Origin of the sequence: Oerskovia rustica (assembly GCF_014836555.1) — a bacterium.
GTDB classification, from domain to species: domain Bacteria; phylum Actinomycetota; class Actinomycetes; order Actinomycetales; family Cellulomonadaceae; genus Oerskovia; species Oerskovia rustica.
Genome location: NZ_JACSQQ010000031.1, coordinates 1 through 45,613, shown reverse-complemented (window position 1 = coordinate 45,613; position 45,613 = coordinate 1). Strand labels below are relative to the sequence as shown.

Here is a 45,613-nt window from a genome sequence, read left to right as displayed (position 1 = left end):
CCCCGGCGCCCAACCACGTGCCTAGTTGCGGACGGTGAGGTTGAGCGACGTCGCGCTCTTGGTGACGCCGGTCGAGCCCTGGTAGGCGATCTCGACCTTGTAGGTGCCGACCTCGGGGAGCTTCGGGAGCGTCACGACGACGTGGCCCTCGGCGTCGAGCGTCCCGGTGCGGGTCGCGACCGTGGCGTTGTTGCGCTTGACCGTCACCGTGACGTCGCCCGTGGCGACGACACCCGTCGAGCTCTCGACCGAGATGTTCGCCTTGGCGGCGATCGAGGGCTTGACCGGGTTGGGCGAGACCGAGCCCGTGACGGTCGAGGAGGCCGCGGCCACCGTGAGGCGCACGGTCGACGAGGACTTCTTGAAGACCTGGTCGGCCTGGTAGCTCGCCTTGAGGGTGTGCGTCCCGACGGCGAGCGACGGGTCGAGCGCGATCGTCGCGACGCCCTCGACGAGGGTCCCGCGACCGACCTCGGTGTCGCCCGAGGTGAGGACGACGTCGCCCGTGGGCGTACCGCCCTCGCCCGTGACGGTGACCGTGGCCTCGCCCGGAGCCCCGTACGAGACGCGGGCCGAGGACACGGCGACCTTGGTGACCGACGAGACCGTGGGCTCGTTCGGTGCCGCGAGGTCGATCGTGAAGGAGACCGACCCGACCGTCGAGACGTTGCCGCCCGTGTCGGTCGCACGGTACTGGAGGGTGCGCGCACCGTTGGTCGTGAAGTTCACGCTGTACGCACCACCGGCCGCGGCCACGTTCGTCCAGGTCTGACCGTTGTTGGTCGAGTACTGCACGCTCGCGAGCGCACCGTCGTCCTTGACGTCGAGGTTCATGCGCACGGCCTTGTTGTAGACGCCGCCCACGCCCGTGGGCGCCGCCGGGTCGAGCGAGTGCGTGATGGTCGGCGCCTTGACGTCGCCGACACCCACGCCCTGGAAGTCGAACGAGTCGACGGCCAGCTCGTTGGCCGAGGTCACGAAGAGCGTGCCCGAACCCTGCGGGGCGTTCGTGAACGGCACCGTGACCTCCTTCCAGCCTGCGCCGGAGGGGATCTGCGCGGTCGCGAACGGTGCCGCGTCGGCCGCACCCCAGCGGAGCTGGAGCTGACCGCCGCCGTTGGCGACGACCTTGACGCCCGTGATCCCGGCGAAGTTCACCGGGCTGTAGGACAGGTGGTCACCGTTGCCGAGGCCGCGGATCGCCTGACCGGCACCCGCCGTCTCGTCCTCGTAGGCCACGACGCCCTTGCTCTTGGCGTGCTCGGCCTGCTGGACGAACGGGTTGAGCTGGACGGTCGCCTCGCCGGGAGCGGCAGGCAGGCCGTTGTGCCCGTGGTCGGTGTAGGACACGACGACGGCGCCGTAGATGTGCGCGCCCTCACCGTGCTGCGGCGAGTCCGGAGACGTCTTCCACGCCCCCGTGCAGCCCGTGCCCGAGACCTCGGGGTGGGCGTGCTCGTCGTGGCCCAGGCCGTAGGTCCACGCCACGCGGTTGCACGCGGTCGCGGTCCCGTCCTCGGCGTCCTGCGTCGAGACCTTGAACGGCACGGCCTGGCCCCAGCTGAAGAACGAGCCGTCGCCGGGGTAGTCGACCGTGACCGTCGGCGCCTGGTTGCCCACCGAGATGACCTTCGACGTCAGCGTGAACTTGCCCTTGGCGTCGGTCACGCGCAGCCGGGCGTTGTACTGGCCGAGGGTCGTGTAGGTGTGGTTCGCCGTGACGCCCGTGGCGTCGAACGAGCCGTTGCCGTCGAAGTCCCACTGATAGGTGAGTGCGTCGCCGTCGGGGTCGCTCGAGGTGCCCGCGTCGAAGGCCACCGCGAGCGGAGCCTCGGAGGACGAGGTCGGGTTCGCGGTGAACCGGGCCTGCGGGGCCTTGTTCCCCTCGGCGTAGGACACCTTGTAGAGGCCGGCGTCCGGGTTGGCGCGGAAGAACCCGTCGCCGTAGTCGAGCACGTAGAGCGAGCCGTCGGGCCCGAACTCCATGTCGATCATGTTGTCGTTGAGCGGCTGCGCGTTCTTTGCGAGCTCCGCGTTGGGCGTGAAGTCCTCGATGTGCGTGACCTCGTAGGAGTCCCAGTCGACCGTGAAGGCCGCGAGGTAGTCCTGCGAGAACTCGCCGAAGAACGCCTTGTTGTCCCAGTACTCGGGGAGCTTGGACGTCGAGGGGTTCTCGGCGTCGTAGTGGTAGACGGGGGCGCCCATGGGCGCCTGGCCGCTGCCGGCCCCGAAGTTCACGAGCTCGTCCCACGGCTGGTCGCCGGGGCGGTCGCCGTAGTAGAGCGTCGCCGCACGGGCCGGCGGCAGGTCGACGAGACCCGTGTTCCACCGCGAGTTGTTCTTGAGCGCGGCCGGGTCGAAGAACGCCCCGGGCGTGCTCGTCGCGAAGTTCCACTCGTTGTAGGCCGCGTTGGGCCCGTGCACGTAGGGCCAGCCCGCGTTGTGCGGGTCGTCGAGGCTCACGGTGTTCCACTCGACGTAGCCCATGGGACCGCGGTTCGGGTCGGCGTTGGCCGCGTCCGGTCCGTAGTCGCCCCACGAGAGGCTGTTCGTCTCGGGGTCGACGTCGATGCGGAACGGGTTGCGGACGCCCATCACGAAGATCTCGGGCCGGGTCTTCTCGGTACCGACCGGGAAGAGGTTGCCCTCGGGGATCGTGTAGGAGCCGTCCTCCTGGACCGTGATGCGCAGGATCTTGCCGCGCAGGTCGTTGGTGTTGCCGGCGCCGCGACGCGAGTCCAGACCGGGGTTCATCCCGGGAGCGTCGTTGTTGGGAGCGAAGCCGTTGGCTCCGGGCGCGCTGGCGGGGGTGTTGTCACCGGTCGACAGGTAGAGGTTGCCGTCGCCGTCCCAGTCGATGTCGGCGCCGACGTGGCAGCACTGGCCGCGCTGGACCTCGACGTCGAGGATCTTCTGCTCGGAGGCCATGTCGAGCCCGCTGCCGGTCCACTGGAAGCGGGAGAGGCGGTTGACGCCCTTCCACTGGTCCCAGTAGCTCGCGTCGGCGCCGGCGGGCAGTGTGTTGGGTGCCGAGCCCGCGGGGGTGCCGCTGAGCGGGGCGTAGACGAGGTAGACCCAGTTGTTCTCGGCGAAGTTCGGGTCGACGGCGATGCCCTGCAGGCCGTCCTCGGAGTTCGCGTAGACGGGGACCTTGTTGGTGACCGCCGTGACGCCGGTCTGGGGGTCCGTGAGCCGGACGTCCCCGTTGCGTGCGGTGTGCAGGATCTTGCCGTCGGGCAGGATCGCGAGGTCGATCGGCTCGCCGACGTCCTTGGTCAGCAGGATCTTCTCGTAGTTGGACCAGTCGAGCGCGGCCTCTGCGCCTGGCTCGCTGCCGTGGTCGACGCCGTCGTGCGCGGTCGCCGGGGCCGTCGCGGCCGCGAGGCCGGTCAGGGCCAGGACGCCGGCGAGGGAGGCGGCGACCACCCTTGATCTCACGGTCCTTCGTTCAGGAATAGACTTCACAGTGATGCAGCTCCTCATCGGGGTTCATCGCCGGGCCGAGCCACCGCTCGCTGCTGGAACAGCGGGAACACGGGTGGCTCGGTCTTTTGTCTGTACGGGGGCGGCGTCCGGGTCTTCGTGCCCGCGCCGCTGCTGCTGCTGTCCTCCCCTCGCCGTCGAGTGGTGGTGGGACCCGGAGGTCGCACCGGCCGAGCACACCGGGGTCTCCCCCGTCGGGACGAGCGATCTCCCGCGAAGGCGAGATGCTCGGTATGTCATGGATCAGGGTGGATCCACCTGCGAGAACGATGGTCTTCCTCGACCATCTGGTAGGAATCTAGGGCGACTTTTATCGCCTGTCAATCAAAAGTCGAAACCTGCCGCTCACTAGTAGGGCACAGATGCCGAACACGCGCGCGCGGGAGGGACGGCCTCGTTCGTCCCCCCCGACCGGGGCACGTGGTGGTCCGGCGGACGCCCACGCCGAGTGTGCAGTTCGGGTCGTCCGTGGCGGCCGGGGACGACCCAAACTGCACGTTCGACGCCGCCCCGACGCTCCTCAGCCCTCGCTCGTGGCCAGCCCCGACCGGTAGGCGAGGACCACGAGCTGCGCCCGGTCCCGCGCCCCGAGCTTGGCCATGGCCCGGTTCACGTGTGTCTTGGCCGTGAGCGACGTGACGTGCAGACGCGCGGAGATGTCGTCGTTGCTCAGCCCCTGGGCCACCAGCAGGACCACCTCGCGCTCACGGTCGGTCAGGGAGCGGAACGCGTCGCCGTCGACGTTCGGCCGCGGCTCGGTCGACACCGCCCGGGCGACCAGGCTCCGCATCGCGCTCGGCGAGAGCAGCGACTCCCCCGCCGCGACGGTCCGCACCGCGTCGACGAGCACCTGGGGCCGGACCCCTTTGCCGAGGAAGCCGGCAGCACCGGCACGCAAGGCGCCCATCACGTGCTCGTCGTCCTCGAACGTCGTCAGCACGAGCACGTGCACGTCTGCGAGCGCCGGGTCGTCCACGATCTGCGCGGTCGCGGAGATCCCGTCGGTGCCGGGCATCCGGAGGTCCATGACGACGACGTCGGGCCGCAGCTCGCTGGCGAGGGCGACGGCCTGCGCACCGTCGGCCGCCTCGCCGACGACCTCGATCCCGTCGCTCACGTCGAGCAGCGCGGCGAAGCCCGCGCGGATCAGCTCCTGGTCGTCGACGACGAGGACGCGGACGGTCACGGTGCCTCCTGGGCGGCGGGGTCGACGGGGCCAGTCCTGGGGTCGACGCCTCGGGGGCGGACGGCCCGTGTCGAGCCGGCGCAAGGCACCCCGTCGTCGGGCACGGGGAGGGAGACCCGGACGAACCAGGTGCGGTCGCGCGAGCCGACCTCGGCCGTGCCGCCCGCCGCCGCCACGCGCTCGCGGAGACCGACCAGCCCCAGCCCGCTGCCGCGGGTGCCGGGCCCGTCCTGCGCGTCGCGGGCCGGGAGCGGGTTGACCACCTCGACCTCGATCGCCATCGGGCCGTGGACCACGCGCAGGTCCGCCTGGCCGCTCCCGTACCGGTGCGCGTTGGTCAGCGCCTCCTGGACGACGCGGTACACCGTGAGGTCGACGACCGGGGGCAGACGACGCGGGGTGCCGGAGGTGCGCTCGACGACCTCGAGCCCCGTCGCCCGCACCTCCTCGAGCAGCGCGGGGAGCCGCCCGATCCCGGGCGCGGGGGTCGCGTCTCCCGGCGCGTCGGCCCCATCGGGCTCGCGCAGGAGGTGCAGCAGCGTCGACATCTCGGCCAGGACCCGCTCCCCCGCGTCGCGCACGTGCCCGATCGCCTCCCGCGCGGCGTCCGGACGCTTGTCGAACAGGGCCTCGGCGGCCCCCGCCTGCACGCTGATGACGGCGACGTGGTGCGCGACGACGTCGTGCAGCTCGCGAGCGATCCGCAGCCGCTCCTGCGTGACCCGCCGGGCAGCCTCGGCCTCGCGCGACTCCTCGGCACGGGCAGCGCGGTCCCGCGCCGCAGCCACGACCGCGCGCTGGGAACCGATCGCCAGGCCGAGCGTCGCGGCCAGGAGGAGCAGGGCGACGACGAGCACGACGTACGTGCTCGTCAGGTCCATGCCGTCGACGAGGACGAGCACCGCCGGGTACGCGACGACCGTGACCGCCGTCGCCACCGCGGACTCGGCGTGCCGGGAGTAGGCCGCGACCGAGTACATCGCGACGAGGCCGGGACCGAGCGCGAGCGCGGACTCGGCGTCGAACGCCGCGGAGACGACCGTCGCCGCCAGCACGACACCGGCGGAGAGCAGGGGCCTCGTCCGACGCCACACGAGCCCCGCGCACGCGACGACGAGCGCGACGACCGACGCGACCGTGCTCGGGTTCGTCTCGGGTGCGACGACCAGGGGCGTCGCGAAGGCAAGGAGGACGACGACGGCCCCGACGGCGTCGCGCACCAGGACCGGACGGTCGCGCCACCGCTCCCACGCACCTGCCCACCGACCGGCCCGGACGGACGAGCCGGAGGGCTCGGTGTCGGGGCGGGTGGGCGTCACTCCTCGACGATACCGGCGGGCGGACGCCGGGGAGCCGCGACCTCCGTCGGCGCCCGGTAGCCGGTCCGGATCCCTGGTCCGTGTACCGCGCCTGCGGTACACGGACCCCGAGAGATCGGCAGCGGGACGGACGCGGCAGCGGCCTCGCCGCGAGAAGGTCGAGTCATGAGCTCGCGAGCACCCGCCCCCGGCGGCAACCGTCCACGACCCGGCTCCTCCCCGGGGGCCGACGACGAGTGTCGGCGTGTCGTGCCGCTCGAAGGCTCGACGACGGAACCTAGTGATTGGCTGAAGTCATGATGCTCAACATCCTCGGCGCGGTCCTGCTGATCGTCGGCTTCTACGCCGCGTGGCGACTTGCACCGAAGCGCCCCGACGCCCCTGCCGCAGGCTGGTTCCCCGACCCCGCCTCGAAGTCCACCCGCAGCCGCCTCTGGGACGGCCAGGCCTGGACGGCACGCGTCACGGACGGTGCCGCGCGGGCGAACCTCGGCCACCACTTCCGAGGCCGGTTCTGGGGCCGGTGGGTCTGGATCCTCGCCGCCGCGCTGGTCGTCCTCGGGATCGGGATCGCCGCCTACCAGGCGACCGAGAACGTGCACGTCATGGCCGTCACGAGCTTCCTGGCCATGGCCCTCGTGTGCTGGGCGTTCTACGGCTTCGTCGACCGCCAGCTCTCGCTGCGCGACGTGATCGGCCTCCGCCAGGTCGCGGCCGTCGCGGTCGCCTCGGCCGGCGCCACGTTCCTCGTCGCCCTGAACCTCAACGACCTCACCGGTTCGATCGGCGGGATCTCGCTCGCGACGGCACTCGTCGGGTTCACCGAGGAGACCGCCAAGCTCCTCGTCCCGATCGCGTTGTTCCTGCTCGGTACCTACCGCAACCCGCGCGCGGGTGTCGCGATCGGGCTCGCGTCCGGGTTCGGCTTCGCGATCGCCGAGACCACGCTGTACGCCTACCAGATGGCCGCGGCCTCAGGTCCCGCCTTCTGCGGTGGCGAGGCCCCAGCCGTGACCACCGGATCGGTGATCGCCGCCCAGGTCGCCCGCATCTTCGGCGTCTCGCCGTTCCACTGGCTCTTCACGGGCATCGCGGTCGCGATCGCGTGGCGCGCCTGGCACCTCTACGGCCGCAAGGGGATGCCTGCCGCGATCGGCGGCATCGTGCTCGTCATGGTCGTCCACTCGCTCAACGACACCAGCGCGACGCTGGGGTGCGGCGAGCCCACGGTCCAGTCGCTCCTGGCCTTGGTCCGGTACGTCCTGGTGATCGTCATGTACCTGGTCTTCAAGGCCTGGACCCGCAAGCACACGCCGCCGCAGATGATCGGCGCGGTCAGCAAGGGCTGGGCCCCCAAGCACCTCGGGGAGCAGCAGGTCTCGGCCGACGAGACCGCGGCGCAGGGCGCCCCCACCCGCGAGCCCGCCGACGGCTGACCCGCACACGAACAAGCCCGACCGCGGTCTCGACGACGCCCCCGCTCCCCTCGACGGGGCGGGGGCGTCCGTCGTCCCGTGCGGGGGCGTCGGTCACGCCCTGAAGTACCGCCGGGACGCCCGGTTCCAGAGCAGCGCGAGCACCAGGAGCGCGACGACGATCGTCAGCACGGCCCCCGTCAGGTGGTGCGGACCGAAGCGCAGCAGCGAGTAGACGCCGACGCCGACACGGACCAGCATGACGACCGTGATCGCCATGAGCGCCCACCTCTCCCGGGTCTGGAGGCCGAGCGCGACGAGCACGACGAGGACCCCGACCACGAGGCTCAGGAGCGCGAAGAACTGGATCTCGGCGCGGGTCGCGGCGAGCGCCCCGGTCACTGCGGTGTCGCCCGCGAGCAGGAACAGCGCAACGCTGCTGACGACGTCGGTCACGGCTGCGATCCACGTCAGCACGACCGCGACGGTGACGCTCGTGGGTCGTGCCGGGGGGCCCAGTCCGGTGAGGTCGCTCATGCGGGTCACCTCTCTGCGTGAGGACGCCGTGCGTGCACGAGGCCCGGTCGGGCGGTCGGAGGTGGGTGCGGCGCCCGGTCCTGCTCCACCGCGCGCCGCGTTCTGCGTCCCTCCGTGATACCAGCGCCAGGACGTGACCGCGCGGCGAAACCTCCCCGCACGAGGCGATGGCCGTGGGGCCCGTCGGGTAGGGTCCCCGGGTGCTCACCGCTCTCGGCCCCCTGGACGACGTCGTCGCGCACCTCGGGCACAGTCCTCGCCGCGTCCTCGTGGCCGGGGTCTCGGGGTCGGGGAAGACGACCCTCGCGCGGCGGGTCGCCGCACGGCTCGGCCTGCCGCACACCGAGATCGACGCGCTCTTCCACGGCCCGGGATGGACTCCTCGGGCGACGTTCCTCGACGACGTGCGCGACGTCGTCGGGCAGGAGGGCTTCGTCGTCGAGTGGCAGTATCGCGCGGCGCGACAGCTCCTCCTGGACGAGGCCGACCTCGTCGTGTGGCTCGACCTGCCCCTGGCGACGACGATGCGTCAGGTCGTGACACGCACGGTACGGCGCGCGTGGCGGCACGAGGTGCTGTGGAACGGGAACGTCGAGCCGCCGTTGCGGACGGTCTTCTCGGACCCTGGGCACGTCGTCAGGTGGGCGTGGTCGACGAGGCACTCGTTGCGCGACCTCCCGGCCACGGTCGCACGCCAGGACGCACCGCCCACCCTCGTGCGCCTGCGCAGCAGGCGGCAGGTCGAGACCTGGGTCAGACGGCTTCCCGAGCCACCCAGTCGCTGAGCGCGTCGACGATCCGGACGTCGCCGTCCAGCCAGTCGACGCTCCCCCACTCGCCGGTCGGCAGCCAGGAGAGCGCGTCGTGCTCGACGAGCGGCTCGGGCTCCCCCGTGACGATGCGGGCGAGCCACAGCCGCATGACATGCCGGTCCGTGATGTTCCAGCCGCCTTGGTCGGGCCCCACGAGCTCGTCACCGAGCTCGACCTGCACCCCCAGCTCCTCGTGGAGCTCGCGGTGCAGCCCGTCGAGGGGCGTCTCGCCCGGATCGACCTTGCCCCCTGGGAACTCCCAGCGCCCGGCGAGCTCGACCGGCCGAGAACGGCGGGCGGCGAGCAGCAGGCGAGGGTTCGTGAGGTCGTCGACGACGGCGGCGGCCACCACGAGACGGCGGGAGATCATGTGCGCAGTGTTTCACGCCGACCACCACGAGACCTGGCCGACCCCGCACTCCCGCCCGCGGAACGGGCGGGGCCTCCCCCGAGAGCCGACGTCAGCGGATGCCCGCGTCCTTGGCCCACTGGACGGCCTCGGCGCGCGTCGAGACACCGAGCTTGCGGTAGAGGCTGCGCACCTGCGACTTCACGGTGTTGCGGGTGACGAACAGCTTGGTGGCGATCTGCTCCAAGGTGATGTCCTCGGAAAGGTTCGACAGCACGACCTGCTCACGGCGGGTGAGTGGTGCTGCGAGCTGGACGGCCGGCGACTCTGTCCGGGCCAGTTCGATGATGCTCATGCTTCCTCCATGTGCTGACCGGTCTTCCCATCGCGTCATGGGTCGATCCGGTGAGGTGCTGCTACTGGGAGAGATGGGCGAACCTGCGATTCATGACGCGGTTCTTCACCCTCAATCTCAGCGGTCTTTCACGACGGGGTCCCCCGCGGCGTGATGCACAGTATCCACGCAGGTCAGATGCCGAAAACCGCGGCTCTGGCGACAACGGACGATTTCTCCGATGTGTCACGGATCACCCGCCGTTCGTTGCGACAAGAAATGTGATCCGCCTCACAGTCTGGCGCGACAGCATGCTGAGTGACAACCGGAGACGCCCGAGGGCCGCCCTGCGACAGCGTCGCGGAGCGGCCCTCGGGGGGACCTCGGGAGGAAGCGGAGGGTCAGCCGCCCACGAGCGCGCTGTACTCGTCGGCCGTGAGCACGGGCCCCGTCTCGGTCACGTCGACCTTGATGAGCCATCCCCCGGCGAAGGGCTCGGCGTTGACGAGCGACGGGTCGTCGATCGCGGCCTGGTTGACCTCGGCCACGGTCCCGGTGACGGGCGAGTAGAGCTCGGAGACCGACTTGGTCGACTCGACCTCGCCGATCACGGCGCCCGCCGTGACGGTCGCGCCGACCTCGGGCAGCTCGAGGTAGACGATGTCACCGAGGGCCTCGGCGGCCGTGCTCGTGATGCCGACGACGGCGGGCGTCGAGGCGTCGAGCCACTCGTGCTCGGCGGTGTACTGCAGGTCGGCGGGGAAGTCTGCCATGAGGTGCTCCTGGTCTGCTGGTGGAGGATCGGGGGGTCGGGAGGTCGGGCCGGGGCCCGGGTCAGGACGTCTGAGGACGACGGTAGAACGGCATGGGCACGATCACCACCGGCTCCTCACGGCCTCGGACGTCGACCGCGAGCTCGGTGCCCTCGGCGCTGAACTCGGGCGTCACGTAGGCCATGGCGATCGGGTACCCGAGGGTCGGCGAGGGAGCCCCCGAGGTGACGAAGCCGATCTGCACGTCGGGTTCCTTGCCCGGGATCACGACGGCGTAGCCCGCGCGAGCAGGTCGCTTGCCCAGGCCACGGAGGCCGACGAGCACGCGCGCGGGCTGAGCCCCCTTGCGCGACGCGAGGGCCGATCGCCCCACGAAGTCGAGCGGTGCGCCCTCGGCGTCGACCTTGTCGAGCTTCACGACGCGACCCAGGCCCGCCTCGTAGGGCGTCGTGGTCGTGTCGAGCTCGTGGCCGTAGAGCGGCATGCCGGCCTCGAGCCGCAGCGAGTCGCGGGCCGAGAGGCCAGCAGGGACGAGGCCGATGGGCTCCCCCGCAGCCAGCACCTTCTGCCACAGCTCGCGGGCCTGCGCGGCGGGGACGAACAGCTCGAACCCGTCCTCCCCGGTGTACCCGGTGCGCGCGACCAGGGCGGCGATCCCGGCGACCCGTAGCTCGACCGATGCGTAGTACTTCAGGTCCTTGACTACTTGTACATCGTCCGGTGTGACGAGCGAGCCGACGATCTCCTCGGCGCGCGGTCCCTGGACCGCGACGAGCGCGGTGTCCACGGCCTGGTCCGTGACGGTCGCGTCGAAGCCCTCGCACCGGCGGACGAGCTCGTCGGTCACGAGCGGCGCGTTCCCGGCGTTGGCGACGACCAGGAACCGCTCCTCGCCCAGGCGGTAGACGACCAGGTCGTCGAGGACCGAGCCGTCCTCGGCGCACATCATGGTGTAGCGGGCACGTCCCACGGCCACCGCGGTGAGGTTGCCGACGAGGGCGCGGTCCAGGGCGGCGGCCGCCTGCGGCCCGCTGACCTCGATCTCGCCCATGTGGGAGAGGTCGAACAGACCCGCTGCCTCGCGCACCGCACGGTGCTCGGCCAGGTCGCTCGTGTAGCGCAGCGGCATCTGCCACCCGCCGAAGCTCGTGAGCGAGGCGCCCAGGGCGACGTGCTCGTCGTGGAGCGGGCTGAGGCGGTCAGCGGCCGGGGTGGTGTCCTGCACGGACTCCGTCATGGTGATCCTCTCTGCGGTGTCAGGACGAGGGTGACCTCTACGTCACGCACGCCCTGACAGTCCTGGGGTGGGTCGAGGTGTCGGAACCAGCGTGGCCTCGAGGTCATGCTGGTCCTGACGACCTCAGGAGTACGACTCGATCGGGGGGCAGGAGCACACGAGGTTGCGGTCGCCGCGCGCCCCGTCGATGCGCCGCACGGGCGGCCAGTACTTGCCCGACCGCAGAGCAGCGAGGGGGTAGGCCGCGACCTCGCGCGAGTACGGCCTGTCCCAGGCGTCCGAGACGACCGCGGCGGCCGTGTGCGGTGCCCCGCGCAGCGGCGACTCCTCGATGCCCCAGGTGCCGGCCGCGACCTCGTCGATCTCGGCCTTGATCGCGACCATCGCCGCGACGAAGCGGTCGAGCTCGGCGAGGTCCTCGCTCTCGGTCGGCTCGACCATGAGCGTGCCCGCGACCGGGAAGGACAGCGTGGGCGCGTGGAACCCGTAGTCCATGAGGCGCTTGGCCACGTCCTCGGCCGTGACACCGGTCTGCGCGGTGATCGGGCGCAGGTCGAGGATGCACTCGTGCGCGACCAGGCCCGCCTCGCCCGTGTAGAGCACGGGGAAGTGCTCGGTCAGGCGGCTGGCCAGGTAGTTCGCGGCGAGCACGGCGGTCTTGGTCGCGGCCTCCAGGCCGTCGGGGCCCATGAGGGCGACGTACGCGTAGGAGATCGGCAGGATGCCGGCCGAGCCGAAGGGCGCGGCCGAGACGGGCGCCGCCCCCTCCCCCGTGAGCGGGTTGCCGGGGAGGAACGGCACCAGGTGCTCGGCGACCGCGACGGGGCCGACGCCGGGGCCACCGCCGCCGTGCGGGATGCAGAACGTCTTGTGCAGGTTCAGGTGCGAGACGTCCCCCCCGAACTCACCCGGACGGGCGAGCCCGACGAGCGCGTTGAGGTTCGCACCGTCGATGTACACCTGACCACCAGATGCATGTACAAGATCGCACACCTCGCGCACGTGCTCCTCGTAGACGCCGTGCGTCGAGGGGTAGGTGATCATGATCGCCGCGACCTGGGGACCGTGCTGGTCGAGCTTGGCCCGCAGGTCGTCGAGCTGGACCTCACCCTTCTCGGACGTCGCCACGACCACGACGCGCATGCCCGCGAGTGCCGCCGAGGCCGCGTTGGTGCCGTGGGCAGACGCGGGGATGAGGCACACGTCGCGCCCTTCCTCGCCGCGGGAGCGGTGGTAGTCGCGGATCGCGAGCAGGCCCGCGAACTCGCCCTGCGAGCCTGCGTTGGGCTGCACCGAGACGCCCGCGTAGCCCGTGATCTCGGTGAGCTGGCTCTGCAGACCGTCGATCAGCTCGGCGTAGCCCAACGCCTGGTCGACGGGCACGAACGGGTGCAGGTCCGCGAACCCGGGCCAGGAGATGGCCTCCATCTCGGCGGTCGCGTTGAGCTTCATGGTGCACGAGCCCAGCGGGATCATGGTGCGGTCGAGCGCCAGGTCCTTGTCGGAGAGCGAGCGCAGGTAGCGCAGCATCGCGGTCTCGGAGCGGTGCCGGTGGAACACCGGGTGGGTCAGGTACCCGGTCGCGCGCAGCAGGTCGGCGGGCAGCACGCTGCCGCCGCCGACGAACCCGAGGTCCTGGCCGGCCGCGAAGACCTCGACGAGGGCGAGCACGTCGTCGGGCGTCGTGGTCTCGTCGCACGCGATCTGTACATGATCAGAATCCGGGTTGTACACGTTGATCCCGGCCTCCGCGGCGGCCCCGACCAGCGCCGCCGCGCGGCCCGGCACCACGGCCGCCACGGTGTCGAAGAAGACGTCGTGCCGGACCTCGACGCCCGCGGCCCGCAGACCGTTCGCGAGCGCCACCGCCCGCGAGTGCACGCGCTCCGCGATCTCCTTGAGGCCCGCGGGCCCGTGGTAGACCGCGTACATCGACGCGACGATCGCGAGCAGCGCCTGGGCCGTGCAGATGTTGCTCGTCGCCTTCTCGCGACGGATGTGCTGCTCACGGGTCTGCAGGGCCAGGCGGTAGGCCTGGTCGCCGTCGGCGTCGACCGACACCCCGACCAGGCGGCCCGGGAGAGAGCGCTCCAGGCCCTTGCGGACCGCCATGAACGCGGCGTGCGGGCCGCCGTAGAACAGCGGGACCCCGAAGCGCTGGGCCGAGCCCACCGCGACGTCCGCGCCGAGCTCGCCGGGGGAGACGAGGAGCGTGAGGGCCAGGAGGTCGGCCGCGATCGTCACCAGACCGCCCTGCTCCTTGGTCTCGGCGACGAGGGGGCGCAGGTCCCGGACCACGCCCGAGGCGCCGCTCTGCTGCAGCACCACGCCGATGAGCCTCTGGTCCGCCACCCCGGCGGCGACGAGGCCCGCCGTCACGCCCTCGGACAGGTCGACCACGACCACCGGCAGGCCCACCGACTCGGCCCGCGCCCGGGTCACCGCGATCGTCTGGGGGAACAGCTCGGAGTCCAGGACGACGACGCCCGCCCCGCCCTTGGCCGCGCGCCACATGAGCGCGACCGCCTCGGCGACCGCCGTGGCCTCGTCGAGCAGCGACGCGTTGGCGACCTCGAGCCCGGTCAGGTCGAGGACCACGGTCTGGAAGTTGAGCAGCGCCTCGAGGCGCCCCTGCGAGATCTCGGGCTGGTAGGGCGTGTACGCCGTGTACCAGGCGGGGGACTCGAGCACGTTGCGTCGGATGACCGGGGGAGTGATGGTCCCGTAGTAGCCGAGACCGATCATCTGGGTCTTCACGACGTTCTTGGCCGCGATGGCGCGCAGGTCCGCGAGGACCTCGGACTCGGTGCGGGCTGCGGGCAGGTCGAGCGGGCGGTCGGTCCGGATCGAGTCGGGGACCGCGGCGTCGATCAGCGCGTCGAGCGAGTCGTACCCGAGCTCGGCGAGCATCGTCGCGACCTCGCCCGAGGGTGCGGCGGCCGCGTCGTCGCTCACAGGGCGGGGCCCGAGGTGGCGGAACGGGAAGTGCGCGCGGTCGAACGCGTCGCTGGACTGCTGTGTCACGGAGGTCTCCGGGGGGTCGGCGAGGAAGACGACGGCAGGCCCAGGGGCCGGCCCGTTCCTCCCCGCTCTGTCATCGGACGCGCAGCGTCGACCTGAGAGTTTTGCCGGTCCGCCATGGTCCTCGCGGACCCGGGGCGCGCCGGCTTGCACCGTCGGTAGGGGACCCCTCCGCCCGAGGGCGGACGCGGAGCCACCGCTTTCCAGAGTTGCCTCGCCACCGCGGTACGTCGGCCTGAGAGATTCTCGGGGAGGAGTTGCTCCTTCGGCGCCGACCTCACCCTGAGGTGGCCGGGCTCTCCCGCAGTGGTTCGAGCAGCAGTATGTGGTTGTGGGCCCAGCCTAGCGCCCACGGTCGCGCGGCGGCGCGGCCGTCTCGCGCGGAGCGCCGTGCACGACGACGGAGCGCACCGTCGCGAGACGTCCTACCGCACGCTCGAGCGCCCGGGCACGGCGTTCGCTGGCCCGGAAGGTCACGTGGATCGTGCCCGCGTCGCCGTCGCCCTCGACCTCCTCGGTCGCGAGGTGCTCGAAGCTCACGCCGCGCGTCGAGAAGACGCCCGTGAGGCCGGTCAGGGTGCCCGCACGGTGCACCCCTTCGACCTGGGCGAACCAGGAGGGCTCGGCCGCCTCGGGGCCGTCGGTCCTCTCGGGCCCCGCGGCTCCCGCGGCCCCTGCGGCCGATCCGCCCGGCCCGCCCACCACTCCCGCCGTCCGCAGGGCCGACCCCACGGCCGCCGCCGCTCCGCGCAGACGGTGCGTCTCGTCGTCGGGCAGGGAGTCCAGGAGGACGCGCGTCCACCCCTCGGGACCCAGCACGAGCGGGACGCCCAGGACCCCGCGCTGCGGCTCGCCCGCGAGCGCCACCTCGCCGTCGAGGGCGACCTGCCCGGCGACGACGATCTCCCGGCCGTCGAGCACGACCTCGACGAGGTCGACCGTCGCGGACGCCGTGGCGGTCGCGGTCTTGGCGCCGCTCTGGTGCGTCATCCAGGGGCGCGCGACGACGCGCAGGTCGGCGGGCCAGGTGTCGATCAGGCGGTACGCGGCGCCGACGTCGGTGGCCGCGACCGCGACGAGCTCGGCCTTGGCGGCGGCGATCTCGTCCGGGAACGCGTCGAGCGTGCGTCCCCGGCGCAGGAGCCGCACGGCCCGGTCGCGCTCGGCGAGGTCGTGCCCGCTGAGGCGCACGGTCGACCAGAGCGGCACGGCGTCCTCGCCGTGCTGGCCCCCGACGAAGCCGCCCACGCGGTGCCGTCGGACGCCCAGCTCGACGGCGATCTCGCGCCGGAAGCGCAGCGTGTCGAGCCAGGCCCCCATCCCGACGACGCGCCGCGCGCCCAGCGCCCGGGCCATCACGGCGACGCCGACCTCGACGGGGTTGGACACCACGATCACGACCTCGTGCCCCGAGCCGTGGCGCGCGATCGCGTCGGCGTACTCGGCGAAGACCTCGCGGTTGGCGACGGCGAGACCGGTCCGGTCGAGCGAGGCGCCCGAGCGGGCGGGCGTCGTCGCCCCGGCCGCGACGACGACCACGTCGGCGACGACGTCGGCGGGGGAGTGGGCCACGTCGATGAGCGGGGCGTGCTCGTCGTAGGCGTCGACGAGGTCCGCGCGCAGCCCGTGGACCGCGCGCCCCGACGCACCGCCGGGCCGGCCGACGAGCTGCAGCCGGGAGGTCGTGGGCAGGACGCGCCGCTCGACGAGCTGCGTGACGACCTGCCGCCCGACGTCGCCGGTCGCTCCGAGCACCGCTACGTCCATCCGAGCAGGCTACGTCCGGAAGGTCCCCTCCGCAGGCACGGGGTCTCGCCCGGGAGCCGGCCGGGGGAGCGTCGTCAGGCCCGACGGCGCAGCGCGCGTCCGCCGGCCAGGGCGAGTCCCGCGGCGGTCAGGACCGCGGCGACCGCGAGCAGGGCGCTCGGGTCGGCGCCCGAGCTCGCGAGACGTCCCGGGGTCGCCGAGCCGGGTGTGCCGGCCTCGGGTGCCGGTGCGCCGGGGGAGGAGCCTGGCGACGTGCCCGGGGTGCCCGGCGTCGTCGGGTCGACGGGGTCGACGGGGTCGACGGGCGCGGCCGCCTCGACCGCGAAGTCCTGGTCGAGGCGTGACTCGCCCGCGCTCGTGAGGGTCACGGCGCGCTCGGTCGGTCCCGCGCTCGTGAAACCGTCCGGGACCGCGAACACGATCGTGTAGTCGCCCGGGCCGAGCCCGTCGACGAAGTAGGTCCCGTCCGCTCCGGTCGTGACAGGGACGTCACCGCCGGGGCCGCTGACCAGCACGTTCGCCCCCGGTACCGGTGCGCCGTCGTCGGTGGTGACCGTGCCCCCGATCGCGCCCGGTCGCGTGAGCGCGAGGTCGACCCCGGCCACGTCCTCCGCTCCCAGCACGACCACGCGCGATCCCGGCCCGTCCACCGTGAACCCGGGCGGGGGAGCGACCGTGATCGTGTACCGACCGGCGGGGAGCAGGTCGAAGCGGTACGTACCGTCCCCAGCCGTGAGGGTGCTGCCCGTCGCGCCCCCGGGGCCCGTGAAGGACACCACGGCCCCCGCGACCCCCTGTCCGCCCGCCGTGACCGTCCCGGACACCGACGGCAGGGGTGACGCCACGAAGCTCACGGTGCGCAGCGTCTCGTCCCCGGGGAGCACCTCGAACGACTGGCTGGGCTCGTCCACCGTGTACCCGGGCGGCGGTGTCACGGTCACGGTGTGCTGCCCGACCGCGACCTGGTCCACGAGGTAGGCCCCGTTCGAGTCGGTCACCGCCGTGACGGGCCCGCCCGGCCCCGTGATCGTGATCGTGGCGCCGGGGACGGGCGTCCCGTCCTCCGTGAGGACCGTGCCTCCGACCGGGACGGGAAGGATCGGCCGGACCGTGAAGTCGACCCCGGTCGCGTCGGTCGCGGCGAGGTCCGCGGGCAGGGACCCCGGGCCGACGACGACGTACCCGGCCTGCCCCGGCGGGGCCGGCGGCGGGGTGACCTCGACCGTGTACCCGTCCGCCGCGGTGTAGCCGGTGAACGAGTACGTGCCGTCGGCTCCCGAGGTCGTGGTCGCGAGCCGGACGCCGTCCGCGGAGACGAGGGTGAGCGTCGCACCGCTGATCGGACCCACGTCCTGGAGCGCGACCGTCCCGGTCACGTCCCGGGCGAGCGACGCGAACCACGTCTGGAAGACCGGGAAGCCGGAGCGCTGCTGGAACAGGAGCGTCAGGCTCGTGACGGGCACCGTGGGCTCGAACCAGCCCGTGGCCCCCGACGTGTCCGTCGCCGTCGCGTTCCCCCGCAGCACGCCCGTCGCGGGGTCCCACGTCGGGACGTCCGTGCCCGTGCAGGCCGGTCTCGGCGTGACGGCGCAGTAGTTGAACCCGCCCTGGTAGCCCAGCTCGACCCCCGTCAGGAGGCGGCCGCCCTCTCCCCGGGCGACGACCGTCACCTGATCGGCGTCGATGTCGCCCAGCACGAAGGTCCACCCGCCGGCCGGGGTGGGGCGCTCGAACGTGTAGGTCGTGGTCGACGGGGACGTGGGTGCGTCGGCCCGGGGGCGCAGGTTCAGGTAGGGCTGCCCCTGGCTCGACCCGTACTTCGCCCCGACCGGTGTCGCCGTGCTCAGCCACGAGCTGGCCCCCGACTGGACGCCCACCTGGCCGGCCCGCGAGTCCGACGTCATGGTCGCAGCCGGGAAGCCTCCTGCAGGCAGCCGCATCATGGTCGTGAAGCTGCCGCCCGTCCCGGCGAGCGGGTCCCAGGCAGCCCAGCCGGCCGTGGTCGCCGCGGTCGCGGAGCCCGCGACGCCGACGCCGAGGAGCACGGCGAGAGCGAGGGCGAGGACGGCCCCGAGACGTCGGGGGGACGCTGTCGGCAGGGCCGGGGTTGCCCGGGGCGTCTGGGGTACGCGCACCCCCACACCGTACGAGCGCACTCGGGACGGCGCGCGCCGGGACGGTCGGGGGCGCACCCGCGGGCGAGCACAGGCCCTCGCCGGACCGCGAGCCCCCCCGGCAGCACGGGACGCAGGCCAAGGACGCTCTCGCCGCATAGGAGGTGGAAAACCGACGTGTGCTCCTGGCGAGCACGCCCGAGATCGACGGAGGTGCGCTCGGTGACGAACCTCGAGAATCGTCGCACGGGGTTCTTGCTGATAGCGGCCACGCTCGTGATGTTCGCGCTGCTCGCGATGCTCGAGGGTTGCGTCCGGGACGACCTCGGGAACACGGCGGGCCCGGCCGACGGGTCGTCCGTGGCGGACGCCACGGCTGCGTCCCCACCGCCCGAGGAGCTGGCCGTCACCACGGGAGAGACGATCGCCGTGGAGGACGTCGACAGGCTTCCGCCCGGCACGCACGCCTTCGTCCTGCCCGACAAGACGCGGGTCGTCGTCACGAGCGACGAACCCCTGCCCGAGCGCGTCCGGGCCTGGGTGCAGGGGCAGGTGGACGGGACCGTGCAGGACCCGGGTGTCCCGGGGCAGATCACGACGAACCGCAGCCTGATCGTCGACACCGCGCAGGGGATCGCACGGAAGGTCGGTCTCCAGACCGGCAAGCAGATCGTCTTCGTGTACCCGCTCGTCGGGAGCTGCCCCGCGGGGACCGAACCTTTCCTCGGCTGGGCGCACACCTCGATCACGTTGTACGACGCGTTCGACTGCGACGTGCTGCCGACCAGGGAAGCGGCCGAGGAACGGGTCGCCGCGACCGTCGCGGCTCAGAAGGACCCGGAGCGCTACCAGGTCTTCGTCCGTGAGTAGCGGCCACACGATCTCCACGACTCTCACCAGGGTCCCGCCCACGTCCGAGGGCGCGCCTCCGTCGAGCCGCGCGCGGCGCGGGCAGGATGAGGTGCTCACCTCGTCGCACGTCCGCGTCGGGGACCACCACGAGCGCCCGAGGGGGCTTCACCCAGCATGGACATGACGTCGCAGGACCAGCAGCCCCGCACGACCGCCTACGTCCCTCGGCACCTGGCCTCGCCGGCCGCGCCGGCCGCACCCGCCCGGGGCGCCGACCTGCCTGCGGACCCTCGGTCGATGCGCTGGGACCGGTCGGTGGGCACCCTCCACCGGGTCCTGGACGAGCTGTCGGTGCTCGACGACGGGAGCCTGTCGGTCGGGAGGCGCTGAGCGGTCTTCGGTCCCAGCCTGTTCAGCCCAGCTCGATCGCCGCGGCCGCCGCGACCATCTCGTCGATGACCGCGTTCACGACGGGTCGGGGTTCGTGCCGGGTGGCCCGGTGCCGTGCGACGAGACGTCGCGATCCGAGACCCGGGAGCGGGACGACCGTGACGCCGTCGGGCATCTCGCCCTGGACGGCGAGCGCGGGGAGCATCGCGACGCCCTGACCGGCCGCGACGAGCGCGAGGGCCACGTCGAAGTCGTAGTACGAGTGACGCGTGCGGAGCGTCGTGCCGAGCGTGCGCGAGAGGCGGCGCAGGGCGCGGGCGGCCGCCGTGCTGGGCTCGGGGCCGAGCCAGACGGCGTCGCGCACGTCGTCGAGGCGCGCGGGCGTCGGGAACGTCGCGGGTACGACGACGCGCCACGGCTCGTCGAGCAGAGGGACCTCGCGCATGCCGCGCGGCGCGGGGGAGTCCGCGTCCTCGTCGCGCTCCAGGAGGACGACGTCCAGGTCGCCGCTGCGCAGGAGCCGCAGGGCCTCCGCGGGCTCGAGCTCCTGGACGTCGAGCTCGACGCCGGGGTAGCGCGACTCGAGCGACGCGAACGTGGGTCCGACGACCGCGCGGATCGCCGTCTGGAACGACCCGACCGACACCGTCCCCGTCATCTCCTCGCTCATCGCGACGATGGCCTTGCGGGCCTCGACCATCTCGGACTCGATGCGTTCGGCGGCCTCGGCGAGGATGCGGCCTGCGGGCGTCAGGGTCACGCCACGGGGCCCCCGGTCGAGGACCTGGACCTTCTCCTCGGCCTCCAGACGCGCTATTTGCTGAGACACGGCAGAGGGCGTCACGTGCAGCAGGTCGGCTGCCGCCAGGACACCTCCGGCCCGGTGCACGGCAAGCAGGAAACCAAGTCTTCGTGGGTCCGTGGCCATGTAGAGATGCTAAACGGCCACGTCAGAGTTCTTCAATTGTGCTGAATGATTTTCGGGGTCACACTTGTGACGTGGCGCCGGCTGGTCCTCCTCAAAAGGGGCTGGCGCCCACAATCCACCTGGTCGCTGCAGCGTCGCAGCTCCCACCAGGACCCCCCTCCCCGATCCCTTCTTGACCCCTGCCCGGAGACCGCCATGTCCGCTTCCCCCGCCCTCGTCGACCTGGTCGTGACCCCGCTCGGATGGATCGGCGCGATCGCGGCCGTCACGGCGTACGCGATGGTCACACGTGGTCGCTGGTCGGGGGACTCGTTGCGTTTCCAGCTCACGAACTTCGTGGGCGCGGGCCTCATGTGCCTGGTCGCCGCGGTCAACGGCGTGTGGCCCTCGGCCGTCGCGAACGTGGTCTGGATCGTCATCGGCGGTCAGGCCATCGTGGTGCTCGTCAAGGCCCGACGCCGCCGCGCGACCGAGGCCGTCGTCGTCCCTCTCGAGGTGCCCGCCGCCCACGCACGCGCCGTCGACCTGGCGGCCTGACCGCTCCTCACACCCGCCGGTAGCCCGCCGCCCGCCACGCGACGATCCGGTCCACCGCCTCGGCCACGACCTCCGGTGCGGCGGCGAACGACAACCGGACCCACTCGTGGCCGCGCACGCCGTCGAAGTCCGTCCCCGGGGTGAGCGCGACCCCCGTGTCGGCCAGGAGCCGCTCGCACCACGTGACCGAGTCCAGCCCCGACTCCGCGACGTTCGCGTAGACGTAGAACGCGCCGTCCGCCGGGGCCACCGGGTCCCAGCCCAGGTCGTCGAGCCGGTCGAGCACGAGCGCACGCGAGTCCGCGTACCGGGCGACGTTCGCCAGCGCGGCCGCATACCCCTCGGGGGACAGGGCAGCGACGCCCGCGTGCTGCGCGAGCGCGGGCGGGCTCAGCGCGATGTTGCCCGCGAGCGCGTCGACCGGGGCCACGAGGTCCTCGGGCAGCACGAGCCACCCGAGCCGCCACCCGGTCATGGCCCAGTACTTGGAGAACGAGTTCACGACGACCGCACCGCCGTCGAGGTACCGGGCCGCGGTCGCCGTCTCGCCCGCCTCCGACGCAGGGTCGGCGTAGACGATGCCGTGGTAGATCTCGTCGCTGACGAGGCGCACCTCGTGGTCGGCGCACCAGGCCGCGAGCTCGGCCAGGTCGGCCGGCGGGATCATCGTCCCGGTCGGGTTCGCCGGGCTGGCGACGACGAGGCCGTCGAGGCCGCCCTCGTAGTACGCCTCCATGAGCTGGGAGACGGTGGGCTGGTAGCGGGTCTCGGGGCCGCAGTCGAGCTCGACGACCTCGCACCCCAGGGCCGCGAGGATGTTCCGGTACGCGGGGTACCCGGGGCGGGCCAGGGCGACGCGGTCGCCGGCGTCGAACGCGGCGAGGAACGCGAGCATGAAGCCGCCCGACGACCCCGTGGTCACCGCGACGCGCGACGGGTCGACGTGCACGCCGTAGGTACGCCCGTAGTGCTCGGCGATCGCCTGACGCAGCGCGGGCACGCCCAGGGCCTCGGTGTAGCCGAGGTCGCCCGCCTCGAGCAGCTCGATCGCCCGGCGCCGCACGACGTCGGACGCCCCCGTCGCGGGTTCCCCGGCGCACAGGTTGAGGACCGACTCGCCCGCGTCGCGGCGCGCGTTCGCCGCGGCGAGGACCTCCATGACGGCGAACGGGGGGACGTGCGACCTGCGCGAGACCTTCATGAGGCCATCATGCCCGTCGTTCCGGGCCTCGTGGGGCCCGAGGAGCACCGGGTGAACTGTGCAGGTCCGGTGACGGAGCGAGTCCTGGAAGGAAACCGCGACGGAAGTTCCGTAACCTGGCACGGTCCCGGTCGTCGAGAGACCGGGGACGACGTCCCGCAGGTCACGATCGAGAGGCGAGCAGTGCCGGAGCACACGACGCAAGGGGGAGTCCGCATCGACGACTCCGGACCTCGATGGACGATGTGGGGCGAGGTCGACGCCGCGGTCCAGGACCGTTCCGAGGGTGACCTCGTCCGCTCGCTCGAGCGCGCCGACGGCCCCGTGACGATCGACCTGTCCGACGTCACGTTCATGGACTCGGGCGGGCTGCGGCTGCTGTACCTGTCCCTCCTGGCCGGTGGCGAGGCCCCGGTCCTGGTCGGTGTCCCTGAGCGCATCAAGGACCTGCTCGAGATCAGCGGCGTCCTGACCCAGTTCACGCTCGTCGACTGACCTTTCCCGGCGCCCCGGCCACCATCCCCGGCCGCGTCGTCGCACCTGTCCCACCGCACAACCCACCGGACCCATCGGAGGAACCTCTTGGACACCTCGATCGCCTCGTCCCGTCCGCCCGAGAACTTCCACGTGGTCCGCGTCTGGCAGCTCGACTCGATCGACGAGCTCTCGACGCTGCGTACCTCGCTCCACCTCGAGCTGACGGGGCGACCGCTCGCCCCCGACGGCGCCCTCGCCGAGGTCCCCGAGAAGATCGTGCTCGTCGCGAGCGAGCTCGCGACCAACGCGCTGCGCCACGGGCGCCCGCCGACGACGGTCCAGCTCCTGACCGACGGCGAGGAGTACATCGTCGACGTGATCGACCAGGACACGAGCCGCGCCCCCGTGGTCGCGGCGCCTCGCCTGCCGGGCGACGGCGGCTTCGGGCTCGTGCTCGCGCAGCGGATCGCCCTGGACGTGGGCTGGTTCGTCGCGGACGGCAAGCACGTCTGGGCCCGCCTCGGCGTACCACGCGAGGCGGTGGGGGCTCCCACGCCTGTCGCGGCGGTCCCCTGACCGCTCGCTCCCGCTGAGGGCCGGTCTGCGCGAGGCGCAGGTCGGCCCTCAGTCGTCCCCGGACTCGTCCTCTGCCTCGTCCTGCGCCCGACGGCGCAGCACCAGCAGCGTCGCGTCGTCCTCCGACGCGGGGTCCCGGGTCGCGCGCAGCACGGCGTCGACGTCGCCCACGTGCTCGGCGAAGGTCCCGGCGAGCCGGCGAAGGCCCACCTTGAGCGACTCGTCCCGGCGCTCGAAGAGCCCGTCGCTGTAGAGCACGAGGGCACCGCCGGGCGCGATCGACGTGGTCCCGGCCTCGAACCGCAGCGCTCCCAGCCCGAGCGGCGGACCGCCCAGCAGCCGACCCCACACGACCCCCTCGCCCGGCACGAGGAAGAAGGGCGGTGGGTGCCCGGCCGTCACGTACTCGACCGAGCCCTCGTCGAGGTCGACGACCGCGACGACGAGCGTCGCGATCTGCCCCGGCATGGTCCATCGCACGGTCTCGGCGACCTGCTCGACGGCCCCGCGCGCGGTCCCGGCCTGCACGAGCGCGGCGCGCAACGTGTTGCGGAGCTGACCCATCGAGGCGGCTGCCTGGAGCCCGTGGCCCGTGACGTCCCCGACGACGAGCCCGAGCGCGCCCGAGGGCAGGCGCAGCGCGTCGTACCAGTCGCCGCCGACGAAACCTCCGCCCGCCGGCTCGTACCGCGCGGTGACGGTCCAGCCCGGTGTGTCCGGCAGCGATGCGGGGAGGAGGCTCCGTTGCAGGGCCTCGGCCGCACGCACGTCCCGGCGCCCGGCCAGGTAGAGCGCCTCGACGAGGTGGCTGCGCAGGGCTCCGGCCGTCTCGACGGCGTCCTCGGCCCAGGGCTCGCTGTGGCCGCTCACGACCTCGCGCCAGCGCTCGAACGACTTGCGAGGGCTGAGCCGGACCGTGTCGCCCTCGCTGCGTGCGATGGCCTTGTTGTGCGGGTCGCCGCCCCAGTCGACGCTGCGCAGCACCTCGTCGCGCAGCCAGAGCACGACCTGACCGTCGTTGAGGTGCGCGCCCAGCACCCCCGCGACGTCGGGCAGGCGCTCCGCGAGGTCCGGGGCGGCCACGCGCAGCGAGTCGATCGCGACGACCTCGTCGTCCGCGGCGGCGAGCCGTTCCGCGAACCACCCGGCGAGCAGGGCGACCCCTGCGTCGTCGGGCACGTGCCCGAGCGAGGCCGAGCGCCCCTCGGCGAGAACCACGGCCCCGTCGGCGCCCACGAGGTCGAGCAGCCGACCGTCTGCCGTGAGCGCCTCCACGAGCGACGTGTCCTCGTCGCGGCTGTCCGCCACGAGGCCCGCGAGCAGGCGCGCCGACGCGCGCGACGCGGCCAGGCGGTCCTCCTCGCTCTGCGCGACGAGCAGCACCGACAGCGCGGCGCCCAGGAACTCCGCGGCCGCGCGCACCGCGTAGGGCGGGTGGTGCGGCCCGGAGTAGTGGTGGCACGCGATGAGGCCCCAGAGCTTCCCGTCGCGCAGCAGCGAGATCGACATCGACGCGCCCACGCCCATGTTCGCGAGGTACTCGAGGTGGATCGGGGAGACGCTGCGCAGCGTCGAGTAGGTGAGGTCGAGCGGCTGCCCCGTGGTCGGGAGGTCGGTCGGGACGACGTCGCACGGCACGTAGCCCACGTCGTCGATCAGCCGGATCCAGTTCTTCTCGTACAGCGCGCGGGCCTGGCGCGGGATGTCGGTCGCGGGGTAGTGCAGCCCGTAGAACGAGTTGAGGTCCTCGCGCTTGGCCTCGGCGACGACCTCGCCGTTGTGGTCGGCGTCGAAGCGGTAGATCATCACGCGGTCGAAGCCCGTCAGGTGCCGGACGTGCTGCGCCGCGGTCCCGAACAGCGCGGGCAGCGTCCCGGCCCGGTCGAGGTCCGCGAGCGCCGCGCGCACGGCCTGGTACGTGTTGGGGAAGCTGAGGGGGCGTACGACGGCGGGCTCGAGCTCGATCACGACGACGGGCTCGGCGTCGGCCGGCAGCGGCGGGCGGTGCAGGATCGCGTCGGTCGCGGCCTCGTGGGCCGTCCCCGTGCGGATCTCGACGGGGTTGTGCGGCGCGAGGTCGGGGTGCTGGGCGACGTGCGTGAGGAGCCTCGTGCCGTCGTCGGCGCCCAGGACCTCGGACAGGTGGGCGCCGAGCACGTCCTCGGTGTCTCGTCCCAGGACCTCGCGCACGGTGGTCGAGCACTGCACCACGTGGCCGTCGGACTCCCGCACCACGAGCAGCGCCCCGCGGGGCTGGATGCGTCCGGGGATGTGGATGGGCTCGCGCGCGCAGTTCTCGAGGTCGATCGTCTCGGCCGGGCTGAGAAGTTCTTCGTCCGTGCTCTGGGTCATGTGCAGCTCCCCTCCCGCAAGGTGCGGGCCGTTCATGGCAGCGCGCTGCCGACAAGTCCCGGCTGCTTCTTCACCGATGACGAGCACACCCGGTCGGAAGAGGCCGGGCGGCTCAGCGTACAACGCCCGCGATCGGCGAGGATGGGAGCAGCACCCGTCCAGCGCCGACCGTGGGAGGACCCGATGACCGAGGACGACCCGGTGCGCCGGGCCGCGCAGTACCGCGTGGACCGCGAGGCCGCGCTCGAGGCGGCGGAGGCGGCGGCCGAGGAGCCCGCCCAGGAGGGCGCCGCCGACGGTGACGGCCCCGCGCGCCCACGGCTCCCGCTCGAGAACCGTGGCCAGTGGGTCGACGAGCTGGTCCGCCAGGCCATGGCCCGCGGCGAGTTCGACGACCTGCCGCTCGCGGGCAAGCCCATCCCTGGCCTGGGCGCGCGGTACGACCCCGACTGGTGGCTCAAGAACCTCGTCGAGCGCGAGCAGATCACGGGCATCCTGCCGCCGGCGCAGCTGCGGGCCGACGACGCCCGGCTGCGCGACGAGCTCGACCGCCAGTTCTCGGAGGAGTCGGTGCGGAAGGTCCTCGCGGAGTTCAACGCGCGCGTGGTCGACGCGCGGCGCCAGCTCCTGGGCGGCCCGCCCGTGGTCACGCCCCTGCGGGACGTCGAGGAGGAGGTGTCGCTCTGGCGCGAACGGCGGGCGGCCCGCAGCGCTGCGTCGTCCTCCGGCCCGACGGCGCCGCGCACCTCCCGGGACCGCTCGCCCCGGGCGGCCGACGGCTCGGGCGCGACGGGCGCCCGGCGGTGGTGGCGCCGTCGGCGGGGCGGACCGGCGGGCGGCACCGAGGCGACCTGAACCACCCGCTCCCGGCGAGCGCTCCCACCCACCGGCTCCTACCCTCGGGACATGCCCGAACCCACCGCCCCGACCGCCGAGCCGACGGGCTGGGCGCCCGACGTCCTCGACGGGTTCGAGCAGCTCACCCTGCCCCTCGACCCCGACGACGAGGGGCAGGTCGTCGCGACGCTGGTGCGCCGCCGTCGGGACGCAGAGGGCGGCACGGCCGGCGACACGCTCCACGGAGGAGCGCGCCCCGCGGGCGTGCGCGACCGCGGGATCGACGTCCTGTACGTGCACGGCTGGTCCGACTACTTCTTCCAGACCGGGCTCGCGGACTTCTGGGAGGCCCAGGGCGCGCGGTTCTTCGCGCTCGACCTGCGCAAGTACGGCCGCAGCCTGCGCCCGGGCCAGACCCCCGGGTTCGTCACGAGCCTCGCGACGTACGACGAGGACATCGAGGCCGCGCTCGCCGCGATGGGGCACGGCGTCCTGACCGCCGACCCCGTGATGCGCGAGCGCGGCCTGGTCCTCATGGGCCACTCCACGGGCGGGCTCACGCTGAGCCTGTGGACCGCGCGCAACCAGGACCGTGTCGCAGGGCTCGTCCTCAACAGCCCGTGGCTCGAGTTCCAGGCGCGCGACATCGGGCGCAAGGTGCTCGCCCCCGCGATCGCGCTCCAGGCGCGGCTCGACCCGCGCGTCCCCCTGCCCCAGGTCGACCTCGGCTTCTACACGCGCTCGGTGTCCAGGACGCTCGACGGCGAGTGGGACTACGACCTCGCGTGGCGTCCCGTGCGCGGGTTCGTCGTGCACGGGGGCTGGCTCAACGCGGTCCTGCACGGGCAGGCGGCGGTCGAGCTGGGGCTCGGGATCGCCGTGCCCGTCCTCGTGCTGCTGTCCACGAGCAGCACGCTCCTGCCCCGCTGGACCCCCGAGATGATGCACAGCGACACGGCCCTCGACGTCGTCGGGATCGCGCGGCGGTCGACCGACCTCGGGAGCCTCGTCCTGCTCGCCCGCATCGAGGGGGCTCTGCACGACGTGGTGCTCTCGGCCGCTCCCGCCCGGGCCGCGGCCTACGAGCAGATCGCCACGTGGGTGCACGGGTACGTGCCCGAGCCGGAGTCCGCGGCGGAGCCCGGGTCGGACGAGGCGCGGACCGAGACGACCGGGGTCGGCGCGTGGGCGCCGGTCCGGTGGGCACGCTCGGCGGCGGGGGCCGTGGGCGCGAGCGTGCGCGGGTGGGCCGCCCGGGCGCGATCGCCTCAGGCCTGACGTCGCGCGAGCTCCCCGCGCACGAACTCGACCACGCCGTCCGCGGCGGCCTCGACCTGCGCCAGGCAGTCCTCGAAGTCCTGCATACCGCCGTACCAGGGGTCGTCGATGTCGAGCAGGTGCTCGTCGCGCTCGGCCCGCTCCCGCGGGACGACGGGCGCCGCCGGGTCGAACGTCCGGTACATGCGCACGTTCCCGTCGCCGTGCATCCGGCGCAGGGCACGCGCGTGCTGCGACGTCATCGGCAGCACCAGGTCGCGGGAGACGAGGTCGCTCGCGCGGACCTGGCGGGCGTGGTGGCCGTCGCCCGTGTCGTACCCGTGCTCGGCCAGGACGCGGCGCGCACGGCGGTCCACCGGGTTGCCGTGCTCCTCCGCGCTGATGCCCGTCGAGTCCACGACCACGCGCCCGCCCAGCCCCGCGGCCTCGAACCGGTCGCGCAGCACGATCTCCGCCATGGGCGAGCGGCAGATGTTGCCCGTGCAGACCGTCATCACGCGGTAGGGGCCGTGGCCGGGATCGGGGGTCGCGTCGTGGGAAGTCGTCACCCGACCAGTCTGCCCGAACCGTGCGCCCTGCCCCGCCTGCGTGACGAGACGGGTGGTCCCGCACGAGACGGGTGGGTCGACCGACGCCCGGGAGACCTGTCTCGGACGCACCGACCCGTCTCGCGACCGTCGTCCCGCCGTCGGGCACTTCCCGCGCGCCCGGCCTACCGTGGACGCATGACCATCAGGACGGACTCGGGGATCGTCGCGGTGACCGGCGCGAGCGGGCAGCTCGGATCGAAGCTCGCGCTCCGGCTCGCCGCCGAGGGAGCCGCCCAGCGCCTCGTGGTGCGGGACACCTCCCGGACGCCGCGCCTGCCCGACGGCGACCCGCTGCCCGACTCCGAGGTCGCGGTCACCGCCGGGTACACCGACACCGAGCGCATGGTCCGCGCCTTCCGGGGCGCCCGTTCGGTCTTCCTCGTCTCGGCGCGCGAGGCGCCCGACCGGGTCGCCGAGCACCGGGCAGCCGTGGACGCGGCCGTCGCCGCGGGCGTCGAACGCATCGTCTACGTGTCGTTCGTGGGCGCGGCCCCCGAGGCCACGTTCACGTTCGCACGCGACCACTGGCACACCGAGGAGTACATCAAGGGCACCGGCCTGAAGTACACGTTCCTGCGCGACAACCTCTACCACCAGGGCCTGGTCCACATGGTCGGGGACGACGGCGTCATCCGCGGCCCGGGCGGCGACGGGCGGCTCGCGTCGGTGTCGCACGACGACATCGCCGACGTCGCGACCGCGATCCTCCTCGACGAGCGCCCCCACGCGCACGACGGGAAGACGTACGACGTGACCGGCCCCGAGGCGCTGACCCTCACCGAGGTCGCGAGCGTGCTCTCCGGCGTCACGGGCCGCACCATCACGTACCACCCGGAGACGGTCGAGGAGGCATACGCGTCGCGCGCCGTCTACGCCGCGCCACCGTTCGAGGTCGACGGCTGGGTCTCGTCCTACACCGCGATCGCCACGGGCGAGCTGGCCGGGGTGAGCGACGTCGTCGAACGCTTCGCCGGGCGGCCCGCACAGGGCTTCGCCGAGTGGCTCGACGACTACCCCGAGGAGTGGGACCGCCTCCTCCCTGCCTGACCGCCCAGCCAGGGCTGCGCACCGCAGCACCGCTTCGAAGGAGCGTCCATGAGCACGCAGTCGGACGGGACGGACCAGCCCTCCTCCCCGCGCACCGCGCAGGGCCCCGTCGCCCCGGACCACCGGTGGGCCGGGCTGTTCGTCCTCGCCACGGCGCTGTCGATGATCGTGCTCGACGGGACGATCGTGGGCGTCGCGCTGCCGACGATCATCGAGGACCTGCACCTCGACCTGGGCGACGCGCAGTGGGTCAACGCGTCCTACTCGGTCGTGTTCGCGGCGCTCCTGCTCACCACGGGGCGCCTGGGTGACCGCCTGGGGCGGCGGAACATGCTGCTCGGGGGCGTCGTGGTCTTCCTCGCAGGGAGCCTCCTCGCGTCGCAGGCCGACGACGCCGGGACCCTCGTCGTGGCGCGCCTGATCCAGGGCGTCGGTGGCGCGTTCGTCCTGCCCGCGACGCTGTCCACGGTCAACGCGACGTTCCGCGGCAAGGACAGGGCCGTGGCGTTCGGCATCTGGGGAGCCGTGATCTCCGGGATGGCCGCGGTCGGGCCGCTCCTCGGCGGGTGGCTCACGACGTCCTTCACGTGGCCGTGGATCTTCCTCGTGAACCTCCCGATCGGGGTCGCGGTCGTCGTCGGCGCGCTCCTCGTCGTCCCCGAGACCCGGGCGCACATCACCGTGCCGGGGCTCGACGTCGTCGGGCTGCTCCTGAGCGCGCTCGGGTTCGGTGCGGTCGTGTTCGCGCTCATCGAGGGGCAGTCGCTCGGGTGGTGGGCGCCCAAGGCCGACCTCGAGGTCTTCGGCATGGTCTGGGGGACCGACGCGCCCGTCTCGCCCGTCCCGGTCATCGGTGCGGTCGGCGTGCTGCTCCTGGTGCTGTTCGCGTTCTGGGAGCGTCACCGGGCGCGGATCGCCCGCTCGGCCCTGCTCGACCTCACGCTCTTCCGCGTCGCGACGTTCCGCTGGGGCAACCTCACCGCGATGCTCGTCGCGATCGGCGAGTTCGGCCTGATCTTCGTGCTGCCGCTGTACCTCCAGAACATCCTGGGCCTCTCGAGCCTGGGCGCCGGCGTCGTGCTCGCGACCATGGCCGCGGGCGCATTCTTCTCGGGAGCGATGGCCCGGCACCTCGCGGCCGCGATCGGGTCGCCGCGCACGATCGTCCTGGGGCTGGTCCTGGAGGTCGTGGGCGTGCTCGCGGTCGCCCTCGTCGTGACCCCGACCGTCTCGTCGTGGCTCATCGCCGTCCTGCTCGTGATCTACGGCCTGGGGCTGGGGCTCGCGTCCGCGCAGCTCACGGGCACGACGCTCGTCGACGTCCCCGAGGAGGAGTCGGGCCAGGCGTCCGCGACCCAGTCGACGTCGCGCCAGCTCGGCTCGGCGCTCGGCACGGCCTTCATCGGGGCGGCCCTCGCGATCGGCCTCACGACCGCGGTTCCCCCCGCGCTCGACGGGGTCGACGGCGTCTCGCCCGCCGTCGCGTCGCAGGTCGCCGACGCGACGGCCCAGTCGGCGGGCGGCACGATCCCGCAGCTGCGCGCGCAGGGCACCCGGAGCCAGTTCGGGGAGACGACGCCCGACGTCGTCGACGCGCTCTCCGACGGCTTCAGCGACGCCACACGCATCTCCTTGTACGTCGCCGCGGGCTTCCTGCTCCTGGGCCTGGTGTGCTCGACGCGGGTCGTCGCGGCCTCCCGGCGAGAGGGCGTGGACCAGGGCGACCGGTCGCACGCCGAGGGTTCCGCTGGTGCCGCTCGTGACGCTGACGACCGCCGACGGTGACGTGCCGAGGTGCCGAGGTGTCGAGGTGTCGACGGTGACCGATCTGGCGGCCGAGGGTGACGTGCCGAGGTGCCGAGGGTGACGGGTCCGAACCTGTCGAGAAAAACCCTGGCGACCCTGCGGACGGCAGGCGTAGCGTCGTCCGTACATGGGAAAGGAGGTGGTCCACGAAGTGAAGAATCTTCGGACACATGAGGTGGTTGCACGCTAGTCGTGCCATCGAGCAACGGACCTTGCGAGGAACCCGCGGCCGACAGGTGACCGTCACGTCACCCACGACCGGCGAGAACCGAGCAACCACCGGAGCCCGCGGGAGTCGCGCCCTTGTCCAGCGCGACGGGTGGAGGAATCCACCGGCCCGCGGGCTTCTTCACGCCCTGGTCGAAGGCGCCCTCTGCGGCTGGACCGAGAGACGTCCCGTCAGGCCGACGAACGTGATCGGTCGTGGGCCACGAGTCCACGCACGCGGCGCCAGGCCCGGATGGCAAGGACCGTCAGCCACGCGGACAGGGCCACCGACGGGACGACCCAGAACCACGGGAACGGGTCGCCTGTGTGAAAGCTCCGCATCCCGGTCTGCCAGTCGTTGGTCTGCGCGAGCTGCCACGCCATGACCGCAATCCCCGCGAGCAGGAGCGGCACGCAACCTGCCGCGGTCACGACCCACGCCGTCCGTCGCGCCAGCGTGGTGTCACCGACGAACCTGACCTCGTTCACGACGAGCAGGGTACCGGCCGGCCAGGTAGGGAAGTCGCCGTCACCCTCGGCGGGTCCCAACGTCCCCCTCGGCGGTCAGAACGGCTTGCGCGCCACCACGAGGAACCGCGGCGCCTCGTCCACGAAGTCGTTGCCCGCCGCGAAGTGCATGTGCAGCGCACGCAGCGGGGCCTCGTACCGCCCGATCGCCTCGGACGACAGGCTCGCGATCTCCGGGACCTGCCACGCGATGACCTTGAGGTACCAGAGCAGCGAGCTCAGGTCGTGGAAGTGCCGGGTCCCGACGTGCTCGCGCGCCACGTCGATCACGAAGCCGGTCTCGGCCAGGTCGGCGACGGCGCCCTCGAGCGTCACGTCGTCCGGGTCCCAGGGGAGCTGTGCGCCGAGCGCGGTGTTGACCCGGATACCGTCCCGGGAGTCGACCTGCTGCGTGATGAACACGCCTCCCGGTTCCAGGACGCGCAGGACCTCGGACGGCTCGAACTCCTCGTGCCGGTCGAGCACGACCGCGAACCGGCCGTCGAGGAACGGCAGCATGAGGCCCTCGCCCTTGCTGCTCCCCACCTGCCGGACGTCCACGCCCAGGGGTTCGAGGCGCCGTCGGGCCACCGGGACGTTCGGAGGCCAGCCCTCTGTCGCGGCCGAACCCTCCGGCAAGGGCGCGAGCGAGCCGAACGCCTCGCCACCACCTGTCCCCAGGTCCAGGACCGGACCTCGACCGCTGCCGACGAGCTCGCGCGCGAGCACCAGGTAGTCCCAGGGCAGAGGGTCCTCGATGCAGCGGTCGTCGATCGGGGACAGGTCGAAGCCCACGACCGGGGTCGCCCGCGCCCACTCGACGTGCGCCTCGAACGGGGCGGCGCGGTCGGGGACGGGCAGGACTCCGGCTTCAGACATGCGTCGATTGTCCCCCGGCAGAGCGTGCTCGGTCGAAACGGCACGCCCGCCCCACGACGACCCGCACCGTGCCGGGGTCCAGGGCGGATGCCCGTGGCACACAACGCGACAAAGCGGTATTTTCGTGCGCCGACACCACGCCGCACCACCACCCGACACGAGGATTCCCCTGAGCCCCGCACCCCACCCCCTCAGCGACCGCGCGACCCACAAGGTCCGTGCCGTCGTGGACCGCCACCGGTCGACCCTCGGCGAGCTGCGGCACGTCGAGTCCTGCACGCTCTCGGCGCGCGCGATCGGTACCGTGGCGGGAGTCTTCTCCCTGCTCGTCGCGGTCGTGGCGTTCAACGGGCGCGTCGTCGAGGTGATCGGATTCGCCCTCGCGATGGGCCTGGTCCTGGCCGTGGTCCTGCGGTTCGTCGCGTCCGAGAAGCTCCTCGTGCTCGAACGTGGCCTCGTCGTGGGCTCGTTCGGGCCGTTCATGACGCCCTATGCCGTGCCGTACGCGGACGTCGTCGTGCCGAGCGTCTCGGCGATCGTCGGGACCCAGCGTCCGGTGACGCTGCTCAAGGCCGACCAGGGAGCGTCGGCGACCAACCGGACGGCCTTGTGGTCGCTGCGGTCCGTGACGTTCGTGGGGCCGACGGCGGAGGACTCCCGAGCGTTCACCCGGACCGGGACGTGGCAGCCCCGGCCCGAGAAGCAGGACCTGTGGGTGTTCTCGGTGCGGGGCGCGCGGCGCCAGGAGATCCTGGTGCGCGAGCTCGCCGCGGCGCTGCACCGGTCGGGTCAGCCGGGGGCCGAGCTCGTTCTGCCGCACGCCCTGCCGGCGCGTCGGCTGCGCGTGAGCGTCGCCGACGCCGACCACCTGCACCTGCCCGAGAAGCTGCGCTCGACGAGCGTCCAGGTCCGCTCCCGGGTCGGCTGAAGCCGCTCAGCCCAGAGCCGCGGCGACCTCGGTCAGCAGGGGCGAGACGGCGCCGTCGGGCCTGCTCGCCGCGTCGCGGAGCGCCGCGACCTGCAGGACCATCCACGGGCTGAACGCCCACGGCGTCGCGTCGACCGCGCTCCCCAGCGCGCCCGGCGCGGCCCACTCGAGCTCGGCGACCTCGTCCGGGTTGGCCGTCACGTCGCTGGCGGCGCGCGCGACGTACACGGGGCAGATCTCGTTCTCGACCACGCCCGACGCGTCCACGGCCCGGTACCGGAACCCCGGCACGGCGACCTCGAGGCCCTCGATCCGCAGGCCCAGCTCGTGCGCGGCGTGCCGCGTGATGGACTCCTCGGTCGTCTCCGTCCAGCGCGGGTGCCCGCAGAACGAGTTGGTCCACACGCCCGGCCACGTGCGCTTCGACAGGGCGCGACGCGTCACGAGGAGGCGACCTGCGCCGTCGAGCACGTAGCAGGAGAACGCGAGGTGCAGCGGCGTCTCCGTGGTGTGGACGTCGCTGCGCGCGAAGGTCCCGGTCCGGTTCCCCTCGGCGTCGACGGTCACGACGTGGTCGGCGGCGACGGGCACGTGCACGTCGGTCATGGCTCCTCCAGTGTCCTGCGGTGCTGTCGGGGGTGCACCGGTCGCAGGACCGGTGCGAGCAGCACGGGCGCGGGCGCGCCCGGGGCATCCGGCCCACTGTCACACACCGGGGGAGAGGAAGGAAGTCCGTCCGTCACGTGTTCCTCCGAGCCCGACGGCGCAGGGTCGCCCTGCGCCGTCGGGCCGCCCGTCAGACGAACCCGAAGACCGGCGGGAACGCCACGACCACGACCGCCGCCCACACGGCGTACACCGGCAGGAACTGCGTCTGCCAGCGTCCGAGAGCGGCGAACGGGCGCCGTCCCCGCAGGAACCCCGTGAGCAGGAGCGCCGACCCCACGAGGTGCACGAGCAGCAGGAGGTTGAGCCCCAGGGCCGCGACCTTGTTGGGGCTGAACCCGAACTCGGCGATGCGGGTCAGCATCGCGGTGAGCGCGACCGCGTCGACCGCGAACGCCGCGACGACCAGGGCGAGCAGGAGCGCGTCGAACAGGTGGGGCGGCGAGAGCGGGTCGCGTGCGGAGACCGAGTAGAGCAGCAGGCACAGGACGAGGACCAGGATCGCGTCCATGAGGATGAGGAGGCCGCGGTCGGTGTCGAGCAGGGAGCCGGCCGTCGCGAGGACCACGAACAGCACGAGCAGCATGACGATCGTCAGCGGCGTGAAGACGCGGGTCAGGACGGGTGCGATGTTCTCGACCACGTTCTGCTTGGCCTCGACGAGCCAGGCCGCGACGACGAGCGCCCCGGGCACCGCGAAGGGCAGGACCCAGCCCTCGAAGAACGGCTCGGGGTCGATCCCCACGATGTTCAGGGTCCCGAACGTGAGGCCCAGCAGGACGCCGCCTCCCAGGGCGAGGAGCGTGAAGTAGATCGCCAGCTCGCCCGTGAACCGGGCGAAGTCCATGCGGCCGCTGTCCGAGCGCCAGCGCCCGCCGACGTACGCGATCCCCACGAGCGCCCACAGGACGACGGGGGCGTGCAGGGCGGCGAGGAGCAGGGTCGATCCGTCCGCCTCGAACGGGTAGACGTTGAGCACGACCGCGAGCACCGCGAACGGGACCAGGAGCATCGCGCCCACGCCCCACGTGAGGCGGCGCTTCCAGGCGAAGTAGCCCGCGAGGAACGGGAGGACGAGCAGGCTGATGTTGCGCATCAGGACCGTCTCGTCGCCGATCAGCCCGGAGGCGATCTTGACCGCGACGCCGGCCCCGACCGCGAGCGCGAGGACGACGGCGAGCTCGCGCCACGAGCTCCCGCCACGACCCGTGGTGCCTGCGTCCGGGACGAGCACGAGCTGCTTCCACAGGCGGTCCGAGTGCTCGCGGGCGAACTCGCGCGAGACCTCGTCGAGGTTGCCCATGCGCTTGACGGCCACCAGGAAGGCCTCGTCGTCGTCGAGGCCCGTCGCGGTCAGGTCGGCGACCTGCTCCCGCAGGTGGTCCTCCATCTCGTCGACGTCGGCCGTGGAGATCGCCTGACGGCGCTGGACGTAGCTGCGCCACTGGTCGATCTGGGCCTCGAGCTCCGGGGTGCCGGCCATCATGCCCACCCCTCGGCCACGGCGCGGGGTGACTGGGCGTCGCCCATGTCCTTCCACACCTGCTGGAGCGCGTCGGCGACGACCTGCCACTGCGCGCGGCGCTCGGCGAGCGCCTGGTGGCCGGCGGGCGTCAGGGCGTAGTGCTTGCGCCGCCGCCCGACGTCGGACACTCCCCACGTCGCCTCGACGAACCCGAGGCGTTCGAGCCGGTGGAGCAGGGGGTAGAGCATCCCGTCGGTCCACAGCATGTGACCGCCCGAGAGCTCGTTGACGCGTCGGACGATCGCGTAGCCGTACGACTCCCCGTCCGCGAGGATGCCGAGGACGAGCGGCGTGGCCGAGGCGGCGACGAGGTCCTTGTCGATGTGCATGGTGCTCCAATACCTAGGACTGCTAGGGGTAACTAACCTAGCAGATCTAGGTATGACGGTGCGGGTCCCCCGAGACAGGCCCGGCCCGCGGTTGCCGACCCTCACGACCCGTGCCAGAAAGACGACCGTGGAGAACTCGCGGCCGAGCATCACGGTCCTCGCGCCGCACGGGACCGCCCTCGGCCCCGCGCTCCACGCCGGACTCGTGGCCCGCGGGTGGACGGCCGACCTGCACACCGTCTCCCGAGCCGACCCCACGCACCTGCGGACGAGGGCGGTCGTCGTCATCGAGGACGACGACGGCAACCCCCGGATGGGCCTGCCCACGTCCGGGTCGCTCACGACCTGCGTCTGCGTCGGCTCGGTGCGATCCGTGTCGGTCCTCCTCACGCTGCACGGGCGGGGCGCCACGGTCCTCAACCAGTCCGCGTCCCTGCTCTCGCTGCTCCGGCTCGTCGAGAGGGCACACCTGACACCCGGCCGGACCGAGCACGAGGCCGTCGCGTTCTCCCGCACGCTGCAGCGGCGACGCGACGAGAGCGCCGGCCTGGGCCGCCTGACCGCCGCCGAGAGCGGCATCCTGCGCGGCATGATCGCCGGCTTCAGCGCGGCGCAGATGAGCAACCAGCGCTACCTCTCGACCCACACGATCCGCAGCCACATCAAGTCGATCCTGACCAAGCTCCAGGTGCGGTCCCAGCTCGAGGCGGTGGCCGTCGCCCGTCGCTCCGGCCACATGACCTGGCTCCACGACGCCCCGGCACAGTTCACCAATTCTGGTGAGGACGACACCTGACGCCGTCGAGCAGAGTGAGGAACGCACGACGACGTGCGCGAGGCTCCCGCACCACCGCCCCCTCGGAGGCGGCGACGACGAGGCCCTCGCACCCACCCGGACCAGGGGACCGGTGATGCATCGATGACGAGCTGAGCACGACCATCCGTAGTCACTCGAACACGCAAGGGGATCGATGATGAGACAGGTATCGAACACGCAACCGACCACGCTCCTCAACACCACGGTCGTCGGCCAGCCCTGGCAGCCGAGCTACAAGCCGGGCCTCGGCGTCGACGCCGTGACCGGCCAGCTCCGCGCCTCGGCCGTCAAGCCGTTCACCGTCACGCCCAGCACGACCCAGAACCCCGAGTTCATGTACTCGTTCATCCAGGCGGAGAGCGACGTCCAGACCCTCATCAGCGCCTCGCTGAAGGGCTCGTACAACATCGAGGGCATCACGGTCAGCGCCAGCACCTCGTTCCTCGACGAGCTCGCCGTCTCCGACCTCGCGGTGACCCTCGTCGCCGAGGTGTCCGTCGAGGACGGCCAGTACTCGCTCGCCCCGTCGTACGAGCTCGCGGTCCAGCCCGGACCGGGCTTCCGCGAGAAGTACGGCGACTACTTCGTGGCCGGCTACCGTTCAGGCTCCTCGCTGTACGTCACCTACCAGTGCCGGTTCACGAGCACCGAGCAGCGCACGAAGTTCTCAGCGGCCGTGGCCGCCGAGGTCCCCCAGGTGTTCAGCACCGAGGGAAGCTCGAAGTTCGAGAAGGTCGCCTCGGAGCACGGGGCGAACGTCAGCATCCACATCACGGCACGCGGGGTCAAGGGCAGCTTCCCCGACCCGCCGTCGGGATCGACGTGGACGGCCGAGACCATCGTCTCGACGCTCCTGCCCTGGTTCAACGGGGCCCAGACGCCCGCCCCGCTCGAGTCCTACCTCATGGCCTACCGCATGATCGACCCGTCGATCTCGGGCGAGGTGCCCATCAGCCCCGACGTCTTCTCGCAGGTCGGCTACCTCTACGGCCAGTTCTGGCTCGCCCGGAGCCGCGTCAAGACCTGCCCCGAGTTCGGCAAGAAGCTCGTCGACGACCCGTTCCGCAGGCTCGAGAAGGACCTCGAGGCCTACCAGTCGTCGCTCCCGACCGACCAGCCCCGGATCGAGGCGTTCACGGCGGACACCAAGCGGCTCCTCGGCGAGCTCGACGTCGTCGGCAACCGCCAGACGTTCTACACCCAGGTCGTCGCCGCGTCGAAGACCGAGCCGGCCGAGGGGGAGAACTTCGACGCCGACAAGGGCCGCGTGCGCTGGGGCTACGGGTTCCAGCGCGGCGACGCCCCGGGCATCGACGTGGCCAGCGTCACCCAGAACTACTCGGCCGACTGGAAGATCGGGTGGCGGGAGAACGTGTTCACGTTCCGCGACACCTCCAAGGTGATCGTCGGGTGGGACGTGATCTGCAACCGGACCGACAACGGCGGCGACTGGCAGAAGCGCAGCGCCACGATCATCGGCCGCAACAACGGCAACGTCTACGTCAAGAGCGACTACGACCGCGGCTGCAGCTGGACGATCGTCTGGTACACGGTCGACGCCAACCTGTACCCGGCCGGCCCGTGGGCGCTGACCGCGACGCACGAGCCGGAGTTCGTCGAGTCCGACGACGTCGCCCGCGCACTCCACGCGACCGACGCCGAGGGCACCGACTACTGGACCCCCGAGCGGATGGAGGAGGCCGAACCGCTCGACCGCTCGGTCACGATCGACCGAGACTCCCTGGCGGTCACCGACGTCACCTCGACCGGCGCGGGCGGCACGATCTCCGGCACGGCCTCGTCCGAGGGCGGTCGCCTCGACCTGCTCGGCGCGGCCCAGACCTCCCGGGTCAAGGACCCCCAGTCCTTCCCCGAGCGGACCGTCGGCAAGCTCTTCTTCGTCATGGACGGCAAGCGGCACACGGCGTCGGCCGTCGTCGTCCACCGCTTCGGCATCATGACCGCCGCGCACTGCCTCGTGCTCGGGGGCAACCAGGCGACCGACATCGTCTTCGTCCCCGCCTACACGGCAGGCGCCGCCCCCTACGAGAAGTGGGCCGTCACACGGTCGGTGTGGCCCAGCGCGTGGACCACGGACGAGTCGTCCGCGTGGGACCTCGGGCTGTGCGTCGTCGCCCCCGACGGCGACGGACGAGGCGTCGGCGACGTCGTCGGCACGGCCGGCGTCCGGTGGGGGAGCACCGGCACCACCTGGGACAACACGGGCTACCCGGCCCGCCCGACCCCCCGGTTCCCGTTCGACGGCGAGCACATGTGGCACAGCCTCGGACGGCGCGTCGCGGACACCTTCCCGTCGACCGTCACGAAGGAGGACAACCTCACCGCAGGAGGCAGCGGGGGGCCGTGGTTCACGGCCGAGGACCCGACCGTGGTGAACGGCGTCTTCAGCAAGTACTCCGTCGACGAGGAGCTCAACGTCAGCCCCGAGTTCGCCGACTGGGTGGGGCAGTTCTACCACCACGTGTTCGGCTGACGCCCACCAGGACGGAACATGGCGGGTAGCAGACCGCCAGGTACGACGAAGGCCCCGGATCGACGATCCGGGGCCTTTCGTACATCACGTGGGGGGTTTCGGAAAGTGGCTGACCTGCACAGACGCACGCCTCCAGGGACTCTCAGGCACACCCTCACCTGACTTCCAGGCACACCTTTGGCACTAGAAGCGCTGGGTGACATTACAGCGTTCGTTCCGCCCCACCGCCCGGGGCCCTTCCTCGCAACGGCACACGCTCGCCCCTCCAGGGCCGCCGATAGCATCCCTTATGTCATATATTCGCCCGATAGCCCGAAGTCCGCGGAGACCCGAGGCGCGGCCGTCCGGTCAATGCTCAGCGTCGCGGAGTGGCGACGAACGGCGCGGCCCGGGGGTAGGGGTCGCGTTCGACGACGTCGAGAAGAAAGGCACCCAGGTCGGCCCGGGTGATCGATGCGGAGCGGGTGGAGCGGTGGGCGTCGTGCTCGAGTGGCTTGTCCGAACGAGGTCCGTCGATCAGTCGCGGTGGCCGCACGAGCGTCCAGTCCAGGCCGGACTCCTCCCAGATGGCGTACTCGGCGGGCTTGTCCTTGACGACGTCCCCGCCCAGGGTTTGGATGAGCCAGCTGATCACCTTGTCATTGGGTGCCTTGACGTCGCCCGGCGCGCACCGTCGAGCATCCGCTCGCCTCGCGTAGGGGTCCCGTCGTGATCGCACCGGATGGAGATCTCAGCGTGCGCCCGGCGGGGCCCGTGCGCATCCGGGCGGCCCCTCTCACAGGCAGGGATCACGGGCGGGTGCCACCATGAGGAGTTGCCACATCGGGGTGGGCGAGCATCGGAGGTGCCATGAGCGCTCGGACGGCATGGCGGGCGACCGTCGCAGGACTGGCGGTCGTGCTCGGCCTGGGCGGAGCCGTGGTGCTCGCGCCGTCGGCCGGCGCGGCGGAGTTCACCGACTACGTGGTCGTCTCCGAGCAAGAGCTCGACTTCGGCCAGGACGTCCGCTTCGGGGACCCGAACATCACCCTGACCTACACCCTGACCGCCGTCCAGGACACGACCCTGTCGACCGGTGGCTGGTACACCCCCGGACCCGACCAGTGGTTGAGCGAGGTGAGCGGCGGAGCGTGCCCAGGCCTGTCCGTCTTCAACACGACCGTCACGCTCTCCGCCGGGCAGGTCTGCACCATGACCGTGACGTTCAACCCCAACATCTCGATCGCCCCGGGCAACTCCGTGTGGGGTGGGCGCGGCTGGAACGCGACGGGCGCCGACGGTCCTGCGACCACCCAGCAGTACCTGCCCTACAAGGCGATCGTCCGCGCCCTGGACTGGGACCCGCGCAACCTGAGCTTCACTGCCGCCCCAGGAGAGACCACATCGCCCCAGACGGTGACGTTCACCAACCTCGCGCGTGTCCCCCTGTCGGCGCTCGACATGGGCGGGGAGTCCGCCGACTTCACGTTCGACCCGGGCACCTGCGCGTCTCCTCTGCCGGTCGGGGGGACGTGCACCGTGAGCTACACCTATACCGGCCTGGGGTCGTCGGTGAGCTCGACCACGTGGGTCCACTTCTCCGCGACCGGCCCCAACGGTCCCAAGGCCTACACCTACGACTCGACCGTGGTGCGCCTGTTCGGCTGGACGCAGACTCCCCCGAGCTTCGCGGACATCACCGCGACCAAGACGGTCGTGGGGACCGACCCGATCGTCGCCGGGTCGACGATCGCGTGGGACGTCACCGTGGCCAACCTCGGCCCGGACACCGCGAACACCGTCTGGCTCTACGACTTCCCCGGCCCGTACCTCGACGTCGACCGGGTCGAGGGCGCCACCTGCCAGCCGGTCGTCACCGGGCCCTCCGGCCAGGAGGGCGTGGAGCTGCGGGACCCCTACGCGCAGTGCACGGTCGGCCCGCTCGCCAGCGGCGCCTCCGCCACCGTGCGCGTCTGGACGAACGTCTCGGCCGACACCCCTCCCGGCACGACGCTCACGAACTCCGCCTCCGCCTACGGCGACCTGCAGGAGACCGACTACGACAACAACTACTTCCTCGCCGAGGCCGGCCCGACCGCCGCCGTCGCCGACGTCCAGGTGACCAAGACCGCGCCGTCCGACCCACCGGTCGTCGGGGCCACGACCGCCTGGCCCCTGACCGTGACCAACACCGGACCCGACGACGCGGCGGACGTCGTGGTCGGCGACACGTTGCCCGCCGGGACGGCCTTCGTCTCGGGTCCCGACGAGTGCACGGCCGACGCCAACGAGGTCACGTGCCTCCTCGGGGCGTTGACCTCCGGCGAGTCCTGGTCGGGCGAGATCGTCCTGCGCGTCCAGGATCCGTCCCTGGTCGGCACGAGCGTCACCAACACCGCCACGCTATCGACCACGTCGCTCGACCCCGACCCCTCGAACGACTCCTCGACCGCGACCTCCTTGCCCATCGCGGCGGCCCCGGAACCGACGGGCAATCTCGCGGTCGCTCTCACCGCGCCGCCGAGCGTCGCCGCAGGGGACGAGCTCGACCACACGATCACCGTGACGAACACGGGCAGCGTCGCGATGGACGCCGTTACAGTCGTCACGCACGTCCCCGCCAGCACCGCCTTTCTCAGCGCCGGTGGCAGCGGCACTCCCGGCGCGGCCGTGATCGAGCTCGCGGCAGCCTGCCCGGCGAGCGGCGACGTCGTGACCTGCTCGGCCGGGACCATCGCCCCTGGCGACACCGTGACGATCCCCGTCGCCCTGCGAGTCGCACCTGCGACGACCGTCGGCAGCGCGATCCCGCTCGACGCGACCGTCACGTCCGCGACGCTCGACACGGACCCGTCCGACGACACGGCCACCGCCCAGGTCACGGTCACGGCGGCAGCTCCTGCTCCGCAGGGACCAGATTCCACGGGCACCGCGCTCGCCAACAGCGGCACCGACCTGTCGACGACCGCGGCGGTGGCGTTCTTGCTCCTGGTCGCCGGGGCGACCGCCCTCGGCGTCCGCCGCACCGCGCACCGCTAGCCCCCCGACGAAGCCCGGGGCGCCGGTCGGGCGCGCGACCGTGGGCGGGAGGCCCGCAGCTCCTCGACGTCCTCCCGACGAAAGCGTCGATGCCCTCCGCTCGAGCGCTGGACGGGCAGGTGCCCGTGCTCGACCCACGACAGGAGGACCTTCACGCTGACCTCCAGCCGAGCGGCGGCCTGCGACGACGTCAGGAACATCTGCACCCGGTCAGGACACTCCTCGTCGCCAGGTACACCTCGCTCGCCGAAGGCCCCGGGGCTCTCCAGATGGATCCCGCCCCACACGCCCCACCGCTCCTCGCGACCCCGCTCGAAGCACGGTCGACGGACGGCGCAGCCGTCGCACACCTCCAACGCCTGCAGCACCCCGGTCGTCGTGCTCGGGTAGAAGCTCTCGGTGCTCATGCCACGGCACCGCGCACCCGCCCACCAGGGACTCTGATCGTTCACGTTCGTGTCGCCTCCTCTCAGGAGGGACACGCGGTCGACCGCGCTCTGGTGACGCCGGCACCCGCGGGACCGAGAGGCGCGACGAGGTGATGCACCCGCTCTGCTATGCGTCGTCTACCGGCGCGAGCGACGTTCCGGTCAGGGCGCCGGGTCGACGGCGTCGACGTCGTAGACGCGCCCGATCGTCCGGACCGCCGACTCCACGTCCCCCGCCCGCAGGAGGTCGACGACGCGGTGGTAGGGGTCGGGACCGAGCCGCTTCAAGGTCGTGGGACGGTTCGCGACGACGACGCGCTGCATCGAGGCGCTGAGCCTCGTGCCGACCTCGACGAGAACCTGGTTCTCGCACCGGGAACGCAGCAGGTCGGAGTAGGCGGCGGCGCTCTGAGCCACCGCGGCGAACGCCTGGGACTCGACCGCCTGGCCCATCGCTGTCGCCGCGTCGTCGAGGGCCACCAGGTCCTGCTCGGTGAGGTGCGGCGCGGCCAGGCGGACGACCTCCTGCGTGAGGACCCCGACGGCGACCGAGACGTCGGCGTACTCCTGGTCGGTGGGCCGGGAGACCCGAGGCTGCCGGTTCGGCTCGATGTCCACGAACCCTTCGTCGGCCAGGATGTTGAGGGCCACCCGGATGGGGGTGCGTGAGGTGCCCATCCAGGCGATCAGGTCGGACTCGGTGAGCTGCTCGCCGGGCTCGAGCGTGCCGTCCATGATCGCCTCGCGCATGCGGTCCGCGATCAGGTCGCTCATGAGCCGGCGGAACCCTGAGCGTCCGTCCGTGAGCCGCGCCTGGCGGGGCGGCATCGCTTGCGGCAGGACGGAGTCGACGAAGCCGGTCAGCGCTTCCCTGGCGGCCACCGGGTCCCGGTCGACCAGCGCCTGGGCGTGCTTCCTGGTCCGGGCCAGGGCGTCGTCGAGGTCAATCGCGTCGACCCGGGAGGCCAGGTACCGGGCGAGCATGGGGCGGAGCTCGTCACGCAACCGGCAGAAGGCCGAGTTGGCGTACCGGTCGAGGGTGACGTCGGCCAGGAGCATGTAGCGTCCGGCGACGATCTCTCGACGGACGTCGACCGTCGTCGTGCGTTCGCGCAGCACACGACGGGCGATCTCCACGTCCGCCTCTGCGGCATGCGGCGTCACGTGCTTGTTCGCGTGGCGCCACAGCGCATCGAGCGTCTCGGCCGCGTCCTTGGCCCTCCAGGGGTCGAGGCGCGAGACCAGGGTGTGCTTGCGGGGTGCGATCTCGACCAGGCCCAGCGCGGCGAGGCGGTTCAGGGCCTCACGGATCGGGGTGCGGGACGTGCCGAATCGCGCGATGAGGTCCGCCTCGACGAGCGCCTCCCCGGGCTTCAACTCCCCCGAGACGATGTCGTCCTTGAGCGCGTCGAACACTGTCGCATGCAGCGGGGTGTTGCCTCGGCCGATACCGAGCACCTCGCCCTGGGGAATGGGCATGCCTCGATCCTAGCCGATTCGTATTCTTGTCTGAGTCTCAAGGCTCAGACCCAGCGTCGACGAACCGGTCAGCCTCGACAGCGCCGCCCGAGCACAAACCTCTCAGGACGGACAGGGACTAAAGTCCCTCGTCAAATCTGAGACTGAAATATAGACTGGCACTCACATCGACGCCGCGCTTCTGGTCCCGGGCCCGGCTGAGCTAGCCCGTCCCCACCCAGCGAAGGCATCGACACCCTCATGCGTCTGTCCCGGCTCGTCCCCAATACCCTGATCCTCGCCGCGCTCGTCGGCGCGGGGTTCCTGATCCCCGGCACCGAGGCATCCGCTGCGGAGGCGGTAGGCGACTACGTCGTCGACACTGCCACCGTCGAGGTGGCCTCAGGAGCCAACGCCTCTACGACGCCCCACTCGTTCCTCGAACCGTGGCGCAAGATGCGCGACGTCACGTTCACCGTAACGCCGGGCGCACAGTTCGCGGAGGTCGCCGACGGCACGCACGCCGTCGGCGAGCACTACGCCTGCAACTCCGCTGTCGCCGACGTCGACTGCGTCTACGCCGACGCGCACACCTTCCACGTCGTCTCCGCCATCCGCGTGGACCAGCCGTCGGTGTGGTACGGAGCGACGTATCGCAACAGCATGCAGTTCGTCCCGACCATCCCGGGTGGCCACACCGAGACCGTCACCCAGACCGTGAACGGGGTCAGCCTCTACTCGAAGACCAACACATCGGCGAACCGCGCCGACTGGGACCCCGCGTTCGTCCCGCTCGTCTCGACCGCCGACATCCGCTGGTTGCCCGCGGACGTGACCGCGCAGGTCGACGGCACCGACGACACCACGCGATCCGCAGACCTGTCAGGGACCGGCGACCCCGGGGCCACGGTCACCGTCACGGACGCCGACGGCGCGGAGCTCGCCTCCGCCACGGTCGCCGCCGACGGCACCTGGTCCACAACGGTCCAGGGCCTGCACGAAGGCGCCAATGACCTGGCCGTCGAGCAGAGCGTCCCGGGTGGCCCGACCACCCATGCCGAGATCACGGTCGGCATCACACCTGCCGCTGACCCCGCCGACCCGGCCGACCCCACCGACCAGGGCGACCCCACCGACCA

General features: G+C 72.3%; 39 protein-coding genes and 1 riboswitch. Of the genes, 16 read left to right on the top strand and 23 right to left on the bottom strand.

Annotated features, from left to right (window positions below; all coding sequences use genetic code 11):
* Positions 1-21 precede the first annotated feature (21 nt).
* The 3 genes from H9652_RS15705 to H9652_RS15695 form a co-directional block, all read right to left on the bottom strand.
* On the bottom strand, positions 22-3,438 hold the full coding sequence (locus H9652_RS15705) for a PQQ-dependent sugar dehydrogenase (RefSeq protein ID WP_318244205.1): 3,417 nt from the start codon (positions 3,436-3,438) through the stop codon (positions 22-24).
* Positions 3,439-4,003: 565 nt separating this feature from the next.
* Positions 4,004-4,669, bottom strand: coding sequence for a response regulator transcription factor (locus tag H9652_RS15700; protein WP_191797138.1), 666 nt, complete (start codon positions 4,667-4,669; stop codon positions 4,004-4,006).
* Entirely contained in the window at positions 4,666-5,988 is a 1,323-nt protein-coding gene (locus H9652_RS15695; protein ID WP_191797136.1) for a sensor histidine kinase, read from the bottom strand. The genes H9652_RS15700 and H9652_RS15695 overlap by 4 nt, the downstream gene beginning before the upstream one ends.
* 296 nt (positions 5,989-6,284) lie before the next feature.
* Here H9652_RS15695 and H9652_RS15690 point away from each other — a divergent pair, with 296 nt between their 5' ends.
* Complete coding sequence (locus H9652_RS15690; protein WP_191797134.1) at positions 6,285-7,424, top strand: PrsW family glutamic-type intramembrane protease; 1,140 nt, start codon at positions 6,285-6,287, stop codon at positions 7,422-7,424.
* A 93-nt stretch (positions 7,425-7,517) separates the two neighbouring features.
* Here H9652_RS15690 and H9652_RS15685 read toward each other — a convergent pair whose 3' ends face one another.
* Positions 7,518-7,940, bottom strand: a complete 423-nt coding sequence (locus H9652_RS15685) for a hypothetical protein (protein ID WP_191797132.1) — start codon at positions 7,938-7,940, stop codon at positions 7,518-7,520.
* 200 nt (positions 7,941-8,140) lie between these two features.
* On the opposite strand from H9652_RS15685, the gene H9652_RS15680 reads away from it, so the two are divergent.
* Positions 8,141-8,725 carry a P-loop NTPase family protein gene (locus H9652_RS15680; protein WP_318244204.1) on the top strand — a complete coding sequence of 195 codons (585 nt, stop codon included), beginning with the start codon at positions 8,141-8,143 and terminating at the stop codon, positions 8,723-8,725.
* On the opposite strand, the gene H9652_RS15675 is transcribed toward H9652_RS15680, so the two are convergent.
* The 7 genes from H9652_RS15675 to H9652_RS15645 all read right to left on the bottom strand — a co-directional run bounded on the left by H9652_RS15675 (position 8,694) and on the right by H9652_RS15645 (position 18,368).
* The gene (locus H9652_RS15675) at positions 8,694-9,122 is read right to left on the bottom strand and encodes a (deoxy)nucleoside triphosphate pyrophosphohydrolase (RefSeq protein WP_191797130.1); all 429 of its coding nucleotides are present in this window, start codon (positions 9,120-9,122) and stop codon (positions 8,694-8,696) included. The two genes, H9652_RS15680 and H9652_RS15675, sit on opposite strands and share 32 nt — an antisense overlap.
* 91 nt (positions 9,123-9,213) lie before the next feature.
* The gene (locus tag H9652_RS15670; protein ID WP_138826958.1) at positions 9,214-9,456 is read right to left on the bottom strand and encodes a LuxR C-terminal-related transcriptional regulator; all 243 of its coding nucleotides are present in this window, start codon (positions 9,454-9,456) and stop codon (positions 9,214-9,216) included.
* A gap of 380 nt (positions 9,457-9,836) precedes the next feature.
* Positions 9,837-10,208, bottom strand: a complete 372-nt coding sequence (gene gcvH, locus H9652_RS15665; RefSeq protein WP_138826959.1) for a glycine cleavage system protein GcvH — start codon at positions 10,206-10,208, stop codon at positions 9,837-9,839.
* A 61-nt stretch (positions 10,209-10,269) separates the two neighbouring features.
* The gene (gene gcvT, locus H9652_RS15660; protein ID WP_191797128.1) at positions 10,270-11,445 is read right to left on the bottom strand and encodes a glycine cleavage system aminomethyltransferase GcvT; all 1,176 of its coding nucleotides are present in this window, start codon (positions 11,443-11,445) and stop codon (positions 10,270-10,272) included.
* 123 nt (positions 11,446-11,568) lie between these two features.
* Positions 11,569-14,469 carry an aminomethyl-transferring glycine dehydrogenase gene (gene gcvP / locus H9652_RS15655; RefSeq protein ID WP_191797126.1) on the bottom strand — a complete coding sequence of 967 codons (2,901 nt, stop codon included), beginning with the start codon at positions 14,467-14,469 and terminating at the stop codon, positions 11,569-11,571.
* A 210-nt stretch (positions 14,470-14,679) separates the two neighbouring features.
* Positions 14,680-14,780: riboswitch (glycine riboswitch) on the bottom strand.
* Between the two features lie 28 nt (positions 14,781-14,808).
* Positions 14,809-16,233 carry a lactate/malate family dehydrogenase gene (locus H9652_RS15650; protein WP_191797125.1) on the bottom strand — a complete coding sequence of 475 codons (1,425 nt, stop codon included), beginning with the start codon at positions 16,231-16,233 and terminating at the stop codon, positions 14,809-14,811.
* A 74-nt stretch (positions 16,234-16,307) separates the two neighbouring features.
* A complete protein-coding gene (locus H9652_RS15645; protein WP_318244203.1) occupies positions 16,308-18,368 on the bottom strand; it encodes an MSCRAMM family protein in 2,061 nt (686 codons plus the stop codon).
* A 201-nt stretch (positions 18,369-18,569) separates the two neighbouring features.
* Here H9652_RS15645 and H9652_RS15640 point away from each other — a divergent pair, with 201 nt between their 5' ends.
* Positions 18,570-19,217 carry a hypothetical protein gene (locus tag H9652_RS15640; RefSeq protein WP_191797121.1) on the top strand — a complete coding sequence of 216 codons (648 nt, stop codon included), beginning with the start codon at positions 18,570-18,572 and terminating at the stop codon, positions 19,215-19,217.
* 162 nt (positions 19,218-19,379) lie between these two features.
* Positions 19,380-19,589 (top strand): hypothetical protein, encoded by a 210-nt coding sequence (locus H9652_RS15635; protein WP_191797119.1) that lies wholly within the window; start codon positions 19,380-19,382, stop codon positions 19,587-19,589.
* A 22-nt stretch (positions 19,590-19,611) separates the two neighbouring features.
* Here H9652_RS15635 and H9652_RS15630 read toward each other — a convergent pair whose 3' ends face one another.
* Positions 19,612-20,517, bottom strand: coding sequence for a LysR family transcriptional regulator (locus H9652_RS15630; RefSeq protein ID WP_191797117.1), 906 nt, complete (start codon positions 20,515-20,517; stop codon positions 19,612-19,614).
* A gap of 195 nt (positions 20,518-20,712) precedes the next feature.
* Between H9652_RS15630 and H9652_RS15625 the strand changes: the two genes are divergently transcribed.
* Complete coding sequence (locus tag H9652_RS15625) at positions 20,713-21,054, top strand: CBU_0592 family membrane protein (protein ID WP_191797115.1); 342 nt, start codon at positions 20,713-20,715, stop codon at positions 21,052-21,054.
* A 7-nt stretch (positions 21,055-21,061) separates the two neighbouring features.
* Here H9652_RS15625 and H9652_RS15620 read toward each other — a convergent pair whose 3' ends face one another.
* On the bottom strand, positions 21,062-22,255 hold the full coding sequence (locus tag H9652_RS15620) for an aminotransferase class I/II-fold pyridoxal phosphate-dependent enzyme (protein ID WP_191797113.1): 1,194 nt from the start codon (positions 22,253-22,255) through the stop codon (positions 21,062-21,064).
* 183 nt (positions 22,256-22,438) lie between these two features.
* Here H9652_RS15620 and H9652_RS15615 point away from each other — a divergent pair, with 183 nt between their 5' ends.
* Together H9652_RS15615 and H9652_RS15610 are read left to right on the top strand one after the other, a co-directional pair.
* Positions 22,439-22,750, top strand: a complete 312-nt coding sequence (locus H9652_RS15615; protein ID WP_318244202.1) for an STAS domain-containing protein — start codon at positions 22,439-22,441, stop codon at positions 22,748-22,750.
* Between the two features lie 87 nt (positions 22,751-22,837).
* On the top strand, positions 22,838-23,308 hold the full coding sequence (locus H9652_RS15610) for an ATP-binding protein (protein ID WP_210411000.1): 471 nt from the start codon (positions 22,838-22,840) through the stop codon (positions 23,306-23,308).
* 48 nt (positions 23,309-23,356) lie between these two features.
* Here H9652_RS15610 and H9652_RS15605 read toward each other — a convergent pair whose 3' ends face one another.
* Positions 23,357-25,660, bottom strand: coding sequence for a SpoIIE family protein phosphatase (locus H9652_RS15605; protein WP_191797111.1), 2,304 nt, complete (start codon positions 25,658-25,660; stop codon positions 23,357-23,359).
* 183 nt (positions 25,661-25,843) lie between these two features.
* Here H9652_RS15605 and H9652_RS15600 point away from each other — a divergent pair, with 183 nt between their 5' ends.
* Together H9652_RS15600 and H9652_RS15595 are read left to right on the top strand one after the other, a co-directional pair.
* A complete protein-coding gene (locus H9652_RS15600) occupies positions 25,844-26,515 on the top strand; it encodes a DnaJ family domain-containing protein (protein WP_191797109.1) in 672 nt (223 codons plus the stop codon).
* A gap of 51 nt (positions 26,516-26,566) precedes the next feature.
* Entirely contained in the window at positions 26,567-27,775 is a 1,209-nt protein-coding gene (locus H9652_RS15595) for an alpha/beta hydrolase (RefSeq protein WP_191797107.1), read from the top strand.
* Here H9652_RS15595 and H9652_RS15590 read toward each other — a convergent pair.
* Positions 27,766-28,269, bottom strand: coding sequence for a low molecular weight protein-tyrosine-phosphatase (locus H9652_RS15590; protein WP_191797144.1), 504 nt, complete (start codon positions 28,267-28,269; stop codon positions 27,766-27,768). The two genes, H9652_RS15595 and H9652_RS15590, sit on opposite strands and share 10 nt — an antisense overlap.
* A gap of 231 nt (positions 28,270-28,500) precedes the next feature.
* Between H9652_RS15590 and H9652_RS15585 the strand changes: the two genes are divergently transcribed.
* Positions 28,501-29,412, top strand: coding sequence for an SDR family oxidoreductase (locus H9652_RS15585; RefSeq protein ID WP_191797104.1), 912 nt, complete (start codon positions 28,501-28,503; stop codon positions 29,410-29,412).
* 48 nt (positions 29,413-29,460) lie between these two features.
* On the top strand, positions 29,461-31,197 hold the full coding sequence (locus H9652_RS15580; protein ID WP_191797102.1) for a DHA2 family efflux MFS transporter permease subunit: 1,737 nt from the start codon (positions 29,461-29,463) through the stop codon (positions 31,195-31,197).
* A gap of 420 nt (positions 31,198-31,617) precedes the next feature.
* Here the strand turns inward: H9652_RS15580 and H9652_RS15575 are convergent, their stop codons facing one another.
* Both H9652_RS15575 and H9652_RS15570 read right to left on the bottom strand, forming a co-directional pair.
* Positions 31,618-31,914, bottom strand: a complete 297-nt coding sequence (locus tag H9652_RS15575) for a hypothetical protein (RefSeq protein WP_191797100.1) — start codon at positions 31,912-31,914, stop codon at positions 31,618-31,620.
* 75 nt (positions 31,915-31,989) lie between these two features.
* Positions 31,990-32,811 carry a class I SAM-dependent methyltransferase gene (locus tag H9652_RS15570; RefSeq protein ID WP_191797098.1) on the bottom strand — a complete coding sequence of 274 codons (822 nt, stop codon included), beginning with the start codon at positions 32,809-32,811 and terminating at the stop codon, positions 31,990-31,992.
* A gap of 226 nt (positions 32,812-33,037) precedes the next feature.
* On the opposite strand from H9652_RS15570, the gene H9652_RS15565 reads away from it, so the two are divergent.
* Positions 33,038-33,739, top strand: coding sequence for a hypothetical protein (locus H9652_RS15565; protein ID WP_191797096.1), 702 nt, complete (start codon positions 33,038-33,040; stop codon positions 33,737-33,739).
* A 6-nt stretch (positions 33,740-33,745) separates the two neighbouring features.
* On the opposite strand, the gene idi is transcribed toward H9652_RS15565, so the two are convergent.
* From idi to H9652_RS15550, 3 genes are all read right to left on the bottom strand, one after another.
* Positions 33,746-34,345, bottom strand: coding sequence for an isopentenyl-diphosphate Delta-isomerase (gene idi, locus H9652_RS15560; protein WP_191797094.1), 600 nt, complete (start codon positions 34,343-34,345; stop codon positions 33,746-33,748).
* Between the two features lie 190 nt (positions 34,346-34,535).
* Positions 34,536-35,891 (bottom strand): permease prefix domain 1-containing protein, encoded by a 1,356-nt coding sequence (locus H9652_RS15555; RefSeq protein WP_225228321.1) that lies wholly within the window; start codon positions 35,889-35,891, stop codon positions 34,536-34,538.
* Positions 35,888-36,259: a PadR family transcriptional regulator gene (locus H9652_RS15550; RefSeq protein WP_191797092.1), complete on the bottom strand. Its 372-nt coding sequence runs from the start codon at positions 36,257-36,259 to the stop codon at positions 35,888-35,890. The genes H9652_RS15555 and H9652_RS15550 overlap by 4 nt, the downstream gene beginning before the upstream one ends.
* Positions 36,260-36,386: 127 nt before the next feature.
* Here H9652_RS15550 and H9652_RS15545 point away from each other — a divergent pair, with 127 nt between their 5' ends.
* Both H9652_RS15545 and H9652_RS15540 read left to right on the top strand, forming a co-directional pair.
* Positions 36,387-37,055: a helix-turn-helix transcriptional regulator gene (locus H9652_RS15545; RefSeq protein WP_191797090.1), complete on the top strand. Its 669-nt coding sequence runs from the start codon at positions 36,387-36,389 to the stop codon at positions 37,053-37,055.
* A 178-nt stretch (positions 37,056-37,233) separates the two neighbouring features.
* Positions 37,234-39,570, top strand: a complete 2,337-nt coding sequence (locus H9652_RS15540) for a trypsin-like serine peptidase (RefSeq protein ID WP_191797088.1) — start codon at positions 37,234-37,236, stop codon at positions 39,568-39,570.
* A gap of 355 nt (positions 39,571-39,925) precedes the next feature.
* On the opposite strand, the gene H9652_RS15535 is transcribed toward H9652_RS15540, so the two are convergent.
* The gene (locus H9652_RS15535) at positions 39,926-40,204 is read right to left on the bottom strand and encodes an NAD(P)H-binding protein (RefSeq protein WP_191797086.1); all 279 of its coding nucleotides are present in this window, start codon (positions 40,202-40,204) and stop codon (positions 39,926-39,928) included.
* Positions 40,205-40,419: 215 nt separating this feature from the next.
* On the opposite strand from H9652_RS15535, the gene H9652_RS15530 reads away from it, so the two are divergent.
* A complete protein-coding gene (locus tag H9652_RS15530; protein WP_191797084.1) occupies positions 40,420-42,588 on the top strand; it encodes a DUF11 domain-containing protein in 2,169 nt (722 codons plus the stop codon).
* Here the strand turns inward: H9652_RS15530 and H9652_RS15525 are convergent.
* The gene (locus tag H9652_RS15525) at positions 42,585-43,040 is read right to left on the bottom strand and encodes a helix-turn-helix domain-containing protein (RefSeq protein ID WP_318244201.1); all 456 of its coding nucleotides are present in this window, start codon (positions 43,038-43,040) and stop codon (positions 42,585-42,587) included. The two genes, H9652_RS15530 and H9652_RS15525, sit on opposite strands and share 4 nt — an antisense overlap.
* A 138-nt stretch (positions 43,041-43,178) precedes the next feature.
* Positions 43,179-44,495: a GntR family transcriptional regulator gene (locus H9652_RS15520; protein ID WP_191797080.1), complete on the bottom strand. Its 1,317-nt coding sequence runs from the start codon at positions 44,493-44,495 to the stop codon at positions 43,179-43,181.
* 240 nt (positions 44,496-44,735) lie between these two features.
* Here H9652_RS15520 and H9652_RS15515 point away from each other — a divergent pair.
* Positions 44,736-45,613 (top strand): Ig-like domain-containing protein (locus tag H9652_RS15515; RefSeq protein WP_191797078.1); only part of this gene is annotated, 878 nt, incomplete at its 3' end.

What these genes read in the sequence shown, in the direction of transcription:
- H9652_RS15580 (WP_191797102.1), top strand. Translation starts at nt 29,461, where the DNA reads ATGAGCACGCAGTCGGACGGGACGGACCAGCCCTCCTCCCCGCGCACC.
- H9652_RS15625 (WP_191797115.1), top strand. Translation starts at nt 20,713, where the DNA reads ATGTCCGCTTCCCCCGCCCTCGTCGACCTGGTCGTGACCCCGCTCGGA.
- H9652_RS15630 (WP_191797117.1), bottom strand. Translation starts at nt 20,517, where the DNA reads ATGGCCACGGACCCACGAAGACTTGGTTTCCTGCTTGCCGTGCACCGG.
- H9652_RS15540 (WP_191797088.1), top strand. Translation starts at nt 37,234, where the DNA reads ATGAGACAGGTATCGAACACGCAACCGACCACGCTCCTCAACACCACG.
- H9652_RS15555 (WP_225228321.1), bottom strand. Translation starts at nt 35,891, where the DNA reads ATGATGGCCGGCACCCCGGAGCTCGAGGCCCAGATCGACCAGTGGCGC.
- H9652_RS15590 (WP_191797144.1), bottom strand. Translation starts at nt 28,269, where the DNA reads ATGACGGTCTGCACGGGCAACATCTGCCGCTCGCCCATGGCGGAGATC.
- H9652_RS15530 (WP_191797084.1), top strand. Translation starts at nt 40,420, where the DNA reads ATGAGCGCTCGGACGGCATGGCGGGCGACCGTCGCAGGACTGGCGGTC.
- H9652_RS15635 (WP_191797119.1), top strand. Translation starts at nt 19,380, where the DNA reads ATGACGTCGCAGGACCAGCAGCCCCGCACGACCGCCTACGTCCCTCGG.
- H9652_RS15675 (WP_191797130.1), bottom strand. Translation starts at nt 9,122, where the DNA reads ATGATCTCCCGCCGTCTCGTGGTGGCCGCCGCCGTCGTCGACGACCTC.
- H9652_RS15605 (WP_191797111.1), bottom strand. Translation starts at nt 25,660, where the DNA reads ATGACCCAGAGCACGGACGAAGAACTTCTCAGCCCGGCCGAGACGATC.
- H9652_RS15520 (WP_191797080.1), bottom strand. Translation starts at nt 44,495, where the DNA reads ATGCCCATTCCCCAGGGCGAGGTGCTCGGTATCGGCCGAGGCAACACC.
- H9652_RS15585 (WP_191797104.1), top strand. Translation starts at nt 28,501, where the DNA reads ATGACCATCAGGACGGACTCGGGGATCGTCGCGGTGACCGGCGCGAGC.
- H9652_RS15620 (WP_191797113.1), bottom strand. Translation starts at nt 22,255, where the DNA reads ATGAAGGTCTCGCGCAGGTCGCACGTCCCCCCGTTCGCCGTCATGGAG.
- H9652_RS15600 (WP_191797109.1), top strand. Translation starts at nt 25,844, where the DNA reads ATGACCGAGGACGACCCGGTGCGCCGGGCCGCGCAGTACCGCGTGGAC.
- gcvH (WP_138826959.1), bottom strand. Translation starts at nt 10,208, where the DNA reads ATGGCAGACTTCCCCGCCGACCTGCAGTACACCGCCGAGCACGAGTGG.
- H9652_RS15550 (WP_191797092.1), bottom strand. Translation starts at nt 36,259, where the DNA reads ATGCACATCGACAAGGACCTCGTCGCCGCCTCGGCCACGCCGCTCGTC.
- H9652_RS15685 (WP_191797132.1), bottom strand. Translation starts at nt 7,940, where the DNA reads ATGAGCGACCTCACCGGACTGGGCCCCCCGGCACGACCCACGAGCGTC.
- gcvT (WP_191797128.1), bottom strand. Translation starts at nt 11,445, where the DNA reads ATGACGGAGTCCGTGCAGGACACCACCCCGGCCGCTGACCGCCTCAGC.
- H9652_RS15690 (WP_191797134.1), top strand. Translation starts at nt 6,285, where the DNA reads ATGATGCTCAACATCCTCGGCGCGGTCCTGCTGATCGTCGGCTTCTAC.
- H9652_RS15570 (WP_191797098.1), bottom strand. Translation starts at nt 32,811, where the DNA reads ATGTCTGAAGCCGGAGTCCTGCCCGTCCCCGACCGCGCCGCCCCGTTC.
- H9652_RS15595 (WP_191797107.1), top strand. Translation starts at nt 26,567, where the DNA reads ATGCCCGAACCCACCGCCCCGACCGCCGAGCCGACGGGCTGGGCGCCC.
- H9652_RS15650 (WP_191797125.1), bottom strand. Translation starts at nt 16,233, where the DNA reads ATGGACGTAGCGGTGCTCGGAGCGACCGGCGACGTCGGGCGGCAGGTC.
- H9652_RS15670 (WP_138826958.1), bottom strand. Translation starts at nt 9,456, where the DNA reads ATGAGCATCATCGAACTGGCCCGGACAGAGTCGCCGGCCGTCCAGCTC.
- idi (WP_191797094.1), bottom strand. Translation starts at nt 34,345, where the DNA reads ATGACCGACGTGCACGTGCCCGTCGCCGCCGACCACGTCGTGACCGTC.